The 53792-nt window shown below is 65.7% G+C and carries 49 protein-coding genes and 1 tRNA gene; 37 read left to right on the top strand and 13 right to left on the bottom strand.

What is annotated here, in order from left to right; all coding sequences use genetic code 11:
- From A1351_RS01995 to A1351_RS01985, 3 genes are all read left to right on the top strand, one after another.
- The coding region (locus A1351_RS01995; protein ID WP_198162193.1) for a tryptophan synthase subunit alpha at nucleotides 1–516 on the top strand (516 nt) is incomplete at its 5' end.
- Nucleotides 513–1373 carry an acetyl-CoA carboxylase, carboxyltransferase subunit beta gene (accD, locus tag A1351_RS01990; RefSeq protein ID WP_064032013.1) on the top strand — a complete coding sequence of 287 codons (861 nt, stop codon included), beginning with the start codon at nucleotides 513–515 and terminating at the stop codon, nucleotides 1371–1373. The genes A1351_RS01995 and accD, both read left to right, overlap by 4 nt.
- Nucleotides 1374–1493: 120 nt before the next feature.
- Complete coding sequence (locus tag A1351_RS01985; RefSeq protein WP_064032012.1) at nucleotides 1494–2801, top strand: folylpolyglutamate synthase/dihydrofolate synthase family protein; 1308 nt, start codon at nucleotides 1494–1496, stop codon at nucleotides 2799–2801.
- An 84-nt stretch (nucleotides 2802–2885) separates the two neighbouring features.
- Here A1351_RS01985 and A1351_RS01980 read toward each other — a convergent pair whose 3' ends face one another.
- Nucleotides 2886–3569 carry a type 1 glutamine amidotransferase domain-containing protein gene (locus tag A1351_RS01980; RefSeq protein ID WP_064032011.1) on the bottom strand — a complete coding sequence of 228 codons (684 nt, stop codon included), beginning with the start codon at nucleotides 3567–3569 and terminating at the stop codon, nucleotides 2886–2888.
- A gap of 178 nt (nucleotides 3570–3747) precedes the next feature.
- Here A1351_RS01980 and A1351_RS01975 point away from each other — a divergent pair, with 178 nt between their 5' ends.
- From A1351_RS01975 to A1351_RS01945, 7 genes are all read left to right on the top strand, one after another.
- Nucleotides 3748–4929, top strand: coding sequence for a (5-formylfuran-3-yl)methyl phosphate synthase (locus tag A1351_RS01975; RefSeq protein WP_024878532.1), 1182 nt, complete (start codon nucleotides 3748–3750; stop codon nucleotides 4927–4929).
- Nucleotides 4907–5560 (top strand): hypothetical protein, encoded by a 654-nt coding sequence (locus tag A1351_RS01970; protein WP_064032010.1) that lies wholly within the window; start codon nucleotides 4907–4909, stop codon nucleotides 5558–5560. Before A1351_RS01975 ends, A1351_RS01970 begins: the two co-directional genes overlap by 23 nt.
- The gene (locus A1351_RS01965; RefSeq protein WP_024878530.1) at nucleotides 5557–6126 is read left to right on the top strand and encodes a flavoprotein; all 570 of its coding nucleotides are present in this window, start codon (nucleotides 5557–5559) and stop codon (nucleotides 6124–6126) included. Before A1351_RS01970 ends, A1351_RS01965 begins: the two co-directional genes overlap by 4 nt.
- Complete coding sequence (locus A1351_RS01960; RefSeq protein WP_064032009.1) at nucleotides 6119–7513, top strand: DUF6513 domain-containing protein; 1395 nt, start codon at nucleotides 6119–6121, stop codon at nucleotides 7511–7513. Before A1351_RS01965 ends, A1351_RS01960 begins: the two co-directional genes overlap by 8 nt.
- A 37-nt stretch (nucleotides 7514–7550) precedes the next feature.
- Nucleotides 7551–8120, top strand: coding sequence for a DUF447 domain-containing protein (locus tag A1351_RS01955; RefSeq protein WP_024878528.1), 570 nt, complete (start codon nucleotides 7551–7553; stop codon nucleotides 8118–8120).
- An 88-nt stretch (nucleotides 8121–8208) separates the two neighbouring features.
- On the top strand, nucleotides 8209–8775 hold the full coding sequence (locus A1351_RS01950; protein WP_064032008.1) for a DUF4337 family protein: 567 nt from the start codon (nucleotides 8209–8211) through the stop codon (nucleotides 8773–8775).
- 214 nt (nucleotides 8776–8989) lie between these two features.
- Nucleotides 8990–10579, top strand: a complete 1590-nt coding sequence (locus tag A1351_RS01945) for an ATP-binding protein (protein ID WP_024878526.1) — start codon at nucleotides 8990–8992, stop codon at nucleotides 10577–10579.
- A 7-nt stretch (nucleotides 10580–10586) separates the two neighbouring features.
- Here A1351_RS01945 and A1351_RS01940 read toward each other — a convergent pair whose 3' ends face one another.
- From A1351_RS01940 to A1351_RS01925, 4 genes are all read right to left on the bottom strand, one after another.
- A complete protein-coding gene (locus A1351_RS01940; protein ID WP_064032015.1) occupies nucleotides 10587–11609 on the bottom strand; it encodes a hydantoinase/oxoprolinase family protein in 1023 nt (340 codons plus the stop codon).
- 99 nt (nucleotides 11610–11708) lie between these two features.
- Nucleotides 11709–12218: a formaldehyde-activating enzyme gene (fae, locus tag A1351_RS01935; RefSeq protein ID WP_026600040.1), complete on the bottom strand. Its 510-nt coding sequence runs from the start codon at nucleotides 12216–12218 to the stop codon at nucleotides 11709–11711.
- A 167-nt stretch (nucleotides 12219–12385) separates the two neighbouring features.
- Complete coding sequence (locus A1351_RS01930) at nucleotides 12386–13276, bottom strand: NAD(P)-dependent methylenetetrahydromethanopterin dehydrogenase (RefSeq protein WP_064032007.1); 891 nt, start codon at nucleotides 13274–13276, stop codon at nucleotides 12386–12388.
- Nucleotides 13277–13491: 215 nt separating this feature from the next.
- On the bottom strand, nucleotides 13492–13731 hold the full coding sequence (locus A1351_RS01925; RefSeq protein ID WP_024878522.1) for a hypothetical protein: 240 nt from the start codon (nucleotides 13729–13731) through the stop codon (nucleotides 13492–13494).
- Between the two features lie 72 nt (nucleotides 13732–13803).
- On the opposite strand from A1351_RS01925, the gene A1351_RS01920 reads away from it, so the two are divergent.
- Together A1351_RS01920 and rpmB are read left to right on the top strand one after the other, a co-directional pair.
- Nucleotides 13804–14295 carry a nuclear transport factor 2 family protein gene (locus A1351_RS01920; protein ID WP_245267216.1) on the top strand — a complete coding sequence of 164 codons (492 nt, stop codon included), beginning with the start codon at nucleotides 13804–13806 and terminating at the stop codon, nucleotides 14293–14295.
- 201 nt (nucleotides 14296–14496) lie between these two features.
- Nucleotides 14497–14790 carry a 50S ribosomal protein L28 gene (rpmB, locus tag A1351_RS01915; protein WP_024878520.1) on the top strand — a complete coding sequence of 98 codons (294 nt, stop codon included), beginning with the start codon at nucleotides 14497–14499 and terminating at the stop codon, nucleotides 14788–14790.
- Between the two features lie 681 nt (nucleotides 14791–15471).
- Here the strand turns inward: rpmB and cobT are convergent.
- Complete coding sequence (cobT, locus tag A1351_RS01910; RefSeq protein ID WP_024878519.1) at nucleotides 15472–17400, bottom strand: cobaltochelatase subunit CobT; 1929 nt, start codon at nucleotides 17398–17400, stop codon at nucleotides 15472–15474.
- Nucleotides 17401–17670: 270 nt separating this feature from the next.
- On the opposite strand from cobT, the gene A1351_RS01905 reads away from it, so the two are divergent.
- On the top strand, nucleotides 17671–20154 hold the full coding sequence (locus tag A1351_RS01905; RefSeq protein WP_064032006.1) for a bifunctional diguanylate cyclase/phosphodiesterase: 2484 nt from the start codon (nucleotides 17671–17673) through the stop codon (nucleotides 20152–20154).
- 43 nt (nucleotides 20155–20197) lie between these two features.
- Here the strand turns inward: A1351_RS01905 and A1351_RS01900 are convergent.
- The 4 genes from A1351_RS01900 to A1351_RS01885 all read right to left on the bottom strand — a co-directional run bounded on the left by A1351_RS01900 (nucleotide 20198) and on the right by A1351_RS01885 (nucleotide 23692).
- Nucleotides 20198–20282: transfer RNA gene (locus tag A1351_RS01900), tRNA-Tyr, on the bottom strand.
- Nucleotides 20283–20422: 140 nt separating this feature from the next.
- Nucleotides 20423–21244: a transglutaminase family protein gene (locus tag A1351_RS01895; protein ID WP_064032005.1), complete on the bottom strand. Its 822-nt coding sequence runs from the start codon at nucleotides 21242–21244 to the stop codon at nucleotides 20423–20425.
- Between the two features lie 48 nt (nucleotides 21245–21292).
- Nucleotides 21293–22234, bottom strand: coding sequence for an alpha-E domain-containing protein (locus A1351_RS01890; protein ID WP_026600037.1), 942 nt, complete (start codon nucleotides 22232–22234; stop codon nucleotides 21293–21295).
- A gap of 42 nt (nucleotides 22235–22276) precedes the next feature.
- On the bottom strand, nucleotides 22277–23692 hold the full coding sequence (locus tag A1351_RS01885) for a circularly permuted type 2 ATP-grasp protein (RefSeq protein ID WP_371441444.1): 1416 nt from the start codon (nucleotides 23690–23692) through the stop codon (nucleotides 22277–22279).
- 441 nt (nucleotides 23693–24133) lie between these two features.
- On the opposite strand from A1351_RS01885, the gene A1351_RS01880 reads away from it, so the two are divergent.
- The 24 genes from A1351_RS01880 to A1351_RS01765 all read left to right on the top strand — a co-directional run bounded on the left by A1351_RS01880 (nucleotide 24134) and on the right by A1351_RS01765 (nucleotide 47758).
- Nucleotides 24134–24454, top strand: coding sequence for a hypothetical protein (locus A1351_RS01880; RefSeq protein ID WP_064032004.1), 321 nt, complete (start codon nucleotides 24134–24136; stop codon nucleotides 24452–24454).
- 228 nt (nucleotides 24455–24682) lie between these two features.
- Entirely contained in the window at nucleotides 24683–26929 is a 2247-nt protein-coding gene (locus A1351_RS01875; RefSeq protein ID WP_064032003.1) for a carbohydrate porin, read from the top strand.
- 496 nt (nucleotides 26930–27425) lie between these two features.
- Nucleotides 27426–27872, top strand: coding sequence for a ferritin family protein (locus A1351_RS01870; RefSeq protein ID WP_024878512.1), 447 nt, complete (start codon nucleotides 27426–27428; stop codon nucleotides 27870–27872).
- A gap of 130 nt (nucleotides 27873–28002) precedes the next feature.
- On the top strand, nucleotides 28003–29010 hold the full coding sequence (locus A1351_RS01865; protein WP_157096044.1) for a HupU protein: 1008 nt from the start codon (nucleotides 28003–28005) through the stop codon (nucleotides 29008–29010).
- The gene (locus A1351_RS01860; RefSeq protein ID WP_064032001.1) at nucleotides 29007–30449 is read left to right on the top strand and encodes a nickel-dependent hydrogenase large subunit; all 1443 of its coding nucleotides are present in this window, start codon (nucleotides 29007–29009) and stop codon (nucleotides 30447–30449) included. Before A1351_RS01865 ends, A1351_RS01860 begins: the two co-directional genes overlap by 4 nt.
- Nucleotides 30450–30640: 191 nt before the next feature.
- Nucleotides 30641–31714 (top strand): hydrogenase small subunit, encoded by a 1074-nt coding sequence (locus tag A1351_RS01855; RefSeq protein ID WP_024878509.1) that lies wholly within the window; start codon nucleotides 30641–30643, stop codon nucleotides 31712–31714.
- Between the two features lie 205 nt (nucleotides 31715–31919).
- Nucleotides 31920–33710 carry a nickel-dependent hydrogenase large subunit gene (locus A1351_RS01850; protein WP_024878508.1) on the top strand — a complete coding sequence of 597 codons (1791 nt, stop codon included), beginning with the start codon at nucleotides 31920–31922 and terminating at the stop codon, nucleotides 33708–33710.
- Between the two features lie 12 nt (nucleotides 33711–33722).
- The gene (gene cybH, locus A1351_RS01845) at nucleotides 33723–34448 is read left to right on the top strand and encodes a Ni/Fe-hydrogenase, b-type cytochrome subunit (RefSeq protein ID WP_024878507.1); all 726 of its coding nucleotides are present in this window, start codon (nucleotides 33723–33725) and stop codon (nucleotides 34446–34448) included.
- 75 nt (nucleotides 34449–34523) lie between these two features.
- Nucleotides 34524–35105, top strand: a complete 582-nt coding sequence (locus tag A1351_RS01840) for a HyaD/HybD family hydrogenase maturation endopeptidase (protein WP_024878506.1) — start codon at nucleotides 34524–34526, stop codon at nucleotides 35103–35105.
- Complete coding sequence (locus tag A1351_RS01835; RefSeq protein WP_024878505.1) at nucleotides 35102–35323, top strand: hypothetical protein; 222 nt, start codon at nucleotides 35102–35104, stop codon at nucleotides 35321–35323. The genes A1351_RS01840 and A1351_RS01835 overlap by 4 nt, the downstream gene beginning before the upstream one ends.
- A 13-nt stretch (nucleotides 35324–35336) precedes the next feature.
- Nucleotides 35337–35630, top strand: coding sequence for a HypC/HybG/HupF family hydrogenase formation chaperone (locus tag A1351_RS01830; RefSeq protein ID WP_024878504.1), 294 nt, complete (start codon nucleotides 35337–35339; stop codon nucleotides 35628–35630).
- A gap of 176 nt (nucleotides 35631–35806) precedes the next feature.
- A complete protein-coding gene (locus tag A1351_RS01825; protein WP_024878503.1) occupies nucleotides 35807–36247 on the top strand; it encodes a hydrogenase accessory protein in 441 nt (146 codons plus the stop codon).
- Nucleotides 36244–37098, top strand: coding sequence for a hydrogenase expression/formation protein (locus A1351_RS01820; RefSeq protein WP_024878502.1), 855 nt, complete (start codon nucleotides 36244–36246; stop codon nucleotides 37096–37098). The genes A1351_RS01825 and A1351_RS01820 overlap by 4 nt, the downstream gene beginning before the upstream one ends.
- Nucleotides 37095–37292, top strand: coding sequence for a rubredoxin (locus A1351_RS01815; RefSeq protein ID WP_018266926.1), 198 nt, complete (start codon nucleotides 37095–37097; stop codon nucleotides 37290–37292). Before A1351_RS01820 ends, A1351_RS01815 begins: the two co-directional genes overlap by 4 nt.
- A complete protein-coding gene (gene hybE / locus A1351_RS01810; RefSeq protein ID WP_024878501.1) occupies nucleotides 37289–37789 on the top strand; it encodes a [NiFe]-hydrogenase assembly chaperone HybE in 501 nt (166 codons plus the stop codon). The genes A1351_RS01815 and hybE overlap by 4 nt, the downstream gene beginning before the upstream one ends.
- On the top strand, nucleotides 37786–38838 hold the full coding sequence (locus A1351_RS01805; RefSeq protein ID WP_064031999.1) for a nickel-dependent hydrogenase large subunit: 1053 nt from the start codon (nucleotides 37786–37788) through the stop codon (nucleotides 38836–38838). Before hybE ends, A1351_RS01805 begins: the two co-directional genes overlap by 4 nt.
- Nucleotides 38831–39172, top strand: coding sequence for a hydrogenase maturation nickel metallochaperone HypA (hypA, locus tag A1351_RS01800; protein ID WP_026600022.1), 342 nt, complete (start codon nucleotides 38831–38833; stop codon nucleotides 39170–39172). Before A1351_RS01805 ends, hypA begins: the two co-directional genes overlap by 8 nt.
- Nucleotides 39172–40152, top strand: coding sequence for a hydrogenase nickel incorporation protein HypB (gene hypB / locus A1351_RS01795; RefSeq protein ID WP_064031998.1), 981 nt, complete (start codon nucleotides 39172–39174; stop codon nucleotides 40150–40152). Before hypA ends, hypB begins: the two co-directional genes overlap by 1 nt.
- Before the next feature lie 13 nt (nucleotides 40153–40165).
- Nucleotides 40166–42442 (top strand): carbamoyltransferase HypF, encoded by a 2277-nt coding sequence (hypF, locus tag A1351_RS01790; RefSeq protein ID WP_064031997.1) that lies wholly within the window; start codon nucleotides 40166–40168, stop codon nucleotides 42440–42442.
- Nucleotides 42443–42446: 4 nt separating this feature from the next.
- Nucleotides 42447–42677, top strand: coding sequence for a HypC/HybG/HupF family hydrogenase formation chaperone (locus tag A1351_RS01785; RefSeq protein WP_024878496.1), 231 nt, complete (start codon nucleotides 42447–42449; stop codon nucleotides 42675–42677).
- The gene (gene hypD / locus A1351_RS01780) at nucleotides 42674–43807 is read left to right on the top strand and encodes a hydrogenase formation protein HypD (protein WP_064031996.1); all 1134 of its coding nucleotides are present in this window, start codon (nucleotides 42674–42676) and stop codon (nucleotides 43805–43807) included. The genes A1351_RS01785 and hypD overlap by 4 nt, the downstream gene beginning before the upstream one ends.
- On the top strand, nucleotides 43804–44853 hold the full coding sequence (gene hypE, locus A1351_RS01775) for a hydrogenase expression/formation protein HypE (protein WP_064031995.1): 1050 nt from the start codon (nucleotides 43804–43806) through the stop codon (nucleotides 44851–44853). Before hypD ends, hypE begins: the two co-directional genes overlap by 4 nt.
- 30 nt (nucleotides 44854–44883) lie before the next feature.
- Nucleotides 44884–46380, top strand: a complete 1497-nt coding sequence (locus A1351_RS01770; RefSeq protein ID WP_198162192.1) for a sigma-54 dependent transcriptional regulator — start codon at nucleotides 44884–44886, stop codon at nucleotides 46378–46380.
- Nucleotides 46367–47758, top strand: coding sequence for an ATP-binding protein (locus tag A1351_RS01765; RefSeq protein ID WP_064031994.1), 1392 nt, complete (start codon nucleotides 46367–46369; stop codon nucleotides 47756–47758). Before A1351_RS01770 ends, A1351_RS01765 begins: the two co-directional genes overlap by 14 nt.
- Before the next feature lie 61 nt (nucleotides 47759–47819).
- Here A1351_RS01765 and A1351_RS01760 read toward each other — a convergent pair whose 3' ends face one another.
- Genes A1351_RS01760 through A1351_RS01750 form a run of 3 tightly spaced genes read right to left on the bottom strand, consistent with a single transcriptional unit; the run spans nucleotide 47820 to nucleotide 53763 of the window.
- Nucleotides 47820–50939 carry an efflux RND transporter permease subunit gene (locus A1351_RS01760; protein WP_064031993.1) on the bottom strand — a complete coding sequence of 1040 codons (3120 nt, stop codon included), beginning with the start codon at nucleotides 50937–50939 and terminating at the stop codon, nucleotides 47820–47822.
- 15 nt (nucleotides 50940–50954) lie between these two features.
- Nucleotides 50955–52115 carry an efflux RND transporter periplasmic adaptor subunit gene (locus A1351_RS01755; protein ID WP_036291345.1) on the bottom strand — a complete coding sequence of 387 codons (1161 nt, stop codon included), beginning with the start codon at nucleotides 52113–52115 and terminating at the stop codon, nucleotides 50955–50957.
- Nucleotides 52105–53763, bottom strand: coding sequence for an efflux transporter outer membrane subunit (locus A1351_RS01750; RefSeq protein WP_024878489.1), 1659 nt, complete (start codon nucleotides 53761–53763; stop codon nucleotides 52105–52107). Before A1351_RS01750 ends, A1351_RS01755 begins: the two co-directional genes overlap by 11 nt.
- Nucleotides 53764–53792 lie beyond the last annotated feature (29 nt).

The following is a 53792-nucleotide window of genomic DNA, read 5'->3' as shown; positions in this document are numbered from 1 at the left end:
ATCATCGTCGATCTTCCGGCGGAGGAAGACGCCGAGCTGTGCCTGCCGGCGCGCGCGGCGGGGCTGAACTTCATCCGCTTGGCGACGCCCACCACAGACGACAAGCGCCTGCCCAAAGTGCTCGAAAACACGAGCGGATTCGTCTATTATGTGTCGCTCACCGGCATCACCGGCGCGGCGCTGTCGGATTATTCGGGCGTGTCGGAGGCGGTCGCGCGCATCAAGCGCAGCACGCCTCTGCCCATCGCCGTCGGCTTCGGCGTCAAGACGGCGGAGAACGCCGCCGCGATCGCGCAATACGCCGATGGCGTGGTCGTAGGGACGGCGCTGGTCGATGCGCTGGCGAAATCGCTCGACGCGGAAAATCGCGCCGGTCCGCGGACGGTGGAGGCGGTGACGAGCCTCGTCGCCGATCTCTCCCGCGGCGTGCGCGGCGCGCGGGCGCATGAGGCGAAGAAGGACGAGCCCTTCTCGCTGAAATCGGCCTTGGGGGCGCTCGCGAGGCTTTGGTCATGAACTGGTATTCCAACGTCGTTCCACCCAAGATCAAAGCCCTCATCAAGCGCGAGGCCCCGGAGAACGCCTGGGTCAAATGCCCGGAGAGCGGCCAGCTGGTGTTCCACAAGGACATAGAGGACAATCTCTATGTCGTGCCGGGCTCCGGCTATCACATGCGCATTCCGGTGGAGGCGCGGCTCGCCGGCCTCTTCGACAATGGCGAGCACGAAGTGGTGCCGACGCCGGATGTTCCGAGCGATCCGCTGAAGTTCCGCGACATCAAGCGCTATGTCGACAAGATCAAGGAATATCGCCTCAAGACCGGCCATCAGGATGCGGTCACGATCGCCTATGGCAAGCTCGAGGGCGCGGCCGTCACTGTCGCCGTGCAGGACTTCGAGTTCATGGGCGGCTCGCTCGGCATGGCGGCGGGCGAGGCGATCATCGCCGGCATGAGCCACGCCATAGAGAAGCGCACGCCCTTCATCATTTTCACCGCCTCCGGCGGCGCGCGCATGCAGGAGGGCATGTTCTCGCTGATGCAGATGCCGCGCACCACCATCGCCGTGCGCCGGCTGCGCGACGCGCGACTGCCCTATATCGTCGTGCTCACCAATCCGACGACCGGCGGCGTCACCGCCTCCTACGCCATGCTGGGCGACATTCACATCGCCGAGCCCGGCGCGATCATCGGCTTCGCCGGCGCGCGCGTCATCGAGCAGACGATTCGTGAGAAGCTGCCCGAGGGCTTCCAGCGCGCCGAATATCTGCGCGACCATGGCATGGTGGATATGGTGGTGCCGCGCACGGAAATGCGCGAGACGCTGGCCCGGCTCTGCGCGCTGCTGACCAAAGCGCCGCGCCGCGCGGCCTAGAGCATGTTCCCGAAAAGCGCCAAGCGGCTTTCGGAGACGAACATGCGAGCTCGAATCTTTCCAGGAGCGCATTCGGACGTGATTCGTCCGAATGCGCAATAAGAAGCGAAAGCCAGTCCCATGGATCAGCGCGACGCGATTCTGACGCGCTTGCTGGACCTTCATCCCAAGAAGATCGATCTGTCCCTCGGACGGACCGAATGGCTGCTGGCCGAAATGGGCCATCCCGAGCGCCGGCTGCCGCCGATCATCCATGTCGCCGGCACCAATGGCAAAGGCTCGACGCTGGCCTTTCTGCGCGCCATTCTGGAGGCCGCCGGCCAGCGCGTTCATGTCTACACCTCGCCGCATCTCTTGCGCTTCAACGAGCGCATCCGCCTCGCCGGAACGCTGGTGGACGACGCCCGCCTGCAAAAGGCGCTGGAGGATTGCGAGCGCGCCAATGGCCAGCGGCCCGTGACCTTCTTCGAGATCACCACCGTCGCCGCCTTCGCGCTCTTCGCCGAGGAGCCCGCCGATTGGCTGCTGCTGGAGACTGGCCTCGGCGGGCGCTATGATTCGACCAATGTGATCGAGAGCCCCAAGGCCACGATCATCACATCCATCTCGCGCGACCATCCCGAGTTTCTGGGCGATACGATCGAGAAGATCGCCTATGAGAAAGCCGGCATTTTGAAGCGCGGCGCGCCCGCGATCATCGGCTTTCAGCAGCATGACGGCGCCCGCGACGTGCTGGAGCGCGAGGCGCGGCGCGTCGGCGCGCCGCTCTCCATCGCCGGCGAGGATTTCCATATTCGCGAGGAGAATGGCCGCTTCGTCTATGAGGACGAGCGCGGCCTGCTCGATCTGCCGCTGCCGCGCCTGCCCGGCCGCCATCAGCAGGCCAACGCCGCCGGCGCCATAGCCGCGCTGCGCGCCGTGGCGCCGCACATTGGAGCCGAGCATATAGAGGCGGGCCTCACCCGCGCCGAATGGCCGGCGCGGCTGCAATTGCTCTCGCGCGGACGGGTGGCTGATCTGGTGCCGCCAGGCTCGGAAGTCTGGCTCGACGGCGGCCACAACGACGACGGCGGCCGCGTGCTCGCCGAGGCCATGGCGCAATTCGAGGAGAAGAACGCCCGGCCGCTGGTCTTCGTCTGCGGCGCGCAGGTGACGAAGGACATTCGCGCGCTGATAAAGCATTTCGTCGGCCTCGCCGGCGAGGTCGTCGCCGTGCCGGTCGAGGGCGAGCATAAGAGCTGGCCGCCGGAAGAGATCGCCGCGCTGGCCTGCGCCGAGGGCATGAGGTCGGCGGCGGCGCAGAGCGTCGAGGAGGCGCTGGCGATCATCGCGCAGCGCAGCTATGCGGTTCCCCCGCGCATATTGATCGCCGGCTCGCTCTATCTCGCCGCCGGCGTGCTGGCGCTGAACGGCTCCGTCATAGAGTGAGGCGACGCTTCATCCTTCTCCCGCTTGCGGGAGAAGGTGGCCCGGCGAAGCCGGGTCGGATGAGGGTCCGCGCCGGAAAGAGCGTCACCCTTTCGCGAGCGCTTCCAGCAGCTTGTGGGCGGCCGGACCGGAGGACGCCGGATTCTGTCCGGTAATCAGCAATCCGTCCTCCACCACATAGGGCGCCCAGTCCGCGCCTTTCGAGAAGAGCGCGCCCTTGGCGCGCAGATCGTCCTCCACCAGAAACGGCACGACCCCGGTGAGGCCCACGGCCTCCTCCTCGCTATTAGCGAAGCCCGTCACCTTTTTGCCCGCGACCAGCGGCCGTCCGTCCGGCGCGCCCACATGTCGCAGCACGCCCGGCGCATGGCAGACGAGGGCGATGGACTTTCCCGCGCGGATGAAAGATTCCAGCAGCGCGATCGAATGCGCGTCCTCGGCGAGATCCCAGAGCGGACCGTGGCCGCCGGGGTAGAACACCGTGTCGAAATCCTCCTGGCGGACGTCGGCGAGCGGGACCGTCTGCGCGAGCTGCGCCTTCGCCGCCGCATCCGCCTCGAAGCGTCGCGTGAGGTCGGTCTGGAAATCCGGCTCATTGCTCTTAGGGTCGAGCGGCGGCTGGCCGCCCTTCGGCGAGGCCAGCGTGATCGTCGCCCCAGCGTCCTGGAAGGCGAAATAAGGGGCGGCGAGCTCTTCCAGCCAGAAGCCGGTCTTGCGGCCGGTGTCGCCGAGCCGATCATGCGATGTGAGCACGATGAGAATTTTCATGGGGCCGCTCCGTCGTCTCGCTTTTTCGCGCAAGCGCTCGCCGGAAGATAAGGAGCCCACCGGCAGGCGCCCACTCCAATTCGCCTGCGGCGCCACTTGGATTTCGGAAGAAATTGCTCCACAAGCGTCCTGCCTCTCCCGCCGCGGGCCGAGGCGAGATCGAAAGAGCGCCTGATCGATGACCCTAATGTTGACGAGCGTCGCCAGCGTGGCGGAAGCCGAGATCGCCACCGCTGGCGGAGCGGACGTCATCGATTGCAAGGACGCCACCCGCGGCGCTCTCGGCGCTCTGCCCGTGGCCGAGGTCGCGGCGATCCTGCGTTCCGTCGCCGGTCGCCGTCCGGTCAGCGCCGTCGTCGAGCTGTCGCATGATCCGGCTGTGGCGCGCGCGGCGATAGAGGAGACCGCCGCGCTCGGCGTCGCTTTCGTCAAATTCGCGCTGCCGGCGACGCCGGACGCCGATGCGCTGATCGCGGCTCTGGCTCCGATCGCGCAGCGCGTGCGGCTCGTCGCCGTGCTCTTCGCCGATCTCGGGCCGGACCTCGACGTTCTGCCGCGCCTCGCCGCAGCTGGCTTTGCCGGCGCGCTGCTGGACACGGCGCATAAGGGCAAGGGCAGGCTCATCGAGCATTTCGACATTGGCGCGCTCTCTTCCTTCGTCGAGCGCTGCCATGCGCTGGGCCTCGAGGCGGGGCTCGCCGGCTCGCTGGAGGCGCCGGACGTTCCGCGCCTTCTGGTGACGGGCGTCGATGTGATGGGCTTTCGCGGCGCCCTCTGCCGCGACCACGACCGCAAGAGCGCGATGGACGCCACGGCTGTCGCGCTGATCCGCGATCTCATCCCCGGCGGCCCGGCGCGGGCGAGCGGCAAGGGGGCCGCGCTCGCCGCCAATGTCGATTGGTCGCTGGTCGTCGGCCGCGGCTATCTCGAGAGCCGCGAGCGCACGCGCGAGGTGGACCATGTCTTCGTGCGCGATCTCGTCATTCCGGTCGAGATCGGCGCCTATGATTTCGAGCGCGGCCGCACGCAGCGGGTGCGCTTCAATGTCGATGTCGATGTGACGCGCGTCTCCGCCGGCGGCGACGACATGCGCAATGTCTTCTCCTATGACGTCATCATGGACGCGATAAAGATGATCCTCGCCTCGGGCCACATAGAGCTCGTGGAGACGATCGCCGAGCGCCTCGCCGAGCTGGTGCTGCGGCACGAGCGCGTGCAGGCGCTGACCGTGCAGGTGGAGAAGCTCGATGTCGCGCCGGGCGCGGTCGGCATTCGCATCCGCCGCGAGCGCCAGGCCGAGACCGCCAAGGTTCACAACCTCTTTCCGGGCCTTCCCGATGCCGCCGAGCCCGAGCGCTGAGACGCGGCCTCTCGTCGTCAAGCTCGGCGGAAGCCTCGCCGCCTCCCCCGCCTTGCGCCAATGGCTGGCGGCGCTGCGGCGCTATCCCGGCCTTCTCACCATCGTTCCCGGCGGCGGCCCTTTCGCCGATGCGGTGCGAAGCGCGCAAGAGACGCTGCGCTTCTCCGACGCGGCGGCGCATGACATGGCCATAATGGCGATGGAGCAATATGGGCGCGCATTGTGCGACCTCGAGCCGGGCCTCCTTCCCGCCGCGACGCCGCAGGAGGCGGCGGCCACACATGCCCGCGGCGAGGTCGCAGTGTGGAGCCCGGTTGCGATGACGCGCGCCGATCCCCAGATTCCAGCGAGCTGGGACATGACGTCCGACAGTCTCGCGGCTTGGTATGCGCATGAGGCGGGAGCGCGCGCGCTATTGCTGATCAAGAGCGTCGATTTCCCGCCTTCCCCTGGAGGGGAGGGTGGGGGCGCCGCATCCATCGTCGATCCCTGCTTCGCGCATTATGCGCGCGGGCTCGACGTCTACATCGCCGGCCCCGCATCCTTGCGCGAGGCGCCTGAAACTTTCGCACGCGGCGGCCTTCCCGGCGCGCGCTTCGATTTCACCAGAGAGCAAAGCATCGCATCATGAAAAAGGTCGTCACGCCGCGCTGGGGCTGGGCGCTCACCGGCTCGGGACATTTCTTCACCGAATGTCTCGACATCATCCGCTCGCTCGACCATGTCGATCTCTTCGTCAGCAAGGCGGCGGCGGAAGTCATCCGCATGTATAAGCACAGGCTCGAGGACATGCCGGACCATGTGCGCGTGTTCAAGGACACGACGGCCAGTTCCGTTCCGGTCGGCGGCTTCTATCACAGCTATTATCACACGCTGATCGTCGCGCCGGCGACCTCCAACACGGTCGCGAAATTCGTCTATGGCATCTCCGACAATCTCGCGACCAATGTCTTCGCCCAGGCCGGCAAATGCCGCGTGCCGACGGTGGTGTTCGCCTGCGATACGGCGCCGGAGCTGGAGACGCAGGCGCCCGATCGCAAGGTGATGGTCTATCCGCGCCGCATCGACCTCGAGAACACCGACAAATTGAAAAACTTCGAGGGGACGCAGGTCGCCGAGAGCCTCGCCGCTCTGCATGAGGCCGTCGAGCGCCGGCGCCGCGAGCTTTCCGCTCGGGAGCCGATCGGGAATGTCTGAGCGCCTTTTGTTCCTCACCGGCCATCTCGCTCTGCCGCGCCTCGAGCGCATGTTGGCGGGCTTCGGAGAGGAGGCGAGGGACTGGCGCATCCACGACATAGGCGTGAAGGTCGCGGCGCTGATGACGCAGGAGATCATCCTGCGCCGCCTGCCGCGCCCGCTCACGGCCGATCGCGTCATATTGCCGGGCCGCTGCCGCGCCGATCTTTCCGCTCTCGCGGAGGCCTTCGGCGCCCCTTTCGAGCGCGGGCCGGAGGAGATCGCCGATCTTCCCGCTTTCCTCGGCAAGCGCGGCGGCAAGGCCGATCTCTCACGCCATGACATGCGCATTTTCGCCGAGATCGTCGACGCCTCCATCATGAGCGTCGAGGAGGTGATCGCCCGCGCGACGATGCTGAAAGAGGCGGGCGCCGACGTCATCGATCTCGGCTGCCTGCCGGACACGCCCTTTCCGCATATGGAAAAGACAATCGTCGCGCTCAAAGAGCGCGGCTTTTCCGTCAGCCTCGATTCGGCGAAGCGCGAGGAGCTGGAGCGCGGCGCGCGCGCCGGCGCGGATCATCTGCTCAGCCTCCACGAGCATACGCTCTCGATACTGCCGGACAATTCGCCGCTCGTTCCGATTCTCGTGCCCAATCCGCACGGCGATCTCGACTCGCTGCAACGCGCCGCGCGCATCGCGGAGAGCCGAGGCATCGCCTATATTCTCGATCCGATTCTCGATCCCATTCACTTCGGCCTCGCCGCCTCCATAGAGCGCTATGTCGAGACGCGCCGCCGCGAGCCCCACGCCGAAATGATGATGGGCACGGGCAATCTCACCGAATTGACCGATGCGGATTCCTCCGGCGTCACCGCCGTTCTGCTGGGCCTGTGCTCGGAGCTGGACATTCGCCATCTGCTCACCGTGCAGGTGAGCCCGCACACGCGCCGCACGGTGCAGGAGCATGACGCGGCGCGGCGCATGCTGTTCGCCGCGCGCGCGGACGCCGCTCTGCCCAAAGGCTATAGCGACGCGCTGCTGCAAATCCACGACAAGCGCCCCTATGCAGCGACGCCGGACGAGATCGCCGAGCTCGCGCGCGAGCTGCGCGACGAGAATTTCCGCATAGAGGTCGCCGCGGACGGCATCCACATTTACGCGCGCGGCTTTCATCGCGTGGCGCAGGACGCAATGTCGCTCTTTCCCGAGCTCGGGGTCGAGAAGGACGGCGCCCATGCCTTCTATCTCGGCGCGGAACTGATGAAGGCGGAAATCGCTTTTCGTCTGGGCAAGCGCTATCGGCAGGACGAGCCGCTGGACTTCGGCTGCGCTTCGGATAGATCGCAGGAGGACGAGACGCGCCTGCGCGAGGCCGGACATACGCTGCGCAAGGCGCGGGAATGATGGATATCTCACGGGACCCGAGCGGGAGCAGCAGCCGATGCCGATGATCCGCGAATGCATCGTCACCACGGTCGGCCCCACGGGCCAACATCATATCGCGCCGCTCGGGCTCATCGAGCAGGACGGATTCTGGGTCATCGCGCCCTTCCGCCCCTCGACGACGCTCGCCAATCTCGAGGCCGCGCCCTTCGCCACGGCCAGCTTCATCGACGATGTGCGCATTTTCGCCGGCTGCGTTTGCGGCAGGAGCGACTGGCCGATGGAGCCGGTCCCCGATTGGCCGGCGCCGCGCCTTTCCGCCGCCCTCTCGCACGCCGAGCTGGAAGTAGCGCGCAACGAGGGCGACCCTCAGCGGCCGCGCTTTTTCTGCCGGATAAGAAAAATCGTCTCCCACAAGCCCTTTTTGGGGTTCAACCGCGCTCAATCGGCGGTGGTCGAGGCCGCTATTCTGGCGACGCGGCTCGGAATGCTGCCCCGCGAAAAAATCGACACAGAAATGGCCTATCTCCGCATAGCGATCGACAAGACGGCCGGGGCCGCCGAGCGCGAGGCGTGGGAGCTGGTGACGGCCAAGATCGAGGCTTATCTTCAAACACAGTCGAAATGACCGATTCGCCCCTCGGGGGCGGAACGGCGCGGCGCGCCGGCGGCTCGCTCGATTAAATTTCGACACAAATTTTCACGAAGGATGGACAATGTCCGAAGCAATGACGACAGAGCATCTCGAGCACGCGGAGCATGCCGAGCATGTCGCCCATGAAGGCACGCCCTTCATGACGCAGGTCTCGATGACGATCGCCGTTTTCGCCGTCGTCGCCGCGACCATCGGCAGCCTGGAGACGATCGAGACCGCCGCCACGCTCGGCGCGCAGAACGCCGCCGCGCTCAGCCAGAGCAAGGCCAGCGATCAATGGGCCTTCTTCCAGGCCAAGAGCATCAAGAAGAGCGTGAACGAGGTCGCCGCCAAGCAGGGCGGCCCGCAGGCCGATCCGCTGGCCCGCGAGGCCAAGCGCTATGACGACGAGAGCAAGGCGATCAAGACCGAGGCCGAGGCGCTCGAGCATCGGGTCGAGGAGCATTTGCACGAGGCCGAGCATCACGAGCATCGCCATCACATTCTGACGATGGCGGTGACGCTGGTGCATGCGGCGATCGCCATTGCGACCATCGCGATCATCACCCGCGGCCGCAAATGGCCATGGTATTCCGGCCTCGCTCTCGCCCTCTCGGGCGTTCTTCTCGCCGGCTACGCCTATATTTGAGCATAGCGCTCGGCCGGGACCGCGGCGCAGCGTCGCGGCCGCCCCGGCCGAAGCCGGCCAAAAATCCGCGCATTGCCGAGTTTTCGGTCATTATTTCGTAGACTTGTCTCATTTTTAGCGACGACCGGCTCGCGCCGAGCCACCTCGCCGCCAGCGGAGCGCGGGTTGCTTTTTCAGCCGCCATCGCAATCTCTCCGCTTGTGGAGTGCCTCCGATGTCTGCATTGAGCGAATGGCTCTTCGGCGTCGACAATCTGACGCCGCATGGTTTCTGCCTCCTCTGGGAGCCGGGCCTGATCTGGCTCTTCGCGATCTCCGACGGCTTGATCGCGCTGGCCTATTTCTCCATCCCGCTGGCGCTGGTCATCATCGGGCAGAGACGCGCGGACCTCGTGTTTCGGCCCCTGCTATGGCTGTTCGCCGCCTTCATCCTGCTCTGCGGCGCCACGCATTGGCTCGATGTCGTGACCTTGTGGAAGCCGGTCTATGGCGTGCAGGGAATCGTCAAGGCGGCCACGGCGCTCGCCTCGCTCGGGACCTCGATCGCGCTATGGTGGTGGCTGCCGAGCTTTCTGGCTCTGCCCTCGCCCGATCAGCTGCGCAGGGCCAACGCCGCGCTGCTGGAGAGCGAGGAGCGGCTGGCCCATGCGCAGAAGATGGAGGCGATCGGCCAGCTTACCGGCGGCATTGCGCATGACTTCAACAATGTGCTGCAGGTGGTCATCGGCTCGCTCGGCGTCATAGAGCGGCAATTGGCGCGCGGGCGCGCCGAGGAGATCGGCCCGTCGGTGGCCGCGATTCGCAAGGCGGCGAGCTCGGCCTCCAATCTCATCGACCGTCTGCTCGCCTTCTCCCGCCGCCAGACGCTGCTGCCGCGCGTCATCGAGCCGGACAGGCTGGTCGTCGGCCTCGAGGATATGCTGCGGCGCACGCTCGGCTCCGGCGTCGAGCTCGATCTGCGGCTCGGCCGCTGCCGGCGCAGCGTCGTCTGCGACCCGTCGCAGCTCGAGAGCGCGCTGCTCAATCTGGCCATCAATGCGCGCGACGCCATGCCGGCCGGCGGCGTGCTCGAGATCGCGACCGCAGATCGCCGGCTGGACGCCGACCCCGACGATCCCGACGCCACGCCCGGCGATTATGTGGAGATCCGTGTGAAGGACAATGGCGCCGGCATGAGCCGCGAAGTGCTGGCGCATGTCTTCGAGCCTTTCTTCACCACCAAGCCGACCGGGCGCGGCACGGGCCTCGGCCTCTCGCAGATTTATGGTTTCGTGAAACAGTCCGGCGGCTTCGTGCGCATCGACAGCGCTCCGGGAAAAGGAACCAGCGTGCGCCTCTATCTGCCTGGACGCGACCAGCCCAGCCTCGCGCCGGGCGAGGCCTTCGCCGCCCTGGAGGTCGTGGAGCAGAAGCAAGATTACGCCGCGCCCTGCGGAAAGACGCTGCTCGTCGAAGATCAGCTGGAAGTGCGCATGCAGATCGCCGACGCGCTCGAGGAGATGGGCTGCGATGTCATAGAGGCCGATGACGGAAACGCCGGGCTCAAGGTGCTCGAATCGGGCGAGAGCTTGCGCCTGCTGGTCACGGATGTCGGCTTGCCGGGCGTGAGCGGACGCCATCTGGCCGAAGCCGCCCGCGCCGCTCACCCCGATCTCCCGATCCTGCTCATCACCGGCTATGCCGGCAAATCGCTCGACAGCCTCGATCTCGCATCGAACATAGAAGTTCTGCGCAAGCCCTTCACGCTCGAGGAGCTCGCCGCCCGCGTGAAGATTTTGCTGGCGCGCGCCGCCGCCGCGGAATAGCCCCCGCTCAGCCGGAAGCGAGCAGAGCGACCGCGCAGGCCGGCGCGCAATCGGCGGCGGCCGTCGCGACCTCCGGGACCGAATCGATGAGATCGGCGATATCGCGATAGGCGCGGCCTTCGGCCAGAGCGAGGCGCGCGACCAAGGCGCGGCCGACGCCGGCGCCCACGATGGGCGCGCCTTCCGCCATTGCGGCGCGCGAGCGCAGCAGCGCGATCTGATCCTCGATCGAACGCATCTGCGCGCGTGCGAGAAAATCCGCGAAGGCGCGCCATTGCGCGGGCGAGGCCTCGGCGGCGTCACGGCCGGCGAGGCGCGCGAGGCGGGCGATCGATTCGGCGACGCTCTTGCCGCGCCCGTCCGCGGTCGGCTCGGCGTCCTCTGCGACGAGATCGCCGGTCACGCGGCGCACATCGGCCATGGTCGCGAAATTCTCGCGCGCCGGCGGCGTCCAGCGGCCCGCAAAGGGCGCGAGCGTCACGCCGGCGAGCGGATCGCCGCGCGAGAAGCCCGTGTAGACCAGCTCGCCATTGGCGAGGCGCTCTGCGTCGCCGCCGCCGAGGGCGCCGACGCGGCCGCCGGAAATGGGGACAAGATCGGTCGTCGTCGAGCCCATGTCGATGAACAGCGCCTCGGGTAGTCGCCGCGCGACCAGCTCCGCGCTCGCCCGCCAATTGGCGGAGGCGATGGCCTGCGCCGCGCCGCGAACCTCGGCGAAGGGAAGGAAGCCGCCCTCCCCGGCGTAGAACAGAGTCTCGGCCCCCTTCACGCGCCGGGCGACCGCGGAGGCGATGGCGGCGACGCCGGCGGCGCGCGTCTCGAAAGCGTCGGAGAGCTCGGCCGTCATGGTGACGGCGAATCGATCCGCGGCGCCGAGGCGGGCGACCGCCTCCTCTATCGCGCCCTCGAGCCGCGCGAGGCCGTAATGCGGATTGCAGGGCAGCAGCAGGACCTCGACGATCCGCCCGTCAATGGCGCGCGCGGCCTTGAGATGCGCGCCGCCTATGTCGAAGCCGATGACGCTGGCCATGAGCCTTTCCGTTTCGGTCGGCGCGTCGCGCGCGCCTTTAAAAAGCAAAAGGGGAGCCGCGAACGGCTCCCCCGATGATAAGTGATCCGGTCGAAGCCGTCAGTTGGCGCCGAAAGGATGCTTGACGTCGTTGCGCTTGGCGACGACCTCGGCGGCCTTCGGCTCGCCCTTGATGGCGCGGGCGATGGCTTCCTTCGTGGCCTGATAGTTGTACTCTTGGATCTTCTTGTCGTCGTTGGCGTCCCAATGGATGAACACGCCGACCGAGATGAAGACGTCATCGGCCTCGGCGAGCGGGATCACGCCCTCGGCGACCGAATCGGCGACCGCCTTGGCGACGCCGGCCTGCGCCGGTCCGAACATCTGAACGGCCTGCTTGGCGTTCTTGATGGTGACCTTGTTGAACAGGATCGTGTTGGGCTTGGCCAACAGGTTCGGCGCGACGACGGCGAGCAGCGTCGTGAAGCCGTCCTTGTTGTTGACGAGCGCATTGGCGAAAGCGGTCTCGGCCGCGCTGCCGCGCGGTCCGATCAGCAGGTCGATGTGAGCGACTTCATTGCCTTCGCCGACGAGCGACTCGCCGATCATGAGCTTGTTGATCAGGGCCATTTTCTCTTCTTCCTTATCGACATGTCGCTTCGGAGACTCCGAGCCGTTCTCGGCGCCGCGCTGTCGAAGACGCGCCGCCGTCATCAATCATTTCCGCATGACAGCGGCAAGTCGGGAGGACACCTTCGGGAGGAAACCCTCGGGACCAGACCGAACTTGCGCGCTTCTCAGAGAAGGCTGCGCGCCAGCGCGAAAGCGTGGCGGAAATCGAGGCGCAGAGGCTTGTCGGAATTGGTCATCTGCCGGAAGAGGCCGGCCTCCGTTCCGTATTTGATGTCGCCGATGGCGAGCGCGCCTATGCCGAGCGCGCCCGACGGCAGCTCGACGCCCTTGTCGTGCAGCTTGACGCCCTCGACGCCGAGCGGCGGCACGGCGTTGACGTCCGCGGCGATGAGCAGCGATTTGGCGGCGGCGAGGTCTTCCGCGGACAGCACCTGCACGCCGGCGCGGGCCGCGCAGAGCGCGATCTCATGCTCGATGAGGAGCGCGCGCACCTGCTCGGACTTGCTGCCGTCGGCCGGCGTCACCTTCACGCCGAAGCGCTTCTCGATCTCCTCGGCCTGGACGGTCACGCGGTCGAGGCCGCTATAGCCGACGATCGTCACCTCGGCGCCCTCGAGCGCGGCGATGACCGCGGAGGAATAGCCGACGACGCCGGTCGCGCCATAGACGACGATCTTGGCGCCCTTGAGCTCGCGGCCCTTTTTCTCGCGCAGCACCTTCTCGACGAAGGCGACCATGGCGCCGGCGGTGGTGAAGGAGCCATAAGGGTCGGCGAAGAGCGAGATCTCGAAGGGCTTCAGCAGCGCCTTCTCGGCGGCGTCCAGCATGTCGAGCGCGAGCACGGCGTCACGGCCGGCGAAGAAAATTCCGGTGCGCAGGGCGGCCGAGGGAGCGCGGGAGAACATCGCGTCCTGCACCAGAGCCGCCACCTCGTCGAGAGTGACATTCGTGTAGGGGATCGCCACGTCGAAGCCCGCGTCGATCGCCATGTTGACGTCGAACGGGCTCATATGCTTCAGCGTGCTCAACATATGAAGGATCGATTTGGCGGCCATGGGAAATTCCTAACCTTTCTGTCCTTGCCGGCGCGCGAGCGCGCTGCGCCTCGCGTGACGCCCGAGCTTAGCCAAGCTTTCGGATGAGCGATACCGGGACGGCGGGCGCGGGCGGAGCCCGGTCTCGAATGGCGAGACGCATAGACCGCAGAACGGGGCGAATGTCCAGCCTATTGTCCCGGCCCTGGACAGCGGAAGCGGGAGGCAGGCGGCCCTCAATAACCGAAGGGCGAGGACCCGAAGGAGGAGCCGGCGCCCGGCGGATCGAAGCGATAGCCGTCGGCGCCCCAGACCGGCGCGGGGCGGACCGGCGCGGCATAGGCGGGCGCGGCATAGACGGGGGCGGCGACCGGCGGCGCGTAGGCCGGGCGGCGGGAGGAGCGCTTCGCCTCGGCGGGAGCGGCGGCGAGAAGCGCGCCGGCGAGGAGGACGATCGCAAAGCCGCCGATTTTCATGATTCATCCCCTCCATGGACCGCAGATGCGGCTCCGCTGGGGAAAATCGGGCGGCGCCCGGCGGCGTCAAGGGTGGCGCGACGACGGCTTTCGCCCGCGTTTCCCCGCATCTCTTATTGCCATCGGCTCGAGCTGGGCGCATTCTTCGCGCCCATGTCGGACGAGGCGTCTCTACTCGCGGCCAACGCCGCTTATTATCGAGCCTTCGTCGCCGCGGACCTGGATGGGATGGCGGCGATCTGGGGCGATGAGGAAATCTGCTGCATCCACCCCGGCTGGCCGCCGATCTTCGGGCGCGAGCAGGTGCTGGCCTCCTTTCGCGAGATTTTACGCAACCCCATGCAGGACCCGGTTCTGCGCCGCAGCGAGCGCGCGCTGCTCTGCGGCTCCGAGGGACGCATCGTCTGCATAGAGATGGTCGGCCAGACGGCGCTGGTCGCCACCAATTGCTTCCGGCTCGTCGACGGGGCGTGGCGGCTGGTGCATCATCAGGCGAGCCCGCTGATGGTCCAGAGCGAGCCGCCTCCGCCGCCGCAGGCGCCGCCGACGCGCTCGCTGCATTGAAGGTTCGCAGGATCGCCGAAGGTTCACATGATCGCCATGAAGGCGACATCCCCTGTTGACCTTTCGCCGCCCCTGCCTCTATAAGACCGCCCAACCAAGGGCTCGCCCCCCGGGGCGCGGGGTCTTTGCGCGAATTTCATGTCATACGGCCATCGAATGGCGCGGGCTCCCGCGCTCTGCGCCGATCGAAAGGAAAAGACCATGTCCCGCCGTTGCGAACTGACCGGCAAAGGCGTGCAGACGGGCAATCTCGTCAGCCACTCCAATCACAAGACCCGCACCCGCTTTCTGCCCAATCTGGTCAATGTGACGCTGGCCTCGGACGCGCTGGCGCGCTCCGTCCGCCTTCGCGTCTCGGCGGCGGCTCTGCGCTCGGTCGAGCATCGCGGCGGTCTGGACGGCTTCCTCGTCAAGGCGCGCGACACGGAGCTCTCCGACGACGCCCGCGCGCTGAAGCGCGAGATCGTCAAGAAGCTCGCCACCGCCAGCGCCTGATCTCGACGGCCACGGGATGCGAGCCTTTTAAGGCTCGCTCTCTTCCGAGAACGAAGACAAATAGACCCCGCGCCCTGGGCAAGAGCGCGGGGTCTTTCCCGTTTTGGCCGCCCTTGCCGACGCGAGCCCCCAGCCGCGCGCAGGCAATCGCTCCGGGCGGCGTGTCAGCCCCAGATCGACAAAGCTACGCTGAGCAGCAGGGGAAGGGTGGCCAGCGAGAAGATCGCGGCGACGCAGAGAACCCTCTGGACGTCGAGCGGCTCGTGAGACGCCGCGGGCAATCCCGCATTTCGAACTTTGCCAAAGGAAATCATACGCAACTCCCTCGTCACTCTCGGTCGGCCGATCGCTCGGACATCCGATCGTCACTGCACGCGCACCAGACGGTCGCGCCGAAATATTAATGCAACAGCCGCCCTGAAGGTTCCCCGCCGACTCGTTTTCGGCGCGGTTGAGCGCTGGTTGCGAAATTAACTCGACTTAAACTTATTCACCATTCGGTGAATTACGAGAGGCGATTCACGACGACGAGCGCCACCCCGAGCGCCCCCTCCCTCACCCTCCCCCGCTTCGCGGGAGAGGGAAGGCGGCGACGTGACGCGAAATGTCGATGAAGCGCGAAATCTGCTCCCTCTCGCGCGCAGCGGGGGAGGGCTGGGGAGGGGGCGCGGCGCAAACCCGTCACGGCGCCGTGGCGAGGACGCGCGGCCGCGGCGGCGCCGCACGTTGCGGGGCGCGCGCCGGAGCGGGCGCGGCGTTCTCGCTGAACAGCTCGGCGAGCTTTTCCGTCATCGCGCCGCCCAACTCCTCCGCGTCCACAATGGTCACGGCGCGGCGGTAATAGCGCGTCACGTCATGGCCGATGCCGATGGCGATCAGCTCGACCGGCGATTTGGTCTCGATCTCCTGAATGACATGCCGCAAATGGCGCTCGAGATAATTGCCCGGATTGACCGACAGAGTGGAATCATCGACCGGCGCGCCGTCGGAGATCATCATCAGAATGCGGCGCTGCTCCTGCCGCGCCAGCAGGCGGCGATGCGCCCAGTCGAGCGCCTCGCCGTCGATATTCTCCTTCAGCAGGCCCTCGCGCATCATCAGGCCCAGATTGCGGCGCGCGCGCCGCCAGGGCGCATCGGCGGCCTTGTAGATGATGTGGCGTATGTCGTTGAGCCGGCCGGGGTTCGGCGGCTTGCCGTCGGCGATCCAGCTCTCGCGCGACTGGCCGCCCTTCCACGCCTTGGTGGTGAAGCCCAAAATCTCCACCTTCACGCCGCAGCGCTCCAGCGTGCGGGCGAGAATATCGGCGCAGGTGGCCGCCACTGTGATCGGCCGGCCGCGCATGGAGCCGGAATTGTCGAGCAGCAGAGTGACCACCGTATCGCGGAAATTGGTGTCTTTCTCGCGCTTGAAGGAGAGCGGCTGCTGCGGATCGATGACGACGCGCGGCAGGCGCGCGGGATCGAGCATGCCCTCCTCGAGATCGAACTCCCAGGCGCGATTCTGCTGCGCCATCAGCCGGCGCTGCAGGCGATTGGCGAGCCGGCCGACGACAGAGGAGAGATGCAGGAGCTGCTTGTCGAGATAGGAGCGCAGGCGATCGAGCTCCTCGGCGTCGCACAGATCCTCCGCCTTCACCGTCTCGTCGAAGCGAGACGTGTAGGCCCTGTATTCGCCACCGGAACGATCGGCCGAGGAGGTCGGCGGACGCCGCGTCTCCATCGCCTCGTCCACATCGCCGGAGTCGATCTCCTCCAGCATCTCGCTGTCGAGAATTTCGGCGGCTTCGCTCTCGCCCTTCTCCAACGCCTCTTCAGAGGCGGTGGCGGTGTCCATCTCGGAGGAGCCGGACTGCTTGTCCTCCTCGGTCTCCTCGCCCTCGGCCTCGTCGGGGTTTTGCGGTTGGTCCTCGCTCGGCTCCTCGGCGTCCTCCTCGCCTCCCGCGCTCTCGCCCTCGAGCTCGAGCGACGCGAGCAGGCGATGCGCGAGCTGCGCGAAGCCGCGCTGATTCTCGAGCGCCGAGACGAGCTTGTCGAGATCGGCGCCGGCGCGCTCCTCGATCCAGGGGCGCCAGAGATCGACCGCCTTGCGGCCATGCGGCGGCGGCGCAATGCCGGTCAGACGCTCGCGCGCGATGAGCGCCAGAGCGTCCTCGAGCGGCGCGTCCTCGCGCGTCTCGATCTCGGAGAAGCGGGCGCGCTGATAGCGATCGTCGAGCATGGCGCCGATATTGGCGGCGACGCCGTCCATGCGGCGCGAGCCGATCGATTCGACGCGCGCCTGCTCCAGCGCATCGAAGGCGGCGCGGGCGTCGGGAGATTGCGGCTGCACGCGGCGATGGACCGCCTCATCGTGGCAGGCGAGGCGCAGAGCGATGGAATCGGCGTGGCCGCGCACAATGGCGGCGTCCTGGGCGGTGAGCTTGCGCGGCGGCTCCGGCAGGCGCGCCTTGGCCTTGTCGTCGGCGCCGAGCAGCATGGCGCGCTCCGGCGAGAAGGAGACTTCCAGCTCCGAACGCTTGGCCATGGCGCGCATCGCGCCGGCGACGGCGCGCTTGAACGGCTCTTGCGGAGCCTCCTTCGGCGAGGCAGGTTTGCGATTGGTTGCCATGGAAGTCCGTTCGATCGTGAGCTCTGCGCCCGCCTTCGGGCGAGCGAGCCTATATAGCCTATGCCGGATCGACAGTTATGAAAATCGCCGAAGACGAAATCACCCGCGGATTCCGACAACGCGCGAGTTTCTCGTTAACTATCAGCTATTTCGGTCGGCATATGACGGAGCGATGACATGATTTCAATCTAAGATGTTGAATTGTTTACTGTTTTTTCAAGGCTTCCGGTCAATTTCTCGCGCCGAAAGCCCCCGAATCCGAGCCGAGCCATGCATGAGACCGCCTCCCGATATGGAGTCGTCACCGAATTTCGCGACGTCGACGAGCTGTGCTTCAAATGGCAGGTCGAGGCGCCGGTCGGCGGCCTGCCGCCCTATGAGCAGATCGCGCTGGGCAGCCTCGGCCGGCTCGCCGACGATCTGGCGCTGGCCGGGCGCGACGAGGACGGCGGCTTCGCGTTCTTCTATGGCGGCGGCGCCTTCGAGGCCTGGCTGGGCGCGTCGCTGCGCGGCCTGCGGCTCGACGCGCTGGAGCGCAATTACCGCGACGCCATCGGCGAGGCTCTCGAGGCGGCCTGCGCGCGCGGAGCGCCGGCGGCGACGATCGCACGCAGCATTCGCGGCGGCCTGGTGCAAACTTGCGAGATCGTCGTCTTCCCGCTGTCGAGCCATTGGGGCGCGACGCTGTTTCTCGTTTTCGCGCGCGAGCGGGCCTCCAAGCACGATCTCGTCGATGCGATCTATCGCGCCACCGACGGCGGGCTGGCGACGCTCGCCGCCGTCCACGCCGGCCGCGACATAATCGATTTCATCATTGTGAGCCTCAACGCCAGCGCCAGCCGATTCTTCGGCGGCGCCGAGCGCGATCAGCAATGGCGGCGCATCAGCGAGATCGTCCCGGCCTGGATGACCGACGGGACCTTCGAACGCTTCTCCGCCATTTTCCGATCGGCGCTCCCCGACACATTCGAGGTCGCGCATCGCTCGGCCGAGGGCGTCGCGATGCATTTGCGGCTCTCCGCCGCGCCCATGGGCGATCTCGTCGGCGTGACGCTCACCGACGTCACCCCGCTGAAGGCGCGCGAGGCCTCCTTCCGCCTGCTGTTCGAGAGCAATCCCATGCCCATGTGGGTGCATGACCCGCACAGCTTGCGCATCATGGCCGTCAATGACGCGGCGGTCGCCCATTACGGCTATGCGCGCGAGCGCTTTCTCCGCTCCACCTTGCTCGACCTCTATGCGGAGGAGGAATGGCCGGCGGTGACGATCGCCCATGAGAGCCCGGCCGTTCGCCGTCCCTCGGACCGCATATGGATCAATCGCACAGCGGAGGGGCGCGAGATAAAGGTGCAGAATTACGCGCGCGAAATCTCCTTCGACGATCGTCCGGCGATATTGCTCGCCATCGTCGACGTCACCGAGCAGCGCGAGCAGGCCGCCCGCATCGCCCATCTCGCGCATCACGATCCGCTCACCGGCCTCGCCAATCGCGCGCTCTTTCGCGCGCGGCTGACGGAGGGGCTGCAGCGGCTCGACAATGGCGCGGAGAGCCTCTGCGTGCTCTATCTCGATCTCGACGGCTTCAAGGATGTGAACGACGCCTTTGGCCATCCGGTCGGCGATCGGCTGCTGATCGCCGTCGCCGAGCGTCTGCGCGAGACTCTGGCGCCGGGCGACATGGTGGCGCGCGTCGGCGGAGACGAGTTCGCCATCGTCCAATCGGGCGCCGGAGCGAGCGAGGCGGACCGTCTCGCCGAGCGCATCGTGAGCGCGGTGAGCGTCCCCTATGAGGTCGACGGCCATGCGGTGACGGTCGGCGCCAGCGTCGGCATTTCGGTCGCGCCCATCGACAGCGGCGACGCCGATATTCTGCTCAAGAACGCCGACATAGCGCTCTATCGCGCCAAGGCGGACGGGCGCGGCCTGCATCGCTTCTTCGAGCCGGAGATGGCGGCCTCCATTCTCGTGCGGCGCACGATGGAGGCCGATCTGCGCCATGCGCTCGCCGCCGGCGAGTTCGAGATCTATTATCAGCCGCTCGTCGACCTTTTGACCAATCGCATCGTCGCCTCGGAGGCGCTGCTGCGCTGGTTCCATCCCATGCGCGGCTCGATTTCGCCCAATGAGTTCATCCCGCTCGCCGAGGAGACCGGGCTCATCACGCCGATCGGCGAATGGGTGCTGCGCGAGGCCTGCCGCGAGGCGGCGAGCTGGCCGGAGCCGATCGGCGTCTGCGTCAATCTCTCGCCCGCGCAATTTCGCTCGCGCTCGCTGGTGGGCTCGGTCCTATCGGCGCTGGCGGCGAGCGGCCTCGCGCCGCAGCGGCTCGAGCTCGAGATCACCGAATCGGTGCTGCTGGCCGAAAACCACGCCAATCTCGCGGTGCTGCATCAGCTGCGCGGCCTCGGCGTGTGCATATCGATGGATGATTTCGGCACCGGCTATTCGAGCCTCAGCTATCTGCGCTCCTTCCCCTTCGACAAGATCAAGATCGACCGCTCCTTCGTGAAGGAGCTGCCGGAGAATCAGGAGTGCGGGGCGATCGTGCGCGCGGTTGCCGGGATCGGCCAATGTCTCGGCGTCGCCACCGTGGCCGAGGGCGTGGAGACGCATGAGCAATTGGCGCGGCTGCGCGCGGAAGGCTGCACGCAGATGCAGGGATTTCTGTTCAGCCGTCCGGCTCCGGCGGCGGAGCTGCGGCGCATGCTGGAGAACGACGACCAGAGATGGGCGGAGGCGATGAGCGCGGCGTGAACTTTTCCGCCGCGGTGAGCCTTAGACGCGGCGCGCCTTAGAATGGTGGGGGAAGTAGGACTCGAACCTACGAAGGCATAGCCAGCGGATTTACAGTCCGCCCCCTTTGCCGCTCGGGACATTCCCCCAGCTTCTCGACGGACCCTAGAGGATAGGTCCCGCGAGCGACGGCCCTGTGAAGGGCCGGTGAAGCAGGGCGCATATGGGGAATTTGCTCGCCCGCTGTCAACCCGAAAATGACCGAAGGCGTCGCCGGCCCGTCGCCGGCTCAGGACTGGCTCTGCGACTGACCCTGGGCGCGGGCGACGCTGACGCGCACTTCCGCGGTCTCGCCGCCGCCGCCGGCATGGGCGGCGCGAATGGGCGCGGCCCCCAGATGATCCAGCGCCACGGCCACGCGCACATAGCTCTCGTCCGGCGAGGCGCCGCGCGTCGGGTCGAAGCCCACCCAGCCGAGCCCCGCCACATGCGCTTCCGCCCAGGCGTGAACGGCCGCGCCGGCGTCGGCGCGCAGCGCATAGCCGGAGACATAGCGCGCCGGAATCTCGAGGCTGCGCGCGCCGGCGATGAAGACATGCGCCGCATCCTGCGCCGAACCGCGGCGACGCGCGAAGACATCGGCCGCCGCGACGGCGCCGCTCGTCGGCCCCTCCGCCACGACGAAGGCTTTGTGCAGCGCGCCGACCAGCGCGTGGAGCCTGGCCAGCGTCTCCTTCTCGCGCGCCGACGCCGCCAGCGCAAAATCGCAGATTGCGTGATCCGCCTCGGTCAGCGGCGTCTCGCGCAAATAGAGCTCCGGCGGAAAACGCTCGATCGCGCCGCGCGCGACGCCGGCCGTGTCGAAGGTCTCGACCGCTCCTTCGACGACGGTGGTGAGCGCCTCGAGCGGCCCATCGACATAGATGCTGTGCACGACATTGCCGAAAGCGTCCTCGCAGGCGCGCAGGCGGCAGTCGCGATCGACGTCGATGCGCCAGTCGAGAACATGCTGCCCGTCGTAATTGCGGGGGGTGAGCGCCAGCTTTTGAATCGCCGCCTTGGCCGGCTCCGCGTAACGATAGATCGTCTCGCGCCTGACTCTTATGTGCATCTTACACCGCAAAGGGAGCCGGAAACGCCGGCTCCGACACATTTCATTCTAGAAAAGATACTGCTCTGACACCAGAGCCCCCAGCCGTTGATTATCGGCGATGAAGCTCTGAATGAAATCATGCAGGCCATTGTGGAACACATTCTCGATGGTCGCATGCTCGAGCTGGCCGAAGACGGTGCGAGCGTGGCGCTGCGCCGGGCCTTGCTTGCCATGCGATTTGCCGAGGCGGTCGAGATTCTGCACCACGCTCTCATAGCAGGCGATGAGCGAGCGCGGCATCTCCGGCCGCAGGATCAAGAGATCGGCGACGAGCCAGGGCTTCAGACTGTCGCGATAGACCCAATGATAGGCGGTGTGCGCGGAGACGGCGCGCAGGATCGCCGTCCATTGGAAATAGTCGAGCGAGCCGCCGACCGCCTCCGTCTCCGGCAGCAGCACGTGATACTTCACGTCGAGCAGGCGCGCGGTGTTGTCGGCGCGCTCGAGATAGAGGCCGACGCGCGAGAACCAATAGGCGTCGTTGCGCAGCATGGTCCGATGCGCGCCGCCGTCATAGGCGGCGGAGACCTGCTTCACGAAATCGAGAAAGCGCGTCACCTCCTCGGCGGAGCGGCTCGCCTGCTCGAAGGCCTTGAGCTCGAGGAAGGCGCCGTTGATCGCCTCCCACATCTCGACAGTGAGCGCGGTGCGCACGGCGCGGGCGTTGACGCGGGCGAGCTCGATGCAATTGCGGATCGAGCTCGGATTGTCCGGCGAGAAGGCCAGAAATTGCGTGACATTGGCCTCGTCGACCGTCAGCCCCGCCGCGTGAAAGGCGGGCGCGGCGCCGGAGGAGAGCAGCGCGCTCTCCCATTCCGTCTCCACGCCGCCATAGGCCCGCGGCAGCGTGGCGAGGCGCCTGGACGCCTGCAGTATGCGCGCGAGAAAATCCGCGCGTTCCATATATCGGGCCAGCCAGAAGAGGTTGTCTGCGGTGCGTGAGAGCATGAGATCCCGTCGTTTCGGCGCGCTGTTCTTACTGTGAATTCGTCATGCGCGCGCGAGCGGCGCGTCGTCGATGATCCATGTGTCCTTGGTTCCGCCGCCTTGGCTGGAATTCACGACGAGAGAATTCTCCGTCATGGCGACGCGCGTCAAGCCGCCGGGCACCACGCTCGCACCATTGGGACCGTAGAGCACGAAGGGTCTGAGATCGACATGGCGGGGCGCGACGCCGCTCGCTACCGACACCGGGCAGGTGGAGAGGGCGAGCGTCGGCTGGGCGATGAAATTGGTGGGATTGTCGGCGAGCTTGGCCGCGAATTCCGCGATCTGCGCCTTGGTGGCGTGAGGGCCGACCAGCATGCCATAGCCGCCGGAGCCATTGACCTCCTTCACCACCAGCTCGCCCAAATGGTCGAGCACATAGCGAAGAGCTTCCTTCTCGCGGCAGCGCCAGGTGGGGACATTCTTCAGCAGCGGCTCCTCGCCCAGATAGAAGCGGATCACCTCCGGCATATAGGTGTAAATGGCCTTGTCATCGGCCACGCCCGTGCCGACTGCATTGGCGAGCGTCACATTGCCCGCATGATAGGCGCCCATCAGACCAGCGACGCCCAGGGCGGAATCGGGGCGGAAGGCCAGCGGGTCGAGGAAGTCGTCGTCCAGGCGCCGGTAGATCACATCGACGCGGCGCGGCCCCTCCGTGGTGCGCATAAAGACGACATCGTCCTTGACGAAGAGATCGCGCCCTTCGACCAGCTCTATGCCGAGCTTGTCGGCCAAGAAGGAATGCTCGTAGAAGGCCGAATTATATTGGCCGGGCGTCAGCAGCACGCTCACCGGATCGGCCCCCGCCCCGCGCGGCGCGGCGGAGCGCAGAGTGGCGAGCAATTGATCGGGATAATTCTCGATCGGCGCGACGCGATGCAGCCCGAAGAGATCGGGCAGCAGCCGCATCATCACCTCGCGATTTTCCAGCATATAGGAGACGCCGGAAGGCGTGCGGGCGTTGTCCTCCAGCACATAGAAACCGTCGTCGTCGGTGCGGATGATGTCTATGCCGGCGATATGCACGAAGATGTCGTGCGGCACGCGGCGTCCCGCCATCTCCGGCCGGAAGGCGGGATTGCGATAGACGAGCTCGGAGGGAACCACGCCCGCTTTCAAAATCTCGCCGGGGCCGTAGAGATCGGCGAGGAACAGATTCAGCGCCTTCACGCGTTGAATCAGGCCCTTCTCGAGCTGCGCCCATTCGGCGCGGGCGATGATGCGCGGCAGAATGTCGAAGGGAATGAGCCGCTCGGTCGCCTCCTGCGAACCATAGACCGCGAAGGTGATGCCGATGCGCCGAAACAGAAGCTCCGCCTGCGCCCTGCGGGAGGCGAGAAACTCGGGCTCCACCGAGGTGAGCCATTTGGCGAGCTTTTCATAAGGAACACGGGTCACGCCGTCGACGCCGTCCATCTCATCGAATTTCGCCACCTTCGAAAGCACGTTCTCGCTCTCCCTCGAGGTTTCGGCGAACGGCCGATCGCGCCGGACGATGCGCCTTTGTGGCAGAGCGTGGCAAGAAGCGAGCCAGACGGCTCGAGCGTCGCCGAAACCCTTATCGCTCCATCCCGCCTTCTAATCCGTTTGTCGTTGACAAGCCATGCGCCGCGCATCAAAACCAAAAGCGTCGGCGCGATTTTCGAGTCGCACGGCGATCCACACTTGCGAAGGACTCATGGGCAGTAGCCTCGGCAACAGCCGCCTCGGCGCAGCCGCCGCAGCCTCGTCTGCGCGCGTCGCGCCTCACACAGAAGCCCGCGGCCGAAAGGACCGCGTGAGAGGCGTCGCCAGAGCCTAGCGCTCCACCCGCCGCTCACGCCTTCGGCCGCCACAATGGCCAGAAGGACGAGAGCGATGAAGATGTTTTCCCGCCCCTATGTCAACCTCCGTCTGCGCTCGGCGCAGAGCGGCGTCATTCCCATCGTCGCGCCGGCGGAGCTGCGCGATCTGCGCCTCACCGGACGCCGCATGCGGCCGCGCGCCGCCTGGACGATCGACGCCGCCACACGCCGGCCCGTCTGCCTCTGGGACAAGGAGACGGACACGCCCGGCCGCGCCGAGGACGAGGATGCGCAGAGTCGCCAGCGCGGCTTTTCCCGCCGCCATGCGCGCCTCATCCGATCGATACGCGAAAGGCCCTTTGCGCGTCTCGCATCGCGCGCGATCGGGATATGATAGAGCGCTCTCCGCTCGAACGGCGTTCCAACGAAGGATTATGAAAATCCGCGCGGTTCGTCCCGGTCGGCGCTCCCGCCGGGACGAACGGCCCAATGCGCGGCCATCGTCATCAAAACTTCACGACGCTGAACTGTAAAGGCTGCGCTCGTACGTTTTTCCCTTTCGCGCGTGCGACATGAAACTCTGCCAATATGCGAATCGCATAGAAGATCGAACGACGAGCCGATGCATTTCCGACTTCTCGCCGCACTGGCGACGCTGACGTTCGCGCTCCAATGCGCGAGCCCATCGACGGCCGCCGACAAGCCGTCCGAGACGCCCGCATTCACATCCCCGCCCGCATTCACATGGGCGGGACTGCATATCGGAGTGAACGCCGGCGGCGGCCTGCCCATTGCGAGCGGCGGAACGCTGCAGGCCGGCAGCGGCTTCACGAGCGGCGCCTTCGACCTCGCGGCGCCGAACCGCGACCGCGCCGGAGCGAGCTTCGGCGCGCAGATCGGCTATGACTGGCAGCACGGCCCTTGGGTCTATGGGCTCGAGACCGATTTGAATTTTCTCGGCCTGCGGCGCGCCTCCACCGGAATTTTTCCAGCGCCGGCCGCCTATCGTCCGCTCGGAATCACGGCCTATGGGCTGACCTCGGACGAAAATGGCGATTACTTCGCCAGCATTCGCGGACGCCTCGGCTACGCCTTCGACCGCACGCTGCTCTACGCCACTGGCGGAATCGCCGCCGGCGGCTGGCGCGGCGCGTCCAATCTCGTCTTTTATGACGCGGGGGCGCTCGGCCTCTTCTTCGCGCCGCTCTCCAAATCCTCGCGCATGAAATATGCGATCGGCGGCGGGATCGAGCAGGCGCTCGACGACCATGTCTCGGCGCGGCTCGAATATCTCTATGTGAACCAGCAATTGCAGAACCGCGTCTACGACAATAATTTCTCCTTCCAATTCGCCGCGCGTCAACGCAGCGAGGCGCATGTGCTGCGTCTGGGCCTGAACTATCGCTTCGATCCGCAGGAGGAGGCGCGCGGAGACGCCAAGAGCGACGACGAGAAGACGTCCGACACGGCGAAGAGCGAGGACGCCGCGGGCGACGAAGAGAAAGCGAAAAAGGGCGGCAAGAAAGGCAAGCGCGCGGAAAAGGCGAAAGACAAGGAAAAGAAAGAAGAGAAGGACGACAAGAAGGACGAGGAAATCTACAGCTTCCACGGTCAGACGACCGCGGTCGTGCAGGGCTATCCCAAATATCCCGCGCTCTATTCGGGGACGCACAGCTTTCCGCCCAAGGGCCTCGCCGACGCCGGCTCGACCAGCAATCTGTTCGTCGGCATGCGCCTTTGGAAAGGCGCCGCCGTCTATCTCAATCCCGAGGTCGATCTCGGCTATGGCCTCGCCAATTCCGTCGGCGCCGCCTCTTATGTGAACGGCGCCGTAGCGAAAGTCGGACGCGCCGCGCCCTATATGCGTTTCCAGCGTTATTTCCTGCGCCAGATCATCGGGCTCGACGGCGGCGAGAAAGTCGAAGATCCCGAAACGGGCTCCTTCAACGAGGTGCTGGAATCGACGCAGAATCAGCTGTCGGGCAAGGTCGACAAGGATCGGCTGATCCTCACCATCGGCAAGTTCAGCGTGCCGGATATTTTCGACGACAACAAATACGCCCATGATCCGACGACGGGCTTCATGAATTTCGGCGTCAACACGCTCGGGGCCTTCGATTACGCCGCCGATTCATGGGGCTACACCTATGGCGCCGCGCTGGAGTGGAAGCAGGATTGGTGGAGCGCGCGCGGCGGCTTGTTCCAGCTCTCCGAGATTCCCAACGGTCCTTCCATCGAGCCGCAGATCGGCCGCCAATTCATGGGCGTCGCCGAATTCGAGGCGCGCTACGATCTCCTCGAGCAGCCGGGCGTGATCAAATTTCTGGCCTTCGCCGACAATGGCAATCTCGCCAAGGTGCAGGACGCCATCGACTTCGCATATCTCACCGGCAATTTTCCGCCGGATGTGAATAATCCATGGATTCGCAAGCGCCATGTGAAGGTCGGCGGCGGCGTCAATGTGCAGCAGCAGCTCTCCAAGGAGGTCGGCGTCTTCCTGCGCGCCAGCATGTCCGATGGGCGCTTCGAGACGGTGGACTACACCGACATAGACCGCTCGCTCTCGACCGGCTTCACCGCCGCCGGCGCGCTGTGGGGCCGCGACAAGGACGAGATCGGCGGCGCCATGGTGTTCTCCGGCCTCGCCGGCCCGCGCGTGAGCTATTTCGGCCTCGGCGGAACCAGCGTCTATATCGGCGACGGCGGCCTCTCCTACGCCGGCGAGAAAGTGTTCGAGACCTATTACAAATACAATGTTCGCGACGGAGTCGAGCTGACGCTCGACTATCAGCTCATCGGCAATCCCGCGCACAATAGCGCGCGGGGGCCGGTCAATGTCTTCGGCCTGCGGTTGCACGCGCAATTTTGAGCGCGACGCTCGACACGCATCGAGGAGGGCGGCGTCAGTCTTCGGCGTCCGGAAGCGTCTCGAATTCGTAGTCGGGGACGCCCCAGACGAATTGCCTTTCTCCGAAGCGCACGTCCAGGCGGTAGGCCCCAGCGTCGCCTTCCCATAGGATGCGATATCGACAGATCACGGAACCGATCATATCCGGCGATATGCCCATACGCCGTGCAACGACGGAGCCTGACCGGAAGCGAACTTTTTGCCCCGCACGCATGACTGATGAGAGGCAATTCTCGGGCCGCATCGATAGAGCGGATCGAAAAAGCCGACCCAACGCCCGACCAGCGCGATCGGTCCAGAGAGCAGGCAACAATTGCTTTCTGAGGTCTTGCGGCGAGCGCGACGTAGACATAAATTCGGTAGAATTATCCCTGCGGGCCAATCGCGGACGTCGCGGCTCTCCAAGAGCCTACCCTCGTCCTCGCGGGCTCGAATAATCGCAAGAGGGGGGCGGGAAATGCAGTCCGTCGAGGAATTTCTGGCCTATACGATCAAGCTCGAACAGGACGCCGCCAGCCGATTCGGGCAATTGGCGGATGCGATGGACGCATCGGGAAATCGAGAGGTCGGAAAGCTGTTTCACAGATTGTCGAACGCGTCTCGCGCGCATTTGAACGAAGCGCGGGCTCGTTCCGGCTTCCGCGAAATTCCCGTCATGGAGCCCCGCGACTTCATGTGGCCGGATGAGGAAAGCCCCGAGAGCGCGGCGATCTGGGCCGCCGACCCGCTCATCGGCCGCAGACAGGCGCTGGAGGTCGCGCTGGCAGCGGAAACGGCGGGGCTCGAATATTACAGGAATATCTTCGTCACGACGACCGACCCGGAAATCAAGATGCTGGCGAGGCAGTTCGTCGACGAAGAGAGCGGCCACGTCACGGCTCTGCAAAAGTCGCTCGCAATATAGGGGCCGGAGAACGCCGGCCCGGCCCCGCCACAGACTGGATCGGATCATAGTCGGGGAACCCCATTCACGCGGCGTCGCTGCATCCGCTGCCGAACAGGATGACGCCGTTCCGCGAAACGGCACCTTCACTCTGCTCTGGCTGCAGGCCGGCAGCTGCGGCGGCTGTACGATGGCGGCGCTGGAGCGCGGCGCTTCCGGCTGGTTCGAGGAGTTGCGCGGCTTCGGCATACGTCTGCTCTGGCATCCGAGCGTCAGCGAGGAGACCGGCGAGGAAGCCCGCGCCATTCTCGCCCGCGTCGAGAGCGGCGAGGAAAGGCTCGGCGCGCTCTGCATAGAAGGCTCGATCCTCCACGGCCCGGAGGGCACCGGCCTCTTCAACAAGCTCTCCGGCACCGGACGCAGCATGCTGGATTGGGCGCGCGCTCTGGCGCCGCGCGCCGATTATTGCGTGGCGGTGGGAAGCTGCGCCGCTTTCGGCGGCGTGCCGGCCGGCGCGCCCGACCCCACCGACGCCAGTGGGCTGCAATATTCCGGCGTCGATATGGGCGGGGCGCTCGGCCCCGATTATCGCTCGGTCAAAGGGCTGCCGGTCGTCAATGTCTCCGGCTGCGCGCCGCATCCGGGCTGGATCATGGAAACGCTGCTCGCGCTGTCGCTCGGCCGTTTCACGCAGGCCGATATGGATGATTACGGCCGGCCGCGCATTTTCGCCGACCATCTCGCCCATCACGGCTGCAGCCGCAATGAATTCTACGAGTTCAAGGCCAGCGCCGAGGATGTCTCCGAGCGCGGCTGCCTAATGGAGCATTTGGGCTGCAAGGCGACGCAGGCGGTGGGCGACTGCAATCAGCGCGCCTGGAACGGCGGCGGCTCCTGCACGCAGGCGGGCTCGACCTGCATCGCCTGCACCTCGCCGAGCTTCGAGGCGACGCGCGGCTTCCATCGCACGCCCAAGATCGGCGGCATTCCGGTCGGCCTGCCGCTGGATATGCCGAAAGCCTGGTTCGTCGCGCTCGCCGCCCTCTCCAAATCGGCGACGCCCAGACGCGTGCGCGAGAACGCCCGCAGCGACCACGTCGTCCGCGCGCCGACGCCAAGCGCCGAGAAGAAACTTGGCGTTGAAAAGAAGAAGCCATGAGCCGCATAATCGTCGGGCCGTTCAATCGCGTCGAGGGCGATCTCGAGGTGACGCTCGACGTCGAGAATGGCGTGGTGCGCGAGGCGCGCGTCTCCGCCTCGCTCTATCGCGGCTTCGAGCAATTGCTGCTCGGCCGCCCGGCCGCCGACGCTCTGGCGATCGCGCCGCGCATCTGCGGCATTTGCTCGGTCTCGCAATCTCTCGCCGCCGCCGCCGTGCTGCGCGCCGCCCAGCCGATCGCGCCCGCGCCCAATGGGCTTCTGGCCACCAATATCGCCCATGCGGCGGAGAATATCGCCGACCATCTGACGCATTTCTACGTCTTCTTCATGCCGGATTTCGCCCGCGCCGCCTATGCCGGGCGGCCCTGGCATGCCGCCGCCGAGGCGCGCTTCAAAGCCGTCTCCGGCGCGGCGCTGCGCGAGGCGCTGCCAGCGCGCGCGCGCCTACTGGAAACGATGGGGCTGATCGCCGGCAAATGGCCGCACAGCCTCGCCTTCCGAGCCGGCGGCGTGACGCGGGCGCTGGCGCTGGGCGATGAGATGCGGCTGCGCGCCCTGCTCGCGGATTTTCGCGCCTTTCTCGAGCGCACGCTGTTTTCCGCGCCGCTCGAGGCCGTGACCGCCCTGTCCACCATCGAAGAGCTCGATCGCTTCGCGGACAGCGCCGCCGGCGATTTTTCCGCCTTTCTCCGCATCGCCCGCGATCTTCGCCTCGAGGAGATGGGACGCGGCCCCGGCCTGCTGCTCTCCGCAGGAGCCTATCTCGGGCCGGAGGGCCATCGCTTCCCCGCCGGTCTCCTCGACACGAAGACGGGTGGCCTGCGCGAGCCGCCGCTCGATCATATCGAGGAGGATGTCTCGCACGCCTATATGCGCGACACCGTCGCCGATCCCGCCCTTTCCGACACGCTGCCGGATATTCACCGCGAGGGGGCGTATAGTTTCGCAAAGGCGCCGCGGCTCGAGGGCCGCGCGGTGGAGGTGGGCGCGCTGGCGCGTCAGGCCGTCGCCGGCCATCCGCTGATCCGCGACCTGCTCGCGGGCGGCGGCTCCACTGTCCTCGCCCGCATCGTCGCGCGCGTCCTGGAGATCGCGATGCTCACGCAGGCGATGGAAGATTGGACCCGCGCGCTGGCGCCGAGCGAGCCCTATTGCGCGCCCGACGCGCCGCTCGCCGACGGCGCCTTCGTCGGCTTCGTCGAGGCGGCGCGCGGGACGCTCGGCCATTGGGCGAGCTTCCGCGACGGGCAGATCGAGCGCTATCAGATCATCGCGCCGACGACCTGGAATTTCTCGCCGCGCGACGCCGCCGGCATTCCCGGCCCGCTGGAGCAGGCGCTGGCGGGGCTTTGCGTGGGCGAAGACGGCGCGACCAATGTCGCGGTGCAACATATCGTGCGCTCATTCGACCCCTGCATGGTCTGCACGGCGCATTGACTGTCTAGACTCTTTCCGCGACTGGAAAGCCGCTTCTCCTCACAGCGCCCTCCGCGAGCGAAGAGATTTTCGGCAATCGCCTGAGAGCCTGGAAAGATTCTCCTTATCCTCACGCTGGCCCACAACTTGCGGTCCTTTCGGCAAGCGGCGCCGTCGCGCGAATGCCGCATTGCACAAGGGTGGGGAAGGAAATGGCCGCCATCGAAACCTTCTACGACGTCATTCGCCGTCAGGGCGTCACGCGCCGCAGCTTCACCAAATTCTGCTCGCTCACCGCGGCGAGCCTCGGCCTCGGTCAGACCGCCGCCACGCAAATGGCGCATGCGCTGGAGACCAAGCCGCGCATTCCGGTGATCTGGATGCATGGGCTCGAATGCACCTGCTGCTCGGAGAGCTTCATCCGCTCGGCGCATCCGCTCGCCAAGGATGTCGTGCTGTCGATGATCTCGCTCGACTATGACGACACGATCATGGCGGCGGCCGGACATCAGGCCGAGGCGATACTGGAAGAGACCAAGGAAAAGTACAAGGGCAAATATATTCTGGCCGTCGAGGGCAATCCGCCGCTGAACGAAGGCGGCATGTTCTGCATCGACGGCGGCAAGCCCTTCGTCGAAAAGCTGAAATGGATGGCCGAGGACGCCATGGCGATCATCGCCTGGGGCGCCTGCGCCTCCTGGGGCTGCGTGCAGGCGGCCAAGCCCAATCCGACGCAGGCGACGCCGATCGACAAGGTCATCAAGGACAAGCCGATCATCAAGGTGCCGGGCTGCCCGCCCATCGCCGAGGTGATGACCGGCGTCGTCACTTACGTCACCACTTTCGGCCGGCTGCCGGAGCTCGACCGGCAGGGCCGGCCGAAGATGTTCTATTCGCAGCGCATCCACGACAAATGCTATCGCCGCCCGCATTTCGACGCCGGCCAATTCGTCGAGGAATGGGACGATGAGGCGGCGCGCAAGGGCCATTGCCTCTACAAAATGGGCTGCAAGGGTCCGACCACCTATAACGCCTGCTCCACCGTGCGCTGGAACGGCGGCGTCTCCTTCCCCATCCAGTCCGGCCATGGCTGCATCGGCTGCTCGGAAGAGGATTTCTGGGACAAGGGCTCCTTCTACGACCGGCTGACCAAGATCAACCAGTTCGGCATAGAGCATAACGCCGATGAGGTGGGCCTCGCGGCCGCGGCCGTCGTCGGCGGCGCCGTCGCCGTCCATGCGGGCGTCACCGCGGTGAAGCGCATCACGACCAAGCACGAAGGGTAGGAGCAAAAGCGCGCGCCCCCTCGCCCTCATGCTGAGGAGGCTCCCCGCAGGAGCCGTCTTAAAAGCACGAAGGCGAGCTACAGAGGGCGCGCGTGACGGCTCCCTCGTCCTTCGAGACGCGGCCTGCGGCCGCTCCTCAGGATGAAGGAGCGTTCGTCCTATCCCCCGGAACACAAGAAGCAAACGCCGCCGAGGAAACGCGATCATGGGCATTCAGACGCCGAACGGCTTCAATCTCGACAATTCCGGCAAGCGCATCGTCGTCGATCCGGTCACGCGCATCGAGGGTCATCTGCGCGTCGAGGTCAATGTCGACAAGAATAATGTGATCCGCAACGCCGTCTCGACCGGCACCATGTGGCGCGGCATCGAGGTGATCTTGAAGGGCCGCGATCCGCGCGACGCCTGGGCCTTCACGCAGCGCATCTGCGGCGTCTGCACCGGCACACATGCGCTCACCTCGGTGCGCGCGGTGGAGAACGCCCTCGGCATCACCATCCCCGAGAACGCCAACTCCATCCGCAATATGATGCAGCTGGCGCTGCAGGTGCACGATCATCTCGTGCATTTCTATCATCTGCATGCGCTCGACTGGGTCGATGTGGTCTCGGCGCTCTCCGCCGATCCCAAGGCGACCTCGGCGCTGGCGCAGTCGATCTCCGATTGGCCGCTGTCCTCGCCCGGCTATTTCAAGGATCTGCAGATCCGCCTGCGGAAATTCGTCGAATCGGGACAGCTCGGCCCGTTCAAGAACGGCTATTGGGGCCATGCGGCCTATAAGCTTCCGCCGGAAGCGAACCTCATGGCCGTCGCGCATTATCTCGAGGCGCTCGATTTCCAAAAGGAGATCGTGAAGGTCCAGACGATCTTCGGCGGCAAGAATCCGCATCCGAACTGGCTCGTCGGCGGCGTGCCCTGCGCCATCAATGTCGATGGCAATGGCGCGGTCGGCGCGATCAATATGGAGCGCCTCAATCTGGTGACCTCCATCATCGATCAATCGATTGAATTCGTCGAGAAGGTCTATCTGCCGGATGTGCTCGCCATCGGCTCCTTCTACAAGGACTGGCTCTATGGCGGCGGCCTCTCCGGCAAGAATGTCATGGCCTATGGCGATATTCCCGAGCACGCCAATGACTTTTCCCCCGGCAATCTCGGCCTGCCGCGCGGCGTGATCCTCAATGGCAATCTGAAAGAGATTTTCCCGGTCGATCACACCGATCCGGAGCAGATCCAGGAGTTCGTCACCCATTCCTGGTACAAATATCCGGACGAAACCAAGGGGCTGCATCCCTGGGACGGCGTCACCGAACCCAATTACAAGCTCGGCCCCAACGCCAAGGGCACGCCGACCAATATTCAGGAGCTGGACGAAGCCGGCAAATATTCCTGGATCAAGGCGCCGCGCTGGCGCGGCAACGCCGTCGAGGTGGGGCCGCTGGCGCGCTACATCGTCGGCTATGCGCAGGGCAAGCCGGAGTTCAAGGAGCCGACCGACGAGTTTTTAAAGAAGCTCGGCGTGCCGGTCACGGCGCTGTTCTCGACGCTCGGCCGCACGGCGGCGCGCGCGCTGGAGGCGCAATGGGCGGTGCGCAAGATGGAGCACTTCCAGAACAAGCTGATCGCCAACATCAAGGCCGGCGATTCCTCCACCGCCAATATCGACAAATGGAATCCGCAGGCCTGGCCGAAGGAGGCCAAGGGCTTCGGCTTCACCGAGGCGCCGCGCGGCGCGCTCGCCCATTGGATCAAGGTGAAGGACGGCAAGATCGAGAATTACCAGTGCGTCGTGCCGACGACCTGGAACGGCAGCCCGCGCGATCCCAAGGGCAATATCGGCGCCTTCGAGGCCTCGCTGATGGACACGCCGCTGGCCGATCCGCAGAAGCCGCTGGAGATTCTGCGCACCATCCACTCCTTCGACCCCTGCCTCGCCTGCTCCACGCATGTGATGAGCGAGGACGGTCAGGAGATGACGCAAGTCAAGGTTCGCTGAGGAGGCGAGGTCATGACCGAGGCGACGCAAATCCATGGCGTGCTCGACGCTCACGGCGAAAAAGCCGCCGAGCTGCAGAGCGTCTATGTCTATGAGGCGCCGGTGCGACTCTGGCACTGGATCAATGCGGCGGCGATCGTCGTGCTGGCGACGACGGGCTATTTCATCGCCTCGCCGCTGCCTTCGACTCCGGGCGAAGCGAGCTCGCAATTTCTGATGGGCTATATTCGCTTCGCCCATTTCTCGGCGGGCTATGTGCTCGCCGTGGCGCTGCTCCTGCGCATCTATTGGGCTTTCGTCGGCAATGAGCACGCCAAGCAGATTTTCTATCTGCCGGTGTGGGACCGCCAATGGCTCTCGGGCGTTCTCTATGAGGCGGGCTGGTACGCCTTTTTGGTGAAGCGGCCGAAGAAATACATCGGCCATAATCCGCTCGGCCATCTGGTGATGCATCTCTTCATGCTCAACCTGGCCTTTCTGGTGGTGACGGGCTTCGCGCTCTACTCCGAGGGCGCCGGCCGGGACAGCTGGCAGTACAAGCTGTTCGGCTGGGTGTTCGCGATCTGGCCGAACAGCCAGGACGTCCATACTTGGCATCATCTCGCAATGTGGGGCGTCGTGCTCTTCGTGATCATCCACATCTACACCGCCGTGCGCGAGGACATCGTCTCCCGCCAGAGCCTCATCTCCTCGATGATCTCCGGCGAGCGCGTGTTCCGCGACGAAGCCGACAAGTGACGCCATTGCGTGGCGGCGACGCGGCTCGACGGCGCCTCGCCGCCATGGCTTGTGAGAAGTGACTGAGGAGACGCGATGCGCACTCTCATTCTCGGCATAGGCAATATTCTCTGGGCCGATGAAGGCTTCGGCGTGCGCGCGGTGGAAGAGTTCCATGCGCGCTATGAGACGAGCGGCGACGTCACCATTCTCGACGGCGGCACGCAGGGCCTCTATCTGGTGCAATTCGTCGAGGCCTGCGATCAGCTCCTCGTCTTCGACGCCATAGACTATGGGCTCGAGCCCGGAACCTTGCGCATCGTGCGCGACGGCGAGGTTCCGCGCTTCATGGGCGCGAAGAAGATGAGCCTGCATCAGACCGGCTTTCAGGAGGTGCTCTCCGCGGCCGATCTGCTCGGCCGCTATCCGTCGCGCCTCGCGCTGATCGGCTGCCAGCCGCAGGACCTCGAGGATTGGGGCGGCCCGCTGACGCCGCCGGTCGTCGCCGCGATCGAGCCCGCGCTCGCCGCAGCGGTCGCGACGCTGACCGAATGGGGCGTCGAGTTCAGCCCGCGCGCGGAGAGCGCGCAGAGCTTCCAGCGCCTGCTGGGGCATGACCTCGACCACAATGCCTATGAGAGGCGCCTCGGCGCCGCCGATGAGGAGACGAGACCATGAAGGCGATCCGTTTCGCGGCTGCGGCCGCCGCTTTTCTGCTTCCGGCGACGGCCATGGCGCATCCGGGCGCGCATCCGAATGATCTCGCCTATGACATCATCCATATTTTCACCGAGCCGGATCATCTGCTCGCCATGGCGATGGCGCTCGGCTGGGGCGCGATGGTCGTCGCCGTGGGCCTCTGGTTCAAGCCCTGGCGCGCCTCGTCCTGGCGCTGAGGGAATCGCGAGCATGTGCGTCGGCTTTCCCATGACCGTCGTCGAAGGCGACGCTTTCGAAGCGCAGTGCGAGCGGCGTGGCGAACGTCACGCCGTCTCCATGGCGCTGGTCGGCGCGCAGCCCGCCGGGACGCAGGTGCTGGTCCATGTTGGCACTGCCGTCCGCGTATTGGACCCGCTCGAGGCCGCGCAGATCGACGACGCTCTGGATGCGGTGGAAAAAGCCCTCGCCGGCGAGAATGTCGATCACCTTTTCGCCGACCTGGTCGATCGCGAGCCGCAGCTGCCGGAATTCCTGCGGAAGTAACGACCCTGGAAAGCTGCCGCACAAAGCGGTAAGCTGCTTTCCAGGCACAGCCTGTCAAGTCTTCGGCTCCGACTGGAAAGCTTCTTTCGACTCAGTCGCCTAGCTCGTCGCCGTCGCGAGCCGCCCATGGCATGACGATTGCGGCCTCCTCGGCAAAAATAAAATGGGAGGACCGCATGTCCGGGTCGTTGCAGCTCGCGCTGAGCGAAAAAACCGGCGTCGCTCTGCTGGACGAGACCAATATCGACGCTTTTCTGGCCCCGCCGCCCGGCGCGAGCGCGCATACGCTGCTCTTCTTCGGCGGCGATCCGGACCAGCGCAGCGAGACCCATGATGTGGCGATCATCTTTCCACAGCTGGTCAAAGCCTTCGCCGGAAGGCTGCGCGCCGCCATCATCGCGCCCGCCGCGGAAAAGGCGCTGGAAGGACGCTTCAGCGTCTGCGTCTATCCGAGCCTCGTCGTGACCTTTGGCCGCGAGAATCTCGGCGTGCTGCCGAAAGTCTATGACTGGTCCGAATATCTCTCGCGGATCGAGGCGCTGCTGCAATTGCAGGCCGCGCCGGCGAAAGAGCCGCGCGTGCGCATCACCTTCACGGAAGGGGAGACGAGCTCATGAAAGCCGGATTCTGGGTTTCGCCGGACGGCGCCGACGAAGCGATGACGGTCATGCCGATCGGCTATGACGCCGAGGCGGAGACCAAGCGCAGCGTCATCGCTTTTCTCGCGACCGCGACCGGCGAGCAGGCGGTGGCGGAATGTCCGCGCGCGGCGGCTCTGCTGCCGCAGCTCGCCGATGCGCTCGCCGCGCAACGCGCCGATGCGCCGAGCAAGCTCTTCGACATTACCGATTATGAGGCGAAAGAGCGCGAGCTGATCGGCCAGGTGCTCGGCGAGGGCGAGGTGAGCGGCGTCGCCGCCCTCCCCGACGGCGTCACTGCGCAAATCCTCGAGGCCTCCATGGCGGGCCTGTGGCGCGTACGCTTCACCGACGCACAAGGACGGCTCACCGCCGATTATCTCGAGATCGCCGCCATTCCCCATGTCGTCGAGCGCGCAGCGGAAATCACCGCCGAGCGCATCGCCATCGGCGCGGAGCCGGAGGGCGCGATGAATGTGATGCCCATGCTGGCCGAGATCGACGCGCGCATGCGCGCGCACAAGCCCGGCGATCCGTCGCATGTCATCAATTTCTCGCTGCTGCCCGTGTCGGAGATCGACATGGAGCATTTGCAGCAAACGCTCGGCAACGGCCCCGTGCAGCTGATCTCGCGCGGCTATGGCTCGGCCAAGATCACCGCGACCGGCGCCCGCAATGTGTGGTCGGTGCAATTCTTCAACGCCATGGGCACGATCATCCTCGACACGTTGGAGATCGGCGACACGCCCGCCGCGGCTTGCGCCGCCGATGAGGATTTCCACGATTCGGCGGAACGTCTGCGCGAGATTCACGAGGCCTATTTCACATGAGCGATGAAACGCTTCGCGATATCGCCCCGGACGCGCGCATGGAATGCGGCGTGTGCTGGCATGTCTATGATCCGGCCGAGGGCGATCCCGTCTGGCAGATTCCGCCGGGCGTCGCCTTCGCCGATCTTCCCGCCGATTGGCGCTGCCCCGAATGCGACGCGCCGCAAGAGAAATTCTTGAGGTGCGAGAATTGAGCGACGCCGCGGCGAGAGGCGAGAAGCTCGCGGATTTCTACCGCCGCGTCCATGAGACGTCGATGCGGGACTCCGGCCTCTGCAACGAGGCGCTCGCCGTCGAGCCGGTGGGCTTTCGCGACTTCGGCCCTTATGCGCTGGGCGTGATCGTCACGCCCTGGTTCGCCAATCTCGTCGTCACCGCGCCGTGCGAGGGCGCCGATGCGCCCTTCCCCGATCCGGCGCGGCTGCAATTGCGCTTTCCGGCCGGCGACGTCGATTTCAATGTCAGCGAGATCAACGGCTTCGGCCGCATCGCCGCCTGCTCGCTGTTCTCGCCCATGGATGATTTCGCCGATCACGACGCCGCACGGACCGCTGCGCGCGCGGCGCTGGACGCACTGCTCGATCCGGCGATGAGCGAAGCGCCGAAGCGCGAGCCGGAGCCTGCCAGCGCGCTCGATCGGCGCGCATTGTTCGGCGGCCGTCGACGCGGCGACGAAGAGGCCTCGCCATGAGCGTAGGCGCCGATCTCGGAGGGCTCGGCCCCGGCGCGATCTCCATCGTCGCCGAGATCGCCGATGATCGCATCTGCTCGGTGCGCGTGCGCTCGAGCCGGCCCGCGCATCTCACGCGTCTGTTTCACGGCCGCCCCGCCGCGGAAGTGGCGCCGCTCGCCGGACGGCTGTTCTCGCTCTGCGGCCTCTCCCACGCCTTCGCCGCCTCGCGCGCCATCGCCGCGGCGCGCGGAGAAATTCGCAAGCCCACGCCGCAAAATCTCGTCGCGCTCGATTGCGAGCGCCTCTCCGAGACATTGCGCGCGCTGACGACACTGGCGGAGGACGCGGTTCCGCCGACCGCCCTGCGCGCCGTGCTGACGCTGACGCGCGAGCTCGCGACAGGCGACGCGCGCGACCGCGGCGCGACGGCCGCAAAGCTACGCGCCGAGACGGCGAAGCTCGGCCTGCCGGACGACGTGAGCGGCGATACGCCTTTCGGCAAATTAGCGCGCGAGCTGGCGCGCAGCCCCGCCATAGCCGCGAGCGCGCCCGATACGCTGCGCGCGGAGGACGACGACGCCGTGCTGGAAGGAATAAGGGCGCAGGGCGAAAGCTTCAGCGCTACGCCCAGCATCGCCGGCCGCGCACCGGAGACCGGCGCCTTCGCGCGTCATTGGCGCGAGACCGATCTGTCGCGCGGCGCAATCTGCGCGCGCCTTTCCGCGCGCATGATCGATCTCGATCGGCTCGTGACGCGCCTCTCCAACGGCGCGGAAGACGCCTTCCGCAGCGAGGCTCCCGCTGCGCGCGAAGCCTATTGCGCGGTCGAAACTTCGCGCGGAGAGCTGTATCATTGGGTTCGGCTCACACCGGACGATAGGATCGAGAATTATGCGATCGTCGCGCCGACAGAATGGAATTTCCATCCCGCCGGACCCTTCGTCGCCGCCCTGCTCGGCGCGCGAATTCCGCGCGCCGCGGCGGCGCAGACGATCGCGCGCCTCGCGGGCCTCTTCGATCCCTGCGTCGCCTTTCGCGTCGAGCTGCGCGAGGCCGCCTATGCATGAGATGGCGCTGACCGAGAGCATTGTCGAGCTGATCGAGGAGGAGAGCCGCAAGCAGGGCTTTTCCCGCGTGCGCGTGGTGCGGCTCGAGATCGGCGCGCTCAGCCATGTGGAGCCGGAGGCGATCCGCTTCTGCTTCGAGGCGGTGGCGCATGGCGGAATCGTCCAAGGCGCGCGGCTCGACATCGTGCGCATTCCCGGCGAAGGCTGGTGCCTCGATTGCGCCAAGACCGTCGCCGTCGAAGAAAGATTTGGTCCTTGCCCGGACTGCGGCGGATATCATGTCCAAGTCACCGGCGGCGAGGATATGCGGGTGCAGGAACTGGAGGTCGACTAATGTGCACGGTCTGCGGATGCGGAACGTCCAGCATCGAAGGAAAGCCAGAACATAGCCACGACCATCCGCATGATCATGCGCATGGCCCCGCTCACGATCATCATCATGGTCATGACCATGATCACGATCATCATCATGATCACGATCACGGCCATCATCATGATCACCAGCATCCGCACGATCATGACCATCCTCACGCGCATGATCACGATCACGCGCATGATGATCACGGCCATCGCCACGATTACGGCTCCGGCCCCGCGGGCGTTCATGTTCCCGGCCTCAGCCAGGAGCGCATCGTTCGCATAGAGCGCGACATTCTCTCCAAGAACAATGACCACGCCCGCGAGAACCGGGTGCGCTTCGAGCAGTCGGGCGTCTTCGCGCTCAATTTCGTGTCCAGCCCCGGCTCCGGCAAGACGCAGCTTCTCGTGCGCACGATCAGCGATCTGAAAGATCGCTTCCCCATTTCCGTCATCGAAGGCGATCAGCAGACTTCCAATGACGCGGAGCGCATCCGCGCGACCGGCGTTTCGGCCTTGCAGATCAACACCGGCAAGGGCTGCCATCTCGATGCGCATATGGTCTCGCGCGCGCTGGCCGAGCTCACTGTCGCGCCCTCCTCGCTGCTCTTCATCGAGAATGTCGGCAATCTCGTCTGCCCCGCAGCCTTCGATCTCGGCGAGGCCCATAAGGTCGTCGTGCTCTCGGTGACGGAGGGCGAGGACAAGCCGCTCAAATATCCCGAAATGTTCGCGGCCTCCGATCTGATGCTGCTGAACAAATCCGATCTTCTGCCGCATGTGGAGTTCGATGTCGGGCGTTGCCTCGCCAATGCGCTGAAGGTCAATCCAGACCTGCAGACATTGGTCGTCTCCGCGCGCACCGGCGAGGGCATGGCGGCTTTCTACGCCTGGATCGAGGCGCGCGCCGCGCGAGCAGCCGCGAGAAGCGCACGCGCCGCCGCCGCGGCGAAGTGAGGAGAAAAGGCTTATGCCGTCGAGCGAGGCGACGAGGCTGAGGCTGCGCGTGACCGGCGCCGTGCAGGGCGTCGGCTTTCGGCCCTTCGTGCATTCGCTCGCCGATCGCTATGCGCTCGCCGGCTTCGTGCGCAATGATTCGCAAGGCGTGCTGATGGAGGTGGAAGGCGCGCGCGTCGATGATTTCGTCGCGGCGCTGAAACGCGAGCCGCCGCCGCTCGCGCGCATCGACACGTTGGAATGCGAGACGATCACGCCACTGCGCGACGCCAAATTCTCGATCGAGCCGAGCCACGACGGCAAGACACGGACGCGCATCACGCCCGACGCCGCCGTCTGCGACGACTGCCTGAATGATCTCTTCGATCCGAAGAGCCGTTTCTATCTCTACCCTTTCGTCAATTGCACCCATTGCGGCCCGCGCTACACGCTGACGCGGCGCCTGCCCTATGATCGCGCGCAAACCTCTATGGCGCCTTTCGCAATGTGCGACGATTGCGCGCGCGATTACGCCGATCCGACCAACAGGCGCTTTCACGCGCAGCCGATCGCCTGCCCGAAATGCGGTCCGCAACTCGCGTATCTGGGGCCGCATGATGCGAGCCTGAAGGCTCGCGGTCTAGGCGCCGCTATGGACCGCGAGCCTTCAGGCTCGCATCACGCCGCGCTCATCCAGCAAATCGTCGTAACTCTTCAGAGCGGCGGCATTGTCGCGCTGAAAGGGATCGGCGGCTTTCACCTCCTCTGCGACGCGCGCGATGAAACAGCCGTCGCCGAGCTGCGCCGCCGCAAGGGCCGCGACGCCAAGCCCTTCGCCATTATGGTCGCCGACACGGCTTCGGCGACTCGCGCCGGCCTGTTCAGCGAAGAAGAACTGCGCCTGCTGCAATCGCGCGCGCGGCCCATCGTCATCGTCGAGAAGCGCGAAGACTTCGCGCCTTCCGTCGTCCCCGGACTCTCACGCATCGGCGTCATTCTGCCCTATGCGCCGCTGCATCATCTGCTGTTTCACGCCGCCGCGGATCTGGCGCTCGTCGCCACCAGCGCCAATCCGAGCGGCGAGCCGCTGATCGTCGATGACGAAGAGGCGCGCGAGAAGCTCGCCTCCATCGCCAATCTGATCGTCGGCCATGATCGCGCCATCGTCGCGCGCGCCGACGACAGCGTCGCCGCCATCATCGCCGGCGCGCCCGCGCTTCTGCGCCGCGCGCGCGGCTTTGTTCCCGAGCCCATCGCTCTCGCGAATGACGGCCCCGACATTCTGGCGCTCGGCGCGCATCTCAAATCCACCATCACCGTCACGCGCGGACGCGAGGCTTTCGTCTCGACGCATATCGGCTCGCTCGACGATCGCGCGACGATCGATTTCTATCGCGAGACCATCGCGCGCATGCTCGATATTCTCGATGTGAAGCCCGAGCGCGTCGCCTGCGATCTCCACCCCGATCTCGCCTCGACGCGCTACGCCGAAGAGACGGGGCTGCCCGTCATTCGCGTGCAGCATCACGCCGCACATATCGCCGCCATCGCCGCCGAGCATAAAATCGAAGGCCCGATCCTCGGCGCTGCGCTCGACGGCTATGGCTATGGCGCCGACGGCGGCGCCTGGGGCGGCGAGCTTATGCTGGTCGATGAAGGCCATTGGCGCCGGCTCGGCCATATCGCGCCTCTGCCGCTGCCCGGCGGCGACCGCGCCGCGCGCGAGCCCTGGCGCATGGGCGTCGCCGCGCTCGCCGCGCAGGACCGCTGCGGCGATGTGTTCGATCGCTTTCCCGGCATGGAGCTCGCCGGCAAGGTGGCGATGCTGGCGAGCGCGCCGAATGTCGCTCGAACGACGAGCCTCGGCCGCATGTTCGACGCCGCCGCGGCGCTGCTCGGCGTGCGGCTCGTGCAGCAATATGAGGGACAGGCGGCGATGGAGCTGGAGGCGCTGTGCCAAAGCCCGCGCGCGCTGGCCAATGGCTACAGCATCGAGAATGACATTCTCGATCTGACCAAGCTCTTCGCCGCGCTGCTGAAGCCGGGCCTCTCCGCCTCGCAAGGCGCCGAGCTGTTTCATGGAACGCTGATCGAAGCGCTCGCGCAATGGCTTCGCGCGGCGGCGCAGGCGCGCGGCCAAACGCGCGTCGCTCTCGGCGGCGGCTGCATGATGAACAAAATTCTCGCGGAGGGCCTCGTCTCGCGCCTTCGCGATTTTGGAATAGAAGCGCTGCTCGCGCGCGCGGCGCCGACGAATGACGGCGGACTCTCGCTCGGCCAAGCCCATATTGCGCGAATGAGAAAGGTCTAACGAGATGTGCCTCGCCATTCCCGCTCGCGTTGAGGAGCTGCTGCCCGATGATATGGCGCGCGTCAGCGTCGATGGCGTCGGCAAGCTGGTGTCCGTCGCGCTCGTCGATGGCCTCGCGATCGGCGATTATGTCGTGCTGCATGTCGGTTATGCGCTCGCCAAGATCGATGAGGAAGAGGCGATGGCGACGCTCGCTCTGCTGCGCGAGGCCGCGGCGCTGGGAGACGCACAATGAAGCATGTCGACGAATATCGCGACGGCGATCTCGCCCGCGCCATAGCGCAGCGCATCGCTGCAGAAGCGCAGAGCGATCGGCAATATCGCTTCATGGAGTTTTGCGGCGGCCATACGCATGCGATCTCGCGCTATGGCATTGAGGATCTGCTGCCCGAGAATATTCGCCTCATTCACGGCCCCGGCTGCCCCGTCTGCGTGCTGCCGATGGGCCGCATAGACGACGCCATTCGCCTCGCCGCACGCGAGGAGGTCACGCTCTGCACCTATGCCGATCTGATGCGCGTGCCCGCCTCCGGCGGCTCCAGCCTGATGAAGGCCAAGGCCGACGGCGCCGATATTCGCATGGTCTATTCGACGCTCGACGCCATCGCCATCGCCGAGAAGGAGCCGCAGCGCCAGGTCGTGTTCTTCGCCATAGGCTTCGAGACGACCACGCCGCCGACCGCGCTCGCCATTCGCCTCGCGCAGAAGAAGGGCCTGACGAATTTCTCGATCTTCTGCAATCATGTGCTGACGCCGGCGGCGATGCAGGCCATTCTCGACACCGATGATGGCGTCGAGATCGAAGGCTTCGTCGGCCCCGCGCATGTCTCCACCGTCATCGGCTCCGCGCCCTATCGGCGTTTCGCGAGCGATTATCGCAAGCCCGTCGTCATCGCCGGCTTCGAGCCGCTGGATGTGCTGCAGGCCATTTTGATGCTGCTGCGGCAGATCAACGAGGGCCGTTACGAGATCGAGAATCAATATCGCCGCGCCGTCACCGAGAGCGGCAACGCCAAAGCCATCGATGAAGTCGCGGAGATATTCGAGCTGCGCGACACCTTCGAATGGCGGGGGCTCGGCGAGATTCCGCGCAGCGCGCTGAAGCTGCGCGAAGCCTACGCCGACTATGACGCGGAGCGCCGCTTCGCAATGGAAACCAAGCCGGCGCGCGACAATCCGGCCTGCGAATGCGGCGCGATTTTGCGCGGACAAAAGCGCCCGCAGGACTGCAAGCTGTTCGGCGTGGCCTGCACGCCAGAGACGCCCATGGGCTCCTGCATGGTCTCCTCGGAAGGCTCTTGCGCGGCCTATTGGGCTTATGGAAGATTCCGGCAATATCAAAACGAAACGCGGAAAGCGTCATGAACAAGCATGAGCCGGCAGGCCGCAAGCTCGATCTCCGCAATGGCCGCGTGGAGCTTTCGCATGGCTCCGGCGGACGCGCCATGGCGCGGCTGATCGGCGAGATTTTTCACGCCGCCTTCGACAATGAATGGCTCGCCGCCGGGAATGACCAGGCGGCCTTCGACATTCCCGCCGGACGCATGGCGATGACGACGGACGGATATGTCGTCTCGCCCTTGTTCTTCCCCGGCGGCGATATCGGCAAGCTCGCCGTGCATGGCACGATCAACGACATCGCCATGGCCGGCGCGCGGCCGCTGCATATGTCGGCGAGCTTCATCATAGAGGAAGGCTTTCCGCTCGCCGAGCTGAAGCTGATCGCGCAGAGCATGGGCGAAGCCTCGCGCGCGGCCGGCGTCGCCATCGTCACCGGCGACACCAAAGTGGTGGAGCGCGGCAAGGCGGACGGCGTCTTCATCTCGACGAGCTGCGTCGGGATCATTCCGGCCGGGCTCGCGCTGTCCGGCGACAAGGCGCGGCCGGGCGATGTCGTGCTGCTCTCCGGCTCCATCGGCGATCATGGCGTCGCAGTCATGTCGAAGCGCGAGAATCTCTCCTTCGATACAGAGGTGCTGTCCGACACGGCGGCGCTGCACGAGCTCGTCGCCGCTATGGTTGAGACGGCGGGCGGCGCCATTCGCCTGATGCGCGATCCGACGCGCGGCGGTGTGGCGGCGACGCTCAACGAGATCGCGCATCAATCGCGCGTCGGTGTGCGCATCGACGAGAAAGCCATTCCCATCGCGCCGCAAGTGGCCGCCGCCTGTGAGCTGCTGGGGCTCGATCCTCTGCATGTCGCCAATGAGGGCAAGCTCCTCGCAGTGGTTGCGCGCGAGGCCGCCGATGCGCTGCTCGCCACGATGCGCGCGCATCCGCTCGGCGTGCAGGCGGCGCACATCGGCGAGATCGTCGCCGATGTGCATTGCTTCGTGCAGATGACGACCGCCTTCGGCGGCGGCCGTATCATCGACTGGCTCTCCGGCGAGCAATTGCCGCGCATCTGCTAGAGTCCTTTTGTTTTGAGGCGAGGCGTCGAGATGAACAAGCGCGAGGACAGCCGCGAGATGGAGAGCGAGGCGACGCCGATCTCCCGCGGCGCCACTGTGCTCATCGTCGATGATGAGAAGCGTTCGCTCGAATCGCTGCGCCGCGTGCTCGGCGGCGCGTTTCAGATCGTCTGCGCCAGCAGCGCCGCCGAGGCGGAGGCCGTGCTCGCCGGCGATCTGGTGCAGGTGATCCTCTGCGACCAGCGCATGCCGGGCGAGAGCGGCGTCGAATTTTTGACGCGCGTGCGCGAGCATTGGCCGGAGCCGGTGCGCATGATCATCTCCGGCTATACGGATGCGGAAGACATTATCGCCGGCGTGAATGAGGCCGGCATTTTTCAATATGTCACCAAGCCCTGGGATCCCGACAAGCTCATCCAATCGGTGCGTGAGGCCGCGCAGCTCTATGCGGCGCAGAAGGATGGCGGCGCCGCGCCGCCGCTCGAGGCCAAGCCCTCGCATGAGCGATTGCAGCGGCTCGCCAGCGACAGGCGCCGCGCGGAACGGCGCATGTTCGAGTTCGGCCGCATCGTCCATGCACCGGAAAGCCCGATGCGCCAGACGCTCGCGCTAGCGCGGCGCGCGGCGGAATACGATATTTCCGTGCTCATCACTGGCGCCTCGGGCACGGGCAAGGAGCTGCTGGCGCGCGCCATTCATCACGGCTCGGCGCGCGGCGAGAAGAGTTTCGTCGTCGAGAATTGCGGCGCGCTGCCGGATGAACTGCTCGAGAGCGAATTGTTCGGCTGCAAGAAGGGCGCATTCACCGGCGCCTATCAGGATCGCGTCGGCCTGTTCGAGGTCGCCGATGGCGGCTCGATTTTTCTCGACGAGATCGGCGACACATCGCCTTCCTTTCAGGTGAAGCTGCTGCGCGTGCTGCAGGAGGGCGAGATTCGGCCGCTCGGGGCACAGCGCCCGCGCCGCGTCGATGTGCGCGTCATCGCCGCCACCAATCGCAATATCGTCGCCGATGTGGAGGCTGGACGCTTTCGCCGCGACCTCTATTATCGTCTCGCCGCTTTTCCCATCCATCTGCCGCCGCTCGTCGAGCGACGCTGCGACATCGCCATCATCGCCGCGCGCATACTCGTCGCCGTGAACCAGACCTTCAATCGTCGCGTGCCGGGCTTCGAGCCGGAGACGCTACGGCTGTTGGAGCGCTATGGCTGGCCCGGCAATGTGCGCGAGCTGCACAATGAGATTCAGCGCATGGTGGCGCTGAGCGACGGCGACGCCAATCTGCCGCCGGGCCTGCTGTCGCCTTGCATCGCCGATCATCGCGCGACGACCACATGCGACGACCAGCAGCGATTCACGCTGAAGGAGCGCGTCGAGATGCTGGAATGCGCGCTGATCAAGGAATCGCTGGAGCGCAACGGACGCAACATCAGCCATGTGGCCGACGAGCTCGGACTGTCGCGCGTCGGCCTGCGCAGCAAGATCGCGCGCTATGACATCTCCCGCGTCGTCGATGACGAAAGCTGACGTCAAATCCTACGCCAAGCATGGCGATCTCATCGCGCTCGTCGCGGGCAAGGAGGAGATTGCGCTGTCGGAAGGCGGCGAGTCCGTCTGGCTCGAGGTCATCAAGAAGATGGACGAGGTCTATGCGGACCTCATCGGCTATGAGGCCGATCTCGAGCGCAAGAATGGCGAGCTGGAAGCGGCGCGCAATTTCATTCAGAGCGTCATCGCCTCCGTCTCCGACGTGCTGATCGTCTGCGACGAGCGCGGCGCGATTCTGCAGGTCAATCCCGCTTTCGAGGCGCTCTCCGGACACGGCGAGGCGGAGCTGAAAGGCGCCTCGGTCGCGGCGCTGTTCGTCGCGGAGGACGAGGCGCGCGCCGCCGCCATCGTCGCCGGCCAGGCGCGCGATCCGACCAGCGTCGAATTGCGCTTTCGCACGAGCAACGGCCCTTCCGATCTCATGGCGATCAATTGCTCGCCGCTGTTCGACTCGGATGGGCGCAGAGCCGGCGCGGTCTTCACTGGCCGGCCGATCGGCGAATTGCGCCGCGCCTATGAGGCGCTGCATCGCGCCCATGTCGATCTGCAGCAGGCGCAATCGCGCCTCGTCGAGCAGGAGAAGATGGCGAGCCTCGGCCGGCTCGTCGCCGGCGTCGCGCATGAGCTCAATAATCCGATCAGCTTCGTCTATGGCAATATTCATACGCTCGACCGCTATCGCAAGGGGATCGCCGCCTATCTCGAGGCGATCCATGCGGGCGCGAGCGCCAAGGAGCGCGAGAAGCTGCGACGCGCGAGCGGCATAGACGCCATTCTCGCCGATCTCGAGCCGCTGATCGACGGCACGCTGGAGGGCGCTGTGCGCATCAGCGAGATCGTCAAGAATTTGCGCCGCCTCTCCTTCAGCACCAAGGCGCCGCGCGAGGCGGTGTCATTGTCGAAAGTGGTGGAGACCGCCGCGCAATGGGCCTCGCGCAGCAAGAAGGCGAAAGCGCGCATCGTCGCCGATCTAGAGCCGGAGCTCTACGCCTCGGGACAGAGCGGACAGATTCATTCCGTGCTGGTCAATCTCATCGACAATGCGCTCGACGCGGTGCGCGAGGCGGAGCGGCCGATCGTCTCCATCACCGCGCGCGGCGAAGACGATTGTGCGATCGTGATCGTCGAGGACAATGGCAAGGGCGTGCCGGAGGCGCTGCGCAGCCGCATCTTCGAGCCTTTCTTCACCACAAAGGCGGTCGGCGAAGGCACGGGGCTCGGCCTATGGATCAGCTATTCCATCGCCCATGAGCATGGCGGCTCTATCGAATACGACACATCGCCCAATGGCGGCGCGCGTTTCACGCTGCGGCTGCCGCGCGCGACGGAAGCCGAGACGCGCGAGTTGCGAACCTGAAGACCCGCGGCCCGAGTGGGGCGGAAGGCCGCGAGTCTTCGGCTCCGCATATGTCGTCTCCTCAGGAGGCGACAACGCGAATTCTAGTCTCGGCGTGCGCGTGATGCGCGTCCTCGAGATCGACAGCGCTCGCTTCGCGCGTTTTCGAGTGATCGGCGGCGAGCACGAGATAGACCGCCGGCAGCACGAAGAGCGTGAACAATGTGCCGATCGACAGGCCAGAGGCGATGACGAGGCCCATATTGTAACGCGAGGCCGCGCCGGCGCCGCTCGCCATGATGAGCGGCAGAACGCCGAGCACCATCGCCGCCGTCGTCATGAGGATCGGCCGCAGGCGGATCGACGTCGCTTCTATGATCGCGTCATATTTCGACTTGCCGAGATGCTGCTGCTCATTGGCGAATTCGACGATGAGAATGCCGTGCTTGCTGATGAGGCCCATCAGCGTGACGAGGCCCACCTGCGTGTAGATGTTGATGCTCGCGCCGCCGAAGCCCAGCATGATGAAGACGAGCGCGCCGGCGATCGACATGGGCACGGAGACGAGAATGATGAGCGGATCGCGGAAGCTCTCGAACTGCGCCGCGAGCGCCAGGAAGATGATGATGAGCGCGAAGCCGAAGGTCCCAGCAAAGCCGCTCGACTCCTGCACGAATTGCCGTGAGGAGCCGGCATAGTCGATCGTGTAGGAAGGCGGCAGCGTTTTTGCGGCGACTTCCTTCAACGTCTCCAGCGCCTCGCCGGCGATGACGCCGGGAGCGGCGACGCCGGAGATGGTGAAGGAGTTGATCTGCTGGAAGTGATTGAGCGACTCCGGCACGACCATGGTCTGGAACTTCGCCACCGTCGACAGCGGCACGGAGGAGCCGTCCGCGGTCTTGATGTAATAGTTCAAGATCTGATCCGGATTGAGCCGGAACTGTTGCGCCATCTGCGGGATGACTTTGTACGAGCGCCCGTCCAATCCGAAATATTGCGTGTAGCCGCCGCTCAAGCCAGTCGTGAGCGCGCCGCCGACATCGAGCATCCGCAAGCCGAGCTGCGCCGTCTTCTCGCGATCGATAACGAGCGACATCTGCGGCTGGTCGATCTTCAGATCGGTGTCGAGGAACATGAACTTGCCCGTCGCCAGCGCCTTGGAGAGGAAGTCGCGCGAGATATCGTTCATCTTGTCGAATGTGTCGGTGCTCTGCACCACGAACTGAATGGGCAGACCATTGGAGCCCGGCAGCGGCTGCGGCTGGAAGGTGACGAGACGCTGGCCCGGAACGGAGCGCGCGAGCTCCTGCTGCAGCGTCTGCTGCATCTGCTCGGCGGTAATCTTGCGCTTGTCCGGCGGCGTGAGAACGAGGCCGCCGAAGATGAGGCCGGGCGTGACGATCTGGAAGGAGCTCGTCATTTCGGGATGCTTGGCGAAGGTCTTGTAGACCTGATCGCCATAGAAGAGCTTCTGCTGCAATGTGGCGTTGGGCGCAGAGGTGGATTGCGCGAAGACGACGCCTTGATCCTCATTGGGCGCGAGCTCGTTCTTCGAATTCGAATAGAGCCAAAAGATGCTCGCGAGCACAATGCCGCCGAAAGCGAGCGTCACCGGCACGAAATGCAGGGAACGCGCCAGCAGATGCTGATAGCGATCCTTGACCCAATCCATCTTGGCGTCGATGAATTCGATGATGCGCGTTTCCAGCGTCTCCTCGCCGCGATGCGGCGCTTTCAACACCAGCGCGCAGCTCACCGGCGACAGCGTCAGCGCGATGACGGCGGAGACCGTCACGGCTCCCGCCAGAGTGAAGGCGAATTCGACGAAGAGCGCGCCGGTAAGGCCGCCCTGAAAGCCGATCGGCACATAGACGGCGATCAGCACGATGGTCATCGCGATGATCGGACCGGCGAGCTCGCGCGCCGCCTGGAAGGCCGCGTCGAAAGGCTTCATGCCGTCGGCGAGATGGCGATTGACGTTTTCGACGACGATGATCGCGTCGTCGACGACGAGGCCGATCGCCAGAACCAGCGCCAGCAGGGTGAGCAGATTGATCGAGAAGCCGAGCGCCAGCAGAATGGTGAATGTGCCGATGAGCGACAGCGGAATGGCGACGATCGGTATGACCACCGAGCGCCAGGAGCCGAGGAACATGAACACGACGCCGGTGACGATGAGTATCGCCTCGATCAGCGTGTGAATCACCTCGTCGATGGAGCTGTTCACGAAGTCGGTCGTGTCATAGACGATATCGCTGTTGAGACCCTGCGGCAGCGATTTCAAAATGTCGGGATAGGCTTCTTTCACGCCTTTGACGACATCGAGAAGATTGGCGTTGGGCGCGACGAGAATGCCGATATAGACTGCCTGCTTGCCATTGAAGGCCACGGCGGATTCGTAATCCTCCGAGCCGAGCGTGACATTGGCGACGTCGCGCAGCTTCACATTGGCGCCGTTCACCTGCTTGACGACGAGATTGCGGAACTCCTCGAGCGAATGCAGCGAGGTGGCCGCGGTGAGCGTGACCTGCACCATCTCGCCCTTGGTCGAGCCGAGGCCGGCGATATAGTCATTGCCCTGCAGCGAGGCGGAGAGCTCGCTGGCGGTGAGGCCATAGGCGGCGAGCTTGACCGGATCGAGCCATGCTCTCAGCGCGAAGGTCTTGCCGCCGATGAGCTCCGCCGTCTGCACGCCCGGCACGGATTGCAGGCGCGGCTGCACGACGCGGATCAGATAATCGGTGACCTGGCTCGATGTCAGAATATCGCTATTGAAGCCGATATACATGGCGTCGGTGGTCTGGCCGATCTTCACCGTGATGACCGGCCGCTGCACAGCGGACGGCAGCTGATTGAGCACCGAGTCGATCTTGGTGCTGATCTCGGTCAGCGCCTTGCCGGAATCATAGTTGAGCCGCAGATTGGCGGTGATGGTGCTGGTGCCGACCTGGCTCGTCGAGGTGAGATAATCGATGCCGTTCGCCTGCGCGATGGCGTTCTCGAGCGGCGTGGTGACGAAGCCGGCGACGGTCGCCGGATCAGCGCCGAAATAGGAGGTCGTCACCGTCACGACGGCGTTTTGCGTGCGCGGATATTGTAGCGTCGGCAAGGTGAAGAGCGAGCGCAGGCCCAGCACCAGGATCAAGAGGCTCACCACGGAGGCGAGCACCGGGCGACGCACGAAAATGTCGGTGAAACGCATGTTCGTCGTCTCCGTTCACTGATCCACGGGCTTGGGATTGGGATCGACCGGCGGCTGCTGCGTGTCGGAAATATTCAGCGGCGAACCGTTTCTCAGCTTCACCTGTCCGGCGGTGACGACGGTCGCCCCCTCCGTCACGCCCTCCAGCACGGCGACCTCGTCGCCGCGCGTCGCGCCGAGGCGCACAAAGGTCTGATGCGCCGAAAGGCCTGCGCCTTTTTCATCCGGCTTCTGCACGAGAAACACGGAATTGCCGAAAGGCGCATAGACGATCGCCGTCTGCGGCAGGGTGATGAGGCGCTCGGGCTTGCCGGTCGCAATGTCGATCTGCGCGAACATGCCGGGCTTCAGCTCGAGAGCGGAATTGGCGAGGCTGGCGCGCACCTGCACATTGCGGCTCGCCTGATCCACCTTGGAGTTGATCGCGACGATCTTGCCGGTGAATTTCTTATTCGGAAACGCATCGACGCCGGCGTCGATCGATTGGCCGACCTCTATGCCGTTCAGCGCCTGCTGCGGCAGAGTGAAGTCGAGATAGATGGGATCGAGCGCCTGCAGCGTCACGATGACAGAGCCGGCGCCGATATATTGGCCGAGATCGACCGCGCGAATGCCGAGCCGCCCGGCGAAGGGCGCGCGCAATGTCTTTTGCGCGATCACCGCCTCCTGCTGCGCGACTTCCGCCTCGGCGCTTTTGAGATTGGCGAGATCGGTGTCGACCGTCGCCTGGCTCGCGGCGTGAATCTTCAGCTGCGCCTGATCGCGCCGCAGATTTATGCCGGCGAGCTCTGCGGCCGCCTTTTGCGAGGCGAGCTTGGCGAGATCGGTGTCCTTGCGCAATTCCAGCAGCAGCTGGCCCGCCTCCACTTGCTGGCCGGATTGAAAGTGGATCTTCTCGACGATGCCGGAGGCCTCCAGCGAGAGATCGGCGCCGTTCACCGCGCGAAACGTGCCGACTGCAGTGAGCTTGGGCCGCCATTCCTGATAGCCCGCGGTCGTGACCGAGACGGTCTGCGGCGGGTTGGCCATGGAGGCGAGAAAGCCCTTGATCATCGTGTTGCGAAACACGTTGAAGCCATAGAGTCCGCCGAAGACGAGCGCGACGATCGCGAGCATGATCGCCATCGGCTTCGCCATGGGTCCGAAACGATCCTGCAGCAAGGTTCTAGCGACCATCTCGAGCTTCCTCCGCCTGGGCTCTGATCGCCGCGGCGATCGGCGATGTAGCGATAATATCCGTGGGTTTGGCCTGCGAGGCCGGCGTCTCGTCGATGCGGTTCCACCAGCCGCCGCCGAGCGATTGCAACAGCGCCGCCGTATCGGCGAAGCGCGCCGCCTGCGCCTTCACGCGGTTGAGCCGCGCGGTGAGCAGAGTCTGCTCGGCGTTGAGCACGATCGAATAGGTCGTCGAGCCGGCGCGATATTGCGCGCGCGCGATCTCGAGGCTTTCCGCTGCGGCTTTTTCCGCCGCCACTTGCGCACGCAGCGTGCCGGCGTCGTATTTCACCGCCTGCAGAGAATCGGCGACATTTTGGAAAGCGGAGATGACGGTGGAGCGATATTGCGCCTCCGACTGCTCGAAGGCCGCGACCTTGGCCTCGCGCGTGTGGAACAGCGAGCCGGCGTCGAAGGCCTTCGCCGAGGCCTGGGCGGCGAGCGTGTAGACCATTGTCTGCGGCGTGAACAAAGTGGTGAAATTCGTCGCCTGCGCGCCGCCCGTCGCGGTGAGCGAGAATTGCGGGAGCATGTTCGCCGTGGCGACGCCGATCTCCGCGCTGGCCTGATGCAGCTGATTCTCCGATGCGAGAATATCCGGCCGCTGGCGCACCAGAGTCGACGGCAGGCTGACCGGCAATTCGCCGGGCAGGCGCAGGCCGGAGAGATCGACCGCCTCGCCTTTGTCGGCGTTGGGGAAGCGGCCGAGATAGGCCATCAGCAGATTGCGGTTCTGCGCGCGCGCTTTTTCCAGCGGCGGCAGAGTGGCCTGCGCCTGCGCGAGCTGCGCGCGCTCGGACAGCACATCCGCCTGGCTGACGGCGCCGAGCTCGAAGCGCTTCTCGAGCAGATCGAGCTGCGTGCGATAGGCGGCGATGAGATCGCGCGTCACCTTGATCTGCGAGGCGTAGGAGGCGTCGGCGATGGCCGCGGTGACGACATTGGCGGTGAGCGCGAGATAGGTCGCCTCGAGCTGGAAGCGCTTCTGCTCGGCGGCGGCCGTGTCGCTCTCCAGCGTGCGCCAGGACTTGCCGAACACATCCGGCGCGAAGGACACCGACACATTTGCGTTGTGCAAGCCATAGACGAAGGTCGAGCTGGAGCTGGACGAGGAGGACGAAGACGATGATGACGACGAGCTAGAGGAAGTGAGGCCGGAATATTGCGCCGTCGTCGACTGCTGGCGCTGATAGCTGTCGCCGAGCGTCGCCTGCGGCAGGAAGGTCGCCGAATTGGCCTCTATCGTCTCGCGCGCCTGCCGCAGCGCCGCCTCGGCCGCCATTATGTCCGGGTGGTTCGCCACCGCCTCGGCGACAAGCGCGGAAATCTGCTTGGATCGGAACAGCTTCCACCATTCGCCGGGCACATCGCGGCCATGGGCGAAGCGCTGCGAGGCGCCGCCGGCGGCCGCCGCGGATTCGGTGGAAGCGCCAATCTTGCCATAGCCAGCGCTCGCCGGAGCGGGAGGCGGAACAAAATCAGGCCCGACCGCACATGCGGACAGCGTCAGCGCTGCGAAAGCAGCGGCGCTGCGAGCGGCGGCGGGCGGGATTCCCACATGAGGCGCGGTTTTCGCTTGTCGGAAGCGGCGTCGCGAAAATTTCGGCATGACCCTCTCGAAAACTGAACCGTTCAGTT

The sequence above is a fragment of the Methylosinus sp. R-45379 genome, assembly GCF_001644125.1.
Taxonomy (GTDB): domain Bacteria; phylum Pseudomonadota; class Alphaproteobacteria; order Rhizobiales; family Beijerinckiaceae; genus Methylosinus.
Note: the sequence above shows the minus strand (reverse complement) of the source record. Positions and strands in the feature narration are given on the sequence as shown.

What these genes read in the sequence shown, in the direction of transcription:
- accD (WP_064032013.1), top strand. Translation starts at nt 513, where the DNA reads ATGAACTGGTATTCCAACGTCGTTCCACCCAAGATCAAAGCCCTCATC.
- A1351_RS01985 (WP_064032012.1), top strand. Translation starts at nt 1,494, where the DNA reads ATGGATCAGCGCGACGCGATTCTGACGCGCTTGCTGGACCTTCATCCC.
- A1351_RS01980 (WP_064032011.1), bottom strand. Translation starts at nt 3,569, where the DNA reads ATGAAAATTCTCATCGTGCTCACATCGCATGATCGGCTCGGCGACACC.
- A1351_RS01975 (WP_024878532.1), top strand. Translation starts at nt 3,748, where the DNA reads ATGACCCTAATGTTGACGAGCGTCGCCAGCGTGGCGGAAGCCGAGATC.
- A1351_RS01970 (WP_064032010.1), top strand. Translation starts at nt 4,907, where the DNA reads ATGCCGCCGAGCCCGAGCGCTGAGACGCGGCCTCTCGTCGTCAAGCTC.
- A1351_RS01965 (WP_024878530.1), top strand. Translation starts at nt 5,557, where the DNA reads ATGAAAAAGGTCGTCACGCCGCGCTGGGGCTGGGCGCTCACCGGCTCG.
- A1351_RS01960 (WP_064032009.1), top strand. Translation starts at nt 6,119, where the DNA reads ATGTCTGAGCGCCTTTTGTTCCTCACCGGCCATCTCGCTCTGCCGCGC.
- A1351_RS01955 (WP_024878528.1), top strand. Translation starts at nt 7,551, where the DNA reads ATGCCGATGATCCGCGAATGCATCGTCACCACGGTCGGCCCCACGGGC.
- A1351_RS01950 (WP_064032008.1), top strand. Translation starts at nt 8,209, where the DNA reads ATGTCCGAAGCAATGACGACAGAGCATCTCGAGCACGCGGAGCATGCC.
- A1351_RS01945 (WP_024878526.1), top strand. Translation starts at nt 8,990, where the DNA reads ATGTCTGCATTGAGCGAATGGCTCTTCGGCGTCGACAATCTGACGCCG.
- A1351_RS01940 (WP_064032015.1), bottom strand. Translation starts at nt 11,609, where the DNA reads ATGGCCAGCGTCATCGGCTTCGACATAGGCGGCGCGCATCTCAAGGCC.
- fae (WP_026600040.1), bottom strand. Translation starts at nt 12,218, where the DNA reads ATGGCCCTGATCAACAAGCTCATGATCGGCGAGTCGCTCGTCGGCGAA.
- A1351_RS01930 (WP_064032007.1), bottom strand. Translation starts at nt 13,276, where the DNA reads ATGGCCGCCAAATCGATCCTTCATATGTTGAGCACGCTGAAGCATATG.
- A1351_RS01925 (WP_024878522.1), bottom strand. Translation starts at nt 13,731, where the DNA reads ATGAAAATCGGCGGCTTTGCGATCGTCCTCCTCGCCGGCGCGCTTCTC.
- rpmB (WP_024878520.1), top strand. Translation starts at nt 14,497, where the DNA reads ATGTCCCGCCGTTGCGAACTGACCGGCAAAGGCGTGCAGACGGGCAAT.
- cobT (WP_024878519.1), bottom strand. Translation starts at nt 17,400, where the DNA reads ATGGCAACCAATCGCAAACCTGCCTCGCCGAAGGAGGCTCCGCAAGAG.
- A1351_RS01905 (WP_064032006.1), top strand. Translation starts at nt 17,671, where the DNA reads ATGCATGAGACCGCCTCCCGATATGGAGTCGTCACCGAATTTCGCGAC.
- A1351_RS01895 (WP_064032005.1), bottom strand. Translation starts at nt 21,244, where the DNA reads ATGCACATAAGAGTCAGGCGCGAGACGATCTATCGTTACGCGGAGCCG.
- A1351_RS01890 (WP_026600037.1), bottom strand. Translation starts at nt 22,234, where the DNA reads ATGCTCTCACGCACCGCAGACAACCTCTTCTGGCTGGCCCGATATATG.
- A1351_RS01885 (WP_371441444.1), bottom strand. Translation starts at nt 23,692, where the DNA reads ATGGACGGCGTCGACGGCGTGACCCGTGTTCCTTATGAAAAGCTCGCC.
- A1351_RS01880 (WP_064032004.1), top strand. Translation starts at nt 24,134, where the DNA reads ATGAAGATGTTTTCCCGCCCCTATGTCAACCTCCGTCTGCGCTCGGCG.
- A1351_RS01875 (WP_064032003.1), top strand. Translation starts at nt 24,683, where the DNA reads ATGCATTTCCGACTTCTCGCCGCACTGGCGACGCTGACGTTCGCGCTC.
- A1351_RS01870 (WP_024878512.1), top strand. Translation starts at nt 27,426, where the DNA reads ATGCAGTCCGTCGAGGAATTTCTGGCCTATACGATCAAGCTCGAACAG.
- A1351_RS01860 (WP_064032001.1), top strand. Translation starts at nt 29,007, where the DNA reads ATGAGCCGCATAATCGTCGGGCCGTTCAATCGCGTCGAGGGCGATCTC.
- A1351_RS01855 (WP_024878509.1), top strand. Translation starts at nt 30,641, where the DNA reads ATGGCCGCCATCGAAACCTTCTACGACGTCATTCGCCGTCAGGGCGTC.
- A1351_RS01850 (WP_024878508.1), top strand. Translation starts at nt 31,920, where the DNA reads ATGGGCATTCAGACGCCGAACGGCTTCAATCTCGACAATTCCGGCAAG.
- cybH (WP_024878507.1), top strand. Translation starts at nt 33,723, where the DNA reads ATGACCGAGGCGACGCAAATCCATGGCGTGCTCGACGCTCACGGCGAA.
- A1351_RS01840 (WP_024878506.1), top strand. Translation starts at nt 34,524, where the DNA reads ATGCGCACTCTCATTCTCGGCATAGGCAATATTCTCTGGGCCGATGAA.
- A1351_RS01835 (WP_024878505.1), top strand. Translation starts at nt 35,102, where the DNA reads ATGAAGGCGATCCGTTTCGCGGCTGCGGCCGCCGCTTTTCTGCTTCCG.
- A1351_RS01830 (WP_024878504.1), top strand. Translation starts at nt 35,337, where the DNA reads ATGTGCGTCGGCTTTCCCATGACCGTCGTCGAAGGCGACGCTTTCGAA.
- A1351_RS01825 (WP_024878503.1), top strand. Translation starts at nt 35,807, where the DNA reads ATGTCCGGGTCGTTGCAGCTCGCGCTGAGCGAAAAAACCGGCGTCGCT.
- A1351_RS01820 (WP_024878502.1), top strand. Translation starts at nt 36,244, where the DNA reads ATGAAAGCCGGATTCTGGGTTTCGCCGGACGGCGCCGACGAAGCGATG.
- A1351_RS01815 (WP_018266926.1), top strand. Translation starts at nt 37,095, where the DNA reads ATGAGCGATGAAACGCTTCGCGATATCGCCCCGGACGCGCGCATGGAA.
- A1351_RS01805 (WP_064031999.1), top strand. Translation starts at nt 37,786, where the DNA reads ATGAGCGTAGGCGCCGATCTCGGAGGGCTCGGCCCCGGCGCGATCTCC.
- hypA (WP_026600022.1), top strand. Translation starts at nt 38,831, where the DNA reads ATGCATGAGATGGCGCTGACCGAGAGCATTGTCGAGCTGATCGAGGAG.
- hypB (WP_064031998.1), top strand. Translation starts at nt 39,172, where the DNA reads ATGTGCACGGTCTGCGGATGCGGAACGTCCAGCATCGAAGGAAAGCCA.
- hypF (WP_064031997.1), top strand. Translation starts at nt 40,166, where the DNA reads ATGCCGTCGAGCGAGGCGACGAGGCTGAGGCTGCGCGTGACCGGCGCC.
- A1351_RS01785 (WP_024878496.1), top strand. Translation starts at nt 42,447, where the DNA reads ATGTGCCTCGCCATTCCCGCTCGCGTTGAGGAGCTGCTGCCCGATGAT.
- hypD (WP_064031996.1), top strand. Translation starts at nt 42,674, where the DNA reads ATGAAGCATGTCGACGAATATCGCGACGGCGATCTCGCCCGCGCCATA.
- hypE (WP_064031995.1), top strand. Translation starts at nt 43,804, where the DNA reads ATGAACAAGCATGAGCCGGCAGGCCGCAAGCTCGATCTCCGCAATGGC.
- A1351_RS01770 (WP_198162192.1), top strand. Translation starts at nt 44,884, where the DNA reads ATGAACAAGCGCGAGGACAGCCGCGAGATGGAGAGCGAGGCGACGCCG.
- A1351_RS01765 (WP_064031994.1), top strand. Translation starts at nt 46,367, where the DNA reads ATGACGAAAGCTGACGTCAAATCCTACGCCAAGCATGGCGATCTCATC.
- A1351_RS01760 (WP_064031993.1), bottom strand. Translation starts at nt 50,939, where the DNA reads ATGCGTTTCACCGACATTTTCGTGCGTCGCCCGGTGCTCGCCTCCGTG.
- A1351_RS01755 (WP_036291345.1), bottom strand. Translation starts at nt 52,115, where the DNA reads ATGGTCGCTAGAACCTTGCTGCAGGATCGTTTCGGACCCATGGCGAAG.
- A1351_RS01750 (WP_024878489.1), bottom strand. Translation starts at nt 53,763, where the DNA reads ATGCCGAAATTTTCGCGACGCCGCTTCCGACAAGCGAAAACCGCGCCT.